The organism is Haliea sp. E1-2-M8 (genome assembly GCF_030649675.1).
Lineage (GTDB): Bacteria > Pseudomonadota > Gammaproteobacteria > Pseudomonadales > Halieaceae > Haliea.
This window is the reverse complement of record NZ_JAUTDR010000014.1, coordinates 57,672-114,824: the sequence shown is the minus strand read 5'-3', so window position 1 is coordinate 114,824 and position 57,153 is coordinate 57,672. Positions and strand designations below refer to the sequence as shown.

The following is a 57,153-nucleotide window of genomic DNA, read 5'->3' as shown; positions in this document are numbered from 1 at the left end:
TGAGATTGCTGTAATAGCAATTCATGGCACGAACGAGTGTGGCGAGTGCGGCCGCAATACTGTCCGGCAGCTCACTGCGCAAACGGGTCGATTGCGCGGTTAGCTCCAGGGCAAGGTCGGACAACGCCGTCCTGTGGCGCGATGCCTCACCCAAGAAGAGCGGCTCCATGAGCGCCGTGCTCTCCTCGCGATCCCGAGCTTCCTCACCGGCTGCCTTCCCTGCTTGTCCGTTCCCTGATGTGGCCACTAGTTTGTCCACTATTTCGTCCGTTTCGATAATTCTATATTCTTTTTAAAATCATAGACATATAAAAATAGAAAGAATTTTTTGTCCGCGAGTTTGGCCGCTTTTCTGACCGTCTCGTGAGGGCCGCCACGGGACTCGGCGGTCTCTTCGACCAGTGCTCAGTCGGGGCAAATCGCGGCGATCGCGGATTGTTGCTGATATGGATACAGAGTTTCGGGAACTGCTGATCGATTGCTGAGGCAGTAGTTGTATAGCGCTAAATACCCTCGATGGTGAGACTGCAACGATTCCTGCGCTGCGACATCAGAAAGCAGCCGGATACTAACAACTCACCTGCGCGCCGGTATTGGTCATCAAAAACGATCAAAATCTCCGCGGATATAGTCACTCAGTCCCGCTTTTTTGGTCTTTACTAGATCAACTGGCAGGTATCTGCCAGGAAAGGCGGGACATGCACCCGCAGGCTACGAATGTCTCCGCGGAATCGCTCGACGATCAACGTCTCATCTTCGATCCTGCGGGTGCGCTTGAGCCCAATGACGAATACTCAGGGATTGCCGTCACACCGGCCCCTATATCACTTTCGCAGACTCAAGCATGCATGTCCCGATATTCACTTTAGCAGGTGGGGAGGATATTGCCGATGAGACGTTTTTCGGTTATAACCAGCGCAAGCAACCAAAACGCTTGAATATAAGGCTCCCGCTCAACCCAGCCACGCCCGCGCATCAGCCTGCTGCCACGGGATGCCCCACCGTCCGCCTCTCCGGGCTTCCGAGCATTTCTAAGCGAATCAAACGCCAATGTGGTCATCATAGCCCTCCTGCAGACGCTGGCAAGATCCTGCCCCTTGGCCAGTCCACAGCATCGCAAAACCATCGCCCAATTGGTACATCAAAACCTACCAAAATCCGGCAAAACCCGCCCCCGTGAAAGCCCCGCAATCAACCCCGCCGCGGCAAAAACTGCCCCAACTTACTCAGGTTTTTCAACGCCAGGGTGCCCAGCCCCCCTACCCCACTGGCACGCAGGGCACGGTAGTCCTCGCTGGACTTTCTGATCACATTACGCAGGGAGCGATTGCTCGCCCCACCAACGCGCATGGTAACCAGCACCTCCGGGATATAGGCCGCCTTGAACTCAGGGGGAGAGAAGAGCCGCAGAATGAAGTCATAATCAGCGGCGATGCGATAGCCGGTATTGAAGCTGCCGATACGCTCATACCACTCCTTGCGGACGTACAGGGCGGGGGGCGGTGGCATCCAGCCTCGACGCAGCCGGGCCGGCGTATACTCACCCGCACACCAGTAGCGCAACAGCTTGTTGGTGTCCGCTTTGCGGCCATAACACAGACCCCATAAACGCCCTGCGCTGTCGGATCTTGTTTTGTCGCTGTGCCTGCATTTGTCAGGGCATTTCATGCACATGTTTGATAAAGGACTGTGCATCCTTGGAACAACCCAATGCTTGACCAATCGCTACGAATTCTACGAGCAATCCGTCAGTTGTATGCACCATGATTTTTTTCTCTATTTTTCCTAGCTTAGCAATCAATTTAGCTTCGCTCTTTCTTTCCTTGGCGCTCAAATGAACTCCGCCTTTTACGTTGGCGATGTACTTTATGACTTCGCGTCGATTGAATGTTTTTCCATCAACGACGCCTGAAAGAGATGAAAGGTACTCGCTGAGCGAGAATTCCCTGTCGCCAGGATAGCCATTCTCCCGCAACGGTGGACCCAATGAGTTCCCGATTGGCGATGAGCCTTTATTCATCATCATGCAGGCCATTTGGATTCCGCGGAAATTGGCTCCCGCAGCGATTGCATAGACAATTTGTGAGAGATTTCCGGGTGAAGCGATCTCGTTGATCGAGACTGCAATAAGTTTAGGCTGCTTTGGCCAGCCAATAGCCCGCCAAGCAGTGCCGTAAACACCTTCAAACAGAAGCCTTCGTAAAACTGCACTTCCATGACGAATTTCACGCTCAGTGATTTCTGGCCCCCACTCCGCTAGATACAGAAGATCGTCAGCAACTACTTCTAAATCATCTCTGGTCATGGAGATGTTCCCTAACTGATCATGGCGGAGGGGGATTCACGCACGTGGTAGATGTTCTTCTTGTAGGTGACTGCCAGCAGCGCGTAGCGCCTGGAAAAAATCTCCGCGAAAGTCGCTTTTCGTTTTTAACCAGCGCAAGCAACCAAAGCGCATGGATTCCAGTTCACTCCAGCCACGCATGCATTATCGGCACAACCATGACAATAGCGAGAAGTTATAGGTGGCGGTAATGACTGACATCAAAACGTTATTCCTGGGAATAAATGTAGTCTCAGCGAGGCAAGCCCATGGACCAAACTAGACCGCAAGGACAAATCAAAACCGACCAACTAGATCACGCCCGCACAATATGCGCCGCCCCCTCCCGATACACCCCCCGCGTATCCACAATCAGCCGGGCATGGTCCCTGATCAGCGCGTAATCAAAGGCATCGTGGTTCGTCGCAAGCACCACCGCGTCAAAGGCCGCCGGGCCCTCGGGTGTCAACTCCACACTCTGCAGGTCAAAGCGATAGCGGCGCATCGGCGGGAAGACGGGCACGTGCGGGTCGCTGTAGGCCACCTCCCCGCCCTTGTGCTGGATCAGCTCCATCCATTCAGCGCGGCGAGAGGGGCTGAAAGATGGGCTGGTGCAAGGGCTGGAGCAAGGTGAGCGCCGTGTCCTCCAGCGCCAGCTGACTCGTCGCTTTGGTGAGCTCCCTGCCTGGGTCTTGCAAAAGCTGGAACACGCCTCCGCGGAAACGCTGGAAACCTGGACGGATGACGTTTTGACGGCCAGTTCACTCGAAGAGTTGTTCGGTCGGTAACGGTGAAAGCGCGGGAGATGGTGCTTTCCCGAGGTTTACACGTGCTCGCTACTGATCCCCAGCCCCTTGGCCGCTTTGGCCAGCCCCTTGTCCAGCGTGACCAGACGCGCACCGTGGTTGGCCGCCAAGGCAAGATGCAAGGCATCCCCTGCCCGCAGGCCGGTTTTGAATTGATCCGCATAACGAGCCGCCGCATTGAAGTCCCCCGCAGTGACTTGCAGGCAGTTAAACGTTTCTTCCTTTAGTGTGGTGAACAGTGCCAGCGCATCGGCAAGGTATGTCGGTATCCAGCTACAACATCAATAGCGAGCGTTATCGCGCTGCTCACGCATAAATTCGCCGGCGCTCTGCACTTGCTCTGGCATGCCATCGGTTAACGCGCGCAGCAGAGGCAGCGACACCGGTTTGCGCGGCGCTGCCGGGCGGACAAGTTGTGCCACAGGCTTACCGTGCTTGGTGATAAACAGGGTTTCACCACGTGCCGCGCGCTCGGTAATTTCACTCAGATGTGCCTTGGCATCGGCCAGGCTGATGGTTTCAGTGCTCACAGAGAGTCCAATTTATGACTAATTAATTGGTTGTATTAGGCCCCATAGCAAATATTGGCAAGCCGCTAGCGGGGAAATGAGATCATCTATTACCGCGGTGTGCAGGGGCCACGACTACAAGGTTATTGAAACTGACCGCTGCCGCCACGGAGGGCGCCGTGTGCTCCAGCGCCTGCTGATGCGTCGCTTTGGTGAACTCCCTGCCTGGGTCTTGCAAAAACTGGAGGACGCCTCCGCGGAAACGCTGGAAACCTGGACGGATGACGTTTTGACGGCCAGTTCACTCGAAGAGTTGTTCGGTCAGTAGCTTCGATTATTCCGAAGCAGCACCATCCTCCGCCAGCTTGCGCAGCCCCGCAACCGCTCCATCAGGTCGCCGTAACACCGTTAAAGATTTCCTGGCAGTAGGCCGTTGCATAGGATTTGCCATCACTGGGAATCTGGGCGCCCTGTAGCGCGTCCCCTTCCTGAACAGAACAAAAATAGTCCAGCGTGCATTGCTCGGCAGTCAGAGGGTCCCCCTGAAAATCCGTGCCACTGACGAACGTGTAGCTGACAGTCACCGGGGCACCGCAGGTATTGATGAAACAGGGCGGCGGATTGGGGCCATCAGCCGTGTAGGTCTGGCTGCCGTTACAGCTGCTCGCCCCAATACTGGGTACGGCAGCAACCCCCGCCGTGATGTCCTGCACCCAGAGACCTGCGCCCAGCGTTAACCCCAGGCCGGCCACTGGCGCCAGCGTGCGCAATATCGCGGGCTTGTCACGCATAACGCGCAGCATCACTACCATCACCAGCAGCGCCAGGGCTATCGTTCCATACAGTCCCAGGGTGGGTACTGCAGTGGCGCCAGATGTCCAGTTCAGGGTGAATGTCGAGCTTCCTGCCGCCCCTCCTGCCCATGAAGCCTGGGAAGCAAGCAAACCCACAAGGCCGGAAAGGCCGGAAAGGCCGGAAAGGCCGGAAAGGCCGGAAATAATTTTACGCATGACGCCCCCTACTATTGATTTTTAGTAGACTTTACCCTTGGCTCACAAATGTCGCAAGTCCACAGCCTGTAGTAATCATCCGCGGCTGCCAGTATGCTTGCGCGCAGTAGCAGCCGATGGACCCTGAGCCCCCCCCAATGACCTATTGCCTCGCCATCGCCGTGGAAGACGGCCTGATCTTTTGCTCCGACTCCCGGACCAATGCAGGCCCCGACCGCGTCAGCACCTACAGCAAGATGCACCGGTTCTCGGTAGCCTACGACCGCTCCCTGATCCTGCTCAGCGCCGGCAACCTGGCCACCAGCCAGGCGGTGATTGCCCAGATCCAGCGCGACCTGGAGGAAGATGCCAAGTTCAACATCCTCAAGGCCCGCTATGTCGCCGACGTGGCGGACTATGTCGGCGAAATCAGCGTCACCGAGCAGGCCCGGTACACCGCTTCCAGCGCGCCGGTAGCGGGGCCCTCCTTCAACGCCTCGGCTACCTTTATTCTCGGCGGGCAAATCAAGGGCCATCACCAGGCCCTCTACCTGATCTACCCGGAGGGCAACCACATCACCGCCTCCGAGTTGTACCCGTACTTGCAGATCGGCGAGACCAAGTATGGCAAACCCATCCTCGACCGGATCGTGCGACCAAGCACGCCCTACGAAACGGCGATGCGCTGCGCCCTGGTATCCATGGACTCCACCATCCGTTCCAACGCCACCGTGGGCCCGCCGCTGGAGTGCCTGTACTATCGCAACGACAGCCTCAAACCCTATGCGCGCTATTTCACCCTGGAGGAGCACCACCCCTACCTGGCCAAGCTGCGCCAGAGCTGGGATGACAATATCCGCGAAGCCTTCGCCAAGCTGCCGCTTCTGAGCGAGGTCCTAGGGGACGACGACTGAGACGATGAAGAAACTCGAGCCAGCAACCGACGCAGCGGGGGCTGCCCTGGCCGCCTCCACCCTCGCGCTGCGCCGGGTAGGCATCGATACCTACCGCGAAAACGTGGCCTACCTGCACCGGGAATGCGAGCTGTACCGGGCGGAGGGTTTCCAGGCGCTGGCCAAGGTCGAGGTGAGCAGCAACGGCCGCCGGATTCTGGCCAGCGTCAACGTGGTGGATGACGCTGCGATCGTCGGCTGCGACGAACTGGGCCTGTCCGAAGATGCGTTTACCCTGCTGGGGCTGGGTGAGGGGCAGCAGGTCCAGGTCTCCCAGGCCGAACCGGCCAGCTCCATCCCCGCCCTGCACCGCAAGATCGCCGGGGAAAGACTGAACGCAGAAGACTTCAGCGCCATCGTCAACGACATCGCCGAACACCGCTATTCCAAGATCGAGCTGACCGCCTTCGTGGTGGCCTGCAACCAGTCTGAACTGGACCGTGAAGAGGTCTTTTTCCTCAGCGACGCCATGAGCCATGTCGGGCGCCGCCTGAACTGGGGCGAACACCCGGTGGTGGACAAGCACTGTATCGGCGGCATCCCCGGCAATCGCACGTCGATGCTGGTGGTGCCTATCGTGGCCGCCCACGGCATGCTCTGCCCGAAGACTTCGTCCCGGGCCATCACTTCCCCCGCCGGTACCGCCGACACCATGGAGGTGCTGGCGACAGTGGAACTGCCGTTTGACCAGCTCGAGGACATCGTCCACACCCATCGCGGCTGCCTGGCCTGGGGCGGGACCAGCGACCTGTCGCCGGCGGATGACGTGCTGATTGCGGTGGAGCGGCCGCTGTCGATCGACTCGCCGGGGCAGATGGTGGCCTCGATCCTGTCGAAAAAAGTCTCCGCCGGATCGACCCACCTGGTCCTGGACATCCCCATTGGACCCACCGCCAAGGTGCGCTCCATGCCGGAAGCACAGCGCCTGCGGCGCCTGTTCGAATTCGTCGCCAAACGCATGGGGCTGACCCTGGATGTGGTGGTCACGGATGGCCGCCAGCCGGTAGGCAATGGCATCGGCCCGGTGCTGGAGGCCCGCGATGTGATGCGGGTGCTGCAAAATCACGCAGAGGCGCCCAATGATCTGCGCCAGAAGGCCCTGCGCCTTGCCGGCCGCATGCTGGAGTTTGATCCGGACGTGCGCGGCGGCGACGGCTTTGCCATCGCCCGGGATATTCTCGACTCGGGCAGAGCCCTGCAGAAAATGCAGGATATTATCGCCGCCCAGGGGGCGAAGTCCTTTGACCCGGAACACCCGCCGCTGGCGCCACTGTGCTTCGAAATCCACGCCGGCGAATCCGGCACGGTTATCGGCATCGACAACCTGCAGCTGGCCCGCATCGCCCGTCAGGCGGGTGCGCCCCGGGCCGCCGGCGCCGGCGTCGACCTGCTGGCCAAACTGGGCAGTACGGTCGCAGCCGGCGACCTTCTGTACCGGGTCTATGCCGCCTACCCCACGGAGCTCGGTTTCGCCCGCCAGCTCTGCGAACGCGCCACTGGCTTTGACATAGGCGACGCCGCCGCCATGCCGCGGCTGTTCGTGGAATTCTGATGTCCGCCCTGCTGCTGTACTTTGCCGACGAGCAGGCCGCGGCAGCTCGGCTGGCCCGGGCCTGCGCCCTGCCCATGGCGGCAATCGCCTGTCACCGCTTCCCGGATGATGAACTCAAGCTGACGCTGCCAGGTACGGGCGCTGGCGATCCACCGGACACCATGGTGATCTACCGCGGCCTGGACCGGCCCAACGAAAAACTTGTCGAACTGCTGCTGGTGGCCCGACATGCGCGACAACTGGGCGTGCGGCGCCTGCTGCTGGTAACGCCCTACCTGGGCTACATGCGTCAGGACATCGCCTTCCAGCCGGGGGAAATTGTCAGCCAGAAGATCATCGGCGGTTTCCTGGCGGAGCTGTTTGACGGCCTGATCACCGTGGACCCCCATCTCCATCGCATCAGCCGCCTGCAGCAGGCAGTGCCGCTGGCCGACGCCATCGCCCTTTCCGCCGCACCCAGCCTGGCGGAACTGGTGGTGCAGCGCCGGCAGCAGCCGCTGCTGGTTGGCCCGGATGCGGAGTCCGCGCAGTGGGTCGAAAGCGCAGCGCGGGCACAAGGCCTGGACTACGCCGTGTGCAGCAAGGTACGTCACGGGGACACCCGGGTGGAGATCGCGCTGCCGGCGATTGACGTCAGCGACCGTGCGATCGTACTGCTGGATGATGTCGCCAGCTCCGGCCGCACCCTGGCCGCGGCCGCCCGCCTGCTGCTGGCGGCGGGCGCGCGCTCCGTGGACGTCGCCGTCACCCACGCCCTGTTTGCCGGCGACGCGCTGCAGGTGATGGCGGCGGCGGGCGTCGGCGAAGTCTGGAGCACTGACTGCATCGCCCATCCCAGCAACGCGGTGCCCATGGCGCCTCTGCTGGCTGCAGCCCTGCTACCGCTGCTGTGAAAAAGGGGTCCCGGAAAAGGGGTCAGGTCCATTTACGAAAAAGGGGTCAGGTCCATTTATGCCTGCATAAATGGACCTGACCCCTTTTTCGCCTTTTTCGGGACCTGACCCCTTTTTTTCACTCCGCGCCGTTTAGCGCATGGTCTGCAACCGCCGAATCGCCCGCTCCACGAAGCAGAGCTTGGACTCCACGAAACTGTTGATCACGAAGGGGTAGGCGTCGCCGCGGCCGACGCTGCGATTGAGCTCGTTCAGGGTGATACTGAGGTCGCGCCAGAGCGCGATGCGGTCATTGATGTCCAGACTGTCGATGTCCAGGGTGGTCACCCCGTAGGCCGCCGCGGTCTCCAGGGCGTCCTCGATGTGCAGGTAGTGTCCCCAGGTTTCGGCCCAGTCCTCCGCCGGGTGGGCGCTGGCATAGGCGCTGATGTAGTAGTTGCGCCACTCCGGTGAAGGTCCCTCGCGGTAGTGCCGGGCCAGGGCGCCGGCGTAATCCATGGTCTCGTCGCCGAACAGGGTCGAGAAATCCGCCCGCAGGTCGTTGTCGCGCCACAGCCGCGACCAATAGTAGTGGCCGGACTCGTGGCGCAGGTGGCCCAGCACCGTGCGGTAGCTTTCGTTCATCTGCTCCCGCGCCGCAACCCGGGCCACCTCGTCTGCCTCCAGGGTATTGATGGTAATCACGCCCCCCAGGAAGCCGGTGCTGGCGAATGTCTCGGCAAAGTCCTCGTGGCTGCGGCCGTCCTCGATAAAGTCCAGCAACAGACCGTTGCGGGGGTCGCGCCAGCCGTCTACCAGTGGCAGGCTGAGGCTGAGCAGGGTATAGAACAAACGCTTCTTGCCCTGCTCCAGGATCCACCAACGCTGGATGTTGCCGGGCAGGGACAGGTTGGGGATGGTACGGTTGAACTGGCAACCGAAGCAGAGGGGGTGTGGGTCGTCAGCCGGACACAACCAATTGCAGACGTCCCATTGGGTAGCGTTTTCGCAGAAGCGGTACTGGACACCGCTGGCACCGAGGAACAGCCCGTCGCCCTGAGGCTGCAGGCTCTGTATGCTCAGGGTTGTGGGGTCGATGCCGAGCCGGGCGCCGCAGTTCACGCACTCCCGGCTTTCGAAAAAGACCTGGCTGCCGCAGGCACACTGGAGGCGTTTCATGGGGTATCCGGGTGGAACCAGGTCGATGTGATGGCCTGGTGCAACTCGCTCAGGAGTGACTGGAATTCATCGATATAGCGGTGCAGTTCGTCCCGCGACATGTTCGTGGCGTCCAGTCGCGACAGCTTGCGCCGGCCGCGGTCCAGCACGCGCAGGGCTGCCTGGTGGTTGCTCAGCGGCTTGAGCTCCTCGCGGACACCGGCGAGACAGAAAGCCACTGAGCGTGGCAGCGACGCTTCCCGGAACACGAATTCCACTACCCCCTCCGCCTCCACCAGCGGCCCGATCATCCGCCGGTAGGCGCCGAAGGCCGACAGGGCCTGCAGCAGGGAGGCCCAGATCAACGGATCAATGGCGCCGTGGGTGCCGTCCCGGGCGAGGATCTCACCCGCACCGACATCCATCAGGCGGGTGGTCATGTCCGATCGCTCCAACAGGTGACCCAGCTTGAGGAAACGGTAGACGTGATCACGCGGCAGAGTGGAAGCCAGCATGCCGTTGATCAGCTGGCAGCGGTTGACGATTTGCTCCAGGAAGGCCTGGCGATTGCGCCGGCCCACGGACTTCTCCGCCATGTCGCTGGTGTACAGGTAGAGTTCGTTGATCTGCTCCCAGATTTCCTCGGGCAGCACATCGCGGGTAGTGCGCACGTTTTCCCGGGCCCAGCGCACCGAAAACGGAATGCTGGAAACATTGTCCTTCTCCGCCAACAGGTAACGCAGCACGTTCTGCTCATTGCCCACACGGTGATTTTCGTAGAAGGCGGCTTCGGCATCGAGAATCCGAATCAGCACATCCCAGCCCAGCTCCGAACCCCGGGGGATGTCCATGATCAGGTGGTTGTAGGCCGCCACCAGGCGCGCGGTATCTTCCGCCCGCTCCAGATAGCGCGCCATCCAGTACAGCCGCTCGGCAACGCTGGACAGCATGGTCATACCTTGCCCTCCACGATCCAGGTATCCTTGCTGCCACCGCCCTGGGAGGAATTCACCACCAGCGAGCCCTTGACCAGCGCCACCCGGGTCAGGCCCCCCGGGGTCACCCAACTATCCTTGCCCTGCAGGATAAAGGGCCGGAGATCCAGGTGCCGCGGCTCGACGGCGTCGTCTATGTAAGTGGGCGCGGTAGACAGGGCCAGAGTCGGCTGGGCTACATAGTTGCGCGGGTTCTCCTCGATCAGGCGGGCAAACTTGCGCCGCACCGCCGCGGTGCTGTGGGGCCCGACCATGATGCCGTAGCCACCGGATTCATTGGCGGGCTTCACCACCAGCTTGTCCAGGTTCTTCAGCACATACTCCCGGTCCTTCTCCCGCATGCACAGGTAGGTCGGGACGCTGGCCAGCAGCGGCTTCTCCTTCAGGTAGTAGCGGATCATGTCCGGCACGTAGGCATAGATGACCTTGTCGTCCGCCACCCCGCTGCCGGGCGCATTGGCGATGGCGACCTTGCCTGCCTTCCAGGCCCGCATGAGGCCGGGCGCCCCGAGCATGGAATCCGGCAGGAACGCCTCCGGATCCATGAACTCCTCATCGATGCGCCGGTAGATCACGTCCACTCGCACCGGCCCGTCGACCGTGCGCATGTAGACACAGTCGTCGTCCGGCACCAGCAAGTCGCTGCCCTGCACCAGCTCCGCCCCCATACCCTGGGCGAGGTAGGCGTGTTCGAAGTAAGCGGAGTTGTAGATACCCGGGGTCAGCACCGCGATACAGGGACGACGGCGCTCCCGCGGCGACAGGGAGGCCAGGGTCTGGTACAGCTTGGACGGGTAGTCGTCCACCGGCAGGATGCTGTAGTTCTCGAACAGCTCCGGCAGCACCCGCTTGGTGATCTCGCGGTTTTCCAGCATGTAGGACACTCCGGAGGGAACCCGCAGGTTGTCCTCCAGGACATAGAACTTGCCGTCGCCATCGCGCACCAGGTCCGAACCACAAACGTGGGCCCAGACCCCGAAGCGCGGCGACATGCCGGCGCAGGGCGCCTTGTAATTGCTGGACTCGAGCACGACTTCCGCCGGCACCACGCCATCGGCGAGTATCGATTGTTTGTTGTAGACGTCGTCGATGAAACGGTTGAGGGCGCGGCTGCGCTGGCGCAGACCGTCGCTGACCGCCTGCCATTGGCGCGCGGAAATGACCCGGGGAATGATATCGAAGGGCCAGGCCCGGTCTATGTTGCCGCCCTCGGTATAGACGGTGAAGGAGATACCCATTTCGCGGATCGCGAGTTCAGCGGCGGCACGGCGCGCGGCCATTTCCTCGGTGGGTAGCTGCTGCAACAGCCTGATGGCGCCGCGGGCCGCGGCCCGGGGCTGTCCCTTGGGAGTAATCAGCTCGTCGAAAAAGTTGCCCGTTTGATACGACTTCCAACTCTCGTTCATCGTTTCCCTGACTACAGTAGAGCATCTCGTTTGAGGTTACACCGGGAAAAGGGGTCGGAAAAGGGGGTCAGGTCCATTTATGCCCGGGAAAAGGGGTCAGGTCCATTTATGCAGGCATAAATGGACCTGACCCCTTTTCCTGACCCCTTCTCCCGCGAGCGGCAGCTGCTTAACCGCCCCGCCCAAACCCGCTACACTGCGGCTACAACCCTAACCATAACGTTGCCGCCATGACCAGAGCCATTCACCATCGCGCTTGCCACCTCTGCGAAGCCATCTGCGGCCTGCTGATCGAAACCGACGGTGAGCAGATCCTGTCGATCAAGGGCGACCCGGACGATCCGCTGAGTCGCGGCCACATCTGCCCCAAAGCGGTCGCCCTGCAGGATATCCACGAGGATCCGGATCGTCTGCGCGGCCCCGTACGCCGGATCCGGGGCGTAAACGGCGCTGCGGACCAGTGGCGGGACATCGGCTGGGACGAGGCTCTGGACACCACGGCGCGGCAGCTGGTGGCAATTGCCCAGCGCGACGGCGTCAACGCCATCGGCATCTACATGGGCAACCCGACCGTGCACAACTACGGCATGATGACCCACCAGAAAAACCTGTTCCGCCACTTCCGTACCGACAACCGTTTTTCCGCCACCTCGGTGGACCAGCTGCCGCACCACCTGGTAGCCATGTGGCTGTTCGGACACAAGTCCCTGTTCCCGATCCCGGACATCGACCGCTGCGACTACTTCCTGATGCTGGGCGCCAACCCGATCGCCTCCAACGGCAGCATCTGGACCGTGCCCGACGTGCGCCGGCGGATCAAGGATCTCAAGCGCCGCGGCGGCAAGCTGGTGGTGGTGGACCCGCGGCGCACGGAAACCGCGCAGCTTGCCAGCGAGCACCTGTTTATCACCCCGGGCAGCGACGCCCTGTTCCTGCTGGCGCTGCTGCAGACCCTGTTTGCCGAGGATCTCGTCGACCCGGGCGCGCTCAGCGGCTTTGTCAGCGGGCTGGATACGGTCGCGGTGGCGATCGCCGACTTTACCCCCGAATTTGCGGCGCCCCATACCGGCATTGATGCAGAAACCACCCGCCGCCTGGCCCGCGAACTGGCCGCTGCCGGCGCCGGCATCTGCTACGGCCGCATGGGGGTATCCACCCAGGCCTACGGCACCCTGTGCCAGTGGGCGCTACAGCTGCTCAATATCGCCACCGGCAACCTCGACCAGCCCGGCGGCTCCCTGTTCACCCTGCCGGCGGTGGATCAGGTCAGCGGCATCAGCCCCGGCGGCTTTGGCCGCCACCACAGCCGGGTGCGCGGGCTGCCCGAGTTCGACCGGGAACTGCCCGCCGCGGCCATGGCGGAGGAAATTACCACCCCCGGGGAGGGCCAGATCCGGGCCCTGTTCGTCGGCGCCGGCAATCCGGTGCTGTCCACCCCCAACGGTCGCCAGCTGGATGCGGCCCTGGAGCAGCTGGAGTTCATGGCCTGCCTGGATCCCTACCTGAATGAGACCACCCGCCAGGCGGATATCATCCTGCCGCCAACATCGCCGCTGGAGCACGATCACTACGACCTGGGCTTTCATATCAACGCCATTCGCAACACCGCCCGCCACAGCGAGGCCGTATTCCCCAAACCCGAGGGCGCCCTGCACGACTGGGAAATTTTCGCCGAGCTCGGCAACCGGGTGGCGGAGCTGCTGGGCCAGGCTCCCCAGCCGACGCTGCCACCGCACGAGATCATCGACCTGGGCCTGCAGATGGGGCCTTACAGCGCGCGCCAGGGCAGCCCCCACGCCCTGAGCCTGGCGGAACTGCGGCAACACCCATCCGGCATTGACCTGGGCCCGCTGCAACCGCAGCTGCCCCAGCGCCTGCAAACCCGTGACCAAACCATCAACTGCGCCACGCCCCAGCCCCTCGCGGACCTGCAGCGACTGCGGGACGAGTTCGCCGAGCCCGGGGACGGACTGCTGCGGCTGATCGGGCGCCGCCACGTGCGCTCCAACAACTCCTGGATGCACAACTATCGGCGGCTGGTCAAAGGCAAGGATCGCTGCACCCTGCTCATGCACCCGCGGGACATGCAGAGCCGGGACATCGCCGATGGGGTCGAGGTCACGCTGAGTTCCAGGGCCGGTGCGGTCAAGGTGACGGTGGAGGCCAGCGAGGACATGATGCCCGGTGTGGTCAGCCTGCCCCACGGTTACGGTCACGACCGTCCCGGGATCCGCATGCAGACCGCAGTGCGCCACGCGGGCGTCAGCTGCAATGACGTCACCGATGAGTTGGCGCTGGACGTCCTCTCGGGCAACGCCGCGGTCAACGGCGTGCCGGTGACTGTCAGCCCCGCCTGACCCCGCAGGGGCTGCCATAGCCCCGTCGCGGTTTTCAGGTAGAATCCAAAGACTGGACACCGCCTTGGAGGGCGCAGGCATGGAAATCTCCACCATCATTTTCTGGCTGATACTGCTGGCGCTGGTTATTTATGTCATCGCCATCTACAACCAGCTGGTCACGCTCAAGAACCGTTATCAAAATGCGTTTGCGCAGATCGAAGTGCAACTCAAGCGGCGCTACGACCTCATTCCCAACCTGGTGGAAACCGCCAAGGGCTACATGAGCCACGAGCGCGAGACCCTGGATGCGGTGACCACGGCGCGCAACGAGGCCGCCGCCATCCTCAAGTCACTGGGCGCCGGCAACATCGGCGGCGCGGACATGGCAAAGCTGGCCGGGGCGGAGAATGCCCTGCAGGGCGCGCTGGGCAAGCTCAGCGTCACCATGGAAGCCTACCCGGACCTGAAAGCCAGCGAGAACATGCAGCAGCTGTCCGAGGAGCTGACCAATACCGAGAACCGGGTCGCCTTCGCGCGCCAGGGCTACAACGACGCCGTGATGGCCTTTAACACCTACCGCCAGAGTATGCCGCCGGTGCTGTTTGCAGCCACTTTCGGCCATCCCAACGACGCCGAATTGCTGGAATTCGACGACTCGGTGCAAATTCAGGCGGCGCCACAGGTCAGCTTCTGAGCAGCGGCCGCGCAGCAACCGCCTGAGGGCCGTTAGTGGACTTCTTTGCCCGGCAGGACCTGGCGCGGCGCAACACGCGCCTGCTGACCGTTCTGTTCCTGCTCGCCGTGGCGGGCCTGATCCTGCTGACCAATGCCATGGTCGCGGCCTTCCTCTGGTGGGGCGACAGCTACAACCTCTATGCCGGCCAGCGCGGGGGCTGGCGGGAGTTTCTGTCCTACTTCAACTGGCAGCGTTTTGGCGGCATCGGCCTCGGGGTCGGCGCCACGGTGGCCATGGTCTCGCTGGTCAAATGGCTACAGCTGGCTTCCGGTGGCAAGGTGGTGGCGGAAGCCATGGGCGGCGTCCGGGTACTGTCGCAAACCCGGGACCGGGCGGAGCGCCGCTGCCTCAATATCGTCGATGAAATGGCCCTGGCCGCGGGCATGCCGGTACCGCCGGTGTATGTCATGAACGGCGAGCGCGGCATCAACGCGTTCGCCGCCGGTATCAGCCCCGCCGACGCGGTGATCGGCGTCACCCGCGGCACCATTGCGCACCTCAAACGGCACGAGCTGCAGGGCGTGATTGCCCACGAGTTCAGCCACATTCTCAATGGCGACATGCGCCTCAATATTCGCCTCGCGGCGCTGCTCAAGGGCATCACCTTTATCGGCGATGTGGGCTATATTCTGATGCGCTCCAGCAGCCATCATCGCACCGGCAACGACCGCGACCGCAGCTCCGGCGGCCCGGCACTGCCCCTGCTGGGGGCGGGGCTGTGGATTACCGGCTGGCTGGGCGGGCTGGCGGCGGGCTTTATCAAGTCCGCCATCAGCCGGCAGAAGGAATACCTGGCAGATGCCTGTGCGGTGCAGTACACCCGCGACAACACCGGCATCGCCGACGCCCTCAAGGTGATCGGCGGTTATCTCCCGGGCTCGCTGGTGCACGCCGCCCGGGCCGACGAGATGTCGCACATCTTCTTCGGCCAGATCCGTCACCAGCTGTGGCAACTGTTCGCCACTCATCCGCCGCTGCCGCAGCGGATCCGGCGCCTGGACCCGCAGTGGGACGGCCAGTACCTCGAGCGGCAGGTGGTGCATTACCCGGAGCACCCCGCCCGGCCGGGTGCCGGCGAAGTTGGAGTCGGGCGCGCGGCGCTGGTGACCGCGGCCCTGGCCGTCACCGGGTTGGCCCGGGAAGCCACGGCCGACGCTGACGCCGATGCCGACTTCGGCCCCGAGCCAGACCAGCTGGAGGAGGCGACGGCTGCCCGCCACAAGCTGCCGCTGGCCTTCATCCGCTACAGCCATGAACCGCTCGGAGCCACCGCGCTGGTCATGGCCCTGCTGTTCAGCCCCGACGCCAGCGTGCGCAAGGTTCAGTACGCCCTGCTGCGGGACAGCGGCGTCAGTGGCCTGGAGGATTTGGCCCACACGTTGCGCGAGGGGGTGGCACAGCTCGACCCGGGGTTGCGGCTACCGCTGATAGAACTGTGCCTGCCGGCCCTGAAGAGCCAGTCGGCGGACCAGTACCAGCAGTTCAAGCGAACCCTGCTGGGCCTGATCCGGGCCGACCGCCGCACCGACCTGCTGGAATGGAGCCTGTACCAGCTGCTGCGCCATTACCTCGACCCGGAGTTTATCCAGGTGAAACCCGCCACGGCGCGCCATCGCAGCCTGGACAAGGTGCGCTACCATCTGCGGGTGGTACTGTCGATGCTGGCCTACCACGGCAGCGGCGAAGCCGCGGCCACCTTCCGTCTGGCAGCGGACGAGCTGGGCTACCCCGCGCTGCAGTTGCTGCCGGTGGCAGACTGCAGCCTGGAAGCCTTTGCCCGGGCCGTGCATCAGCTGGCCGATTGTTACCCCCTGCTCAAGCCCCCGGTGCTGAAAGCCATGAGCAGGGCCGCCAGCGCCGACGGCACACTCAGCCCGGTGGAGCGGGAACTGCTGACGAGTCTCGCCGCGGTCATGGACTGCCCCCTGCCCGGCACCCTGGGCAACCTGTCCACAACCATCCCCTAGCGCCGCTTTTCACCAATTGCGCCCAGCCAGGGGGCGCGCGCGGCAGGGCCGCGAATTCTCTGCTATCTTTTGGCTTCGGCACCGCAAAACCGCCCGCCCGCAGCTCCACGGAAGGAGCCACCGGCAACGGCGGGGTGCCGCAAGCTTTGACCTGCAAAAACCTGAACAGGGAGGTTCTGGTTATGGAACAGACTCAAACCGCACTCAACCCGGCCCGCTGGCGCGATTCCCGCCCCGCCGCCAGCGTCCGCCTCTACGCTGAATCGCGCACCACCGACAGGGTGCTGCATATCCTGCTGCGCGGGGATCTGTCGCGACTGCGGGTGGATACCGTGGCCGCGCAGCTCGGCATGAGCGCCACTACCCTGCGGCGGCGCCTGCGCACCGACCACACCCACTACCAGTTCCTGCTGGACCGCGCCCGGCAGTACCGCTGCGAACAGGTACTGCGCAGCAACTGGCGGCCGGGGAAATGCCTGGCCCATGAGCTGGGCTATCTGGAGGTCAACAGCTTCTACCGGGCCTTCCGCCGCTGGACCGGGATCGGTTTCAGCGCCTGGAAGCTGCGCCACTACTGACAGCGCTGGACAAGCTGGCGGGGCGGGCGGTATAAGAGGGTCCCCTCTCACAACCCGGAAACCCCGCATGGCTCTGGTGGCGTTGATTACCCTGTTGATACTGGTGCAGTACCTGGTTTTTATCATGCTCTGTGGCGCTGAACGCGGCCGCTCGGGCCTGGCCGCGCCGGCCATGACCGGCGACCCGGGCTTCGAGCGGGCCTACCGGGTGCAGATGAACACTCTGGAACAACTGCTGGTGACATTGCCGGCGCTGTGGCTGAGCGCCCTCTACTTCAACCCGGAAATAGCGGCCAGTCTCGGGCTCGCGTTCATGGTCGGCCGCATCCTGTACCGCAACAGCTACGTCAGGGACCCCGCGAAACGGGGCCCCGGCATGATCATCGGCTTTCTTGCCAATATCGGGCTGCTGGCGACCGCGCTCTGGGGCCTGGTGCCGCACCTCTGGTAGACAGGCGCTGCACCGCGCTCAGGCGTCGAAGGGATGGCGCAGGACGATGGTCTCCACCCGGTCCGGCCCGGTGGAGATGATGTCGATGGGTGCTCCCACCACTTCCTCGATCTTGTGGATGTAATCCAGGGCGGCCTTTGGCAGTTCCTCCAGGGTGCGGGCGCCCACGGTGGACTCGCTCCAGCCCGGCACCTCTTCATATACTGGCACCAGCCCGTCGTAGTCGTCTGAATCCACCGGATTCGGTACCGGGCTGCCGCTGCTGTCCGCATAGCCCACACAGATCTGGATCGTCTCCAGCCCGTCCAGTACATCCAGCTTGGTCAGGCACAGGCCGGACACGGAGTTGATGTTCACCGCATTGCGCAGGGCCACGGCGTCAAACCAGCCGCAGCGGCGGGGACGGCCGGTAGTGGCGCCGAACTCGTGACCGCGGGAGGCCAGGTGCGCCCCGGTGGCGTCGAACAGCTCGGTGGGGAAAGGGCCCGAACCCACCCGTGTGGTGTAGGCCTTGGTGATGCCCAGCACGTAATCCAGAAACAGTGGCCCAAAACCGGAGCCGGTGGCGGTGCCGCCCGCCGTGGTATTGGAGCTGGTGACGAAGGGGTAGGTGCCGTGGTCGATATCCAGCAGGGAGCCCTGGGCGCCCTCGAACATGATATTGGCGTCGGTTTTGCGGCACTCGTGCAAAATGGCGGTGACATCGGCGACCATGGGCAGCAGCTCGGCCGCCATTTCCAGCGTTTCCCGCAGGACCGTTTCGTAGTCCAGCGGCGCCACCTTGTAGTAATGCTCCAGCTGGAAGTTGTGGTAATCCATGACTTCCCGCAGCTTGGTGGCAAAACGCTGCGGGTCCTTGAGATCGCCGAGACGAACCCCGCGACGGGCGGCCTTGTCCTCGTAGGCCGGGCCGATACCGCGCCCGGTGGTGCCGATCTTCTCGACCCCGCGGCGCGCTTCCCGGGCCAGGTCCAACGCCACGTGATAGGGCAGGATCAGGGGGCAGGAGGGGGAAATCCGCAGGCGCTCGCGCACCGGCACCCCCTTGGTCTCCAGTTCGCCAATCTCCTTCAGCAGTGCATCCGGTGCCAGCACCACGCCGTTGCCGATCAGGCACTGGACATTGGCCCGCAGGATACCCGAGGGAATCAGGTGCAACACGGTCTTCTGGCCGTCGATGACCAGGGTGTGGCCGGCGTTGTGGCCGCCCTGGAAACGGACCACGGCGTTGGCCTGGTCGGTCAGCAGATCAACGATCTTGCCCTTGCCCTCATCGCCCCACTGGGTACCGAGAACCACTACATTCTTGCTCATGAACATCCAACTCGTGTGATTGATCAGGAAGCGAGGGGCTGTACCAGCCACTCGCCAGCAACTTCCACCAACTGCCGGTCGCAGCGCGGATCAGGGTCGGCCCCCAGGCAGTTGATCACGATCTCGCCGCCGGCGCGCAGAGCCGCGACCCGCGCCAACAGCCCGGGAGCATCGCCAGGGGGTGCGCTGATGGCGCCTCGTTCCGGCGCCTGCGCCGGGAACAGCGACATCAGAGCCTTGAGATCCGAGGCGAAGCCGGTGGCGGGCCGGGCCCGGCCGAAGACCTTGCCGACATCGTTGTAACGGCCGCCATTGGCCAGGGCCTGGCCGTGCCCGGGCACGTAGGCGGCAAATACCAGACCGGTATGATAGTGATAGCCGCGCAGTTCGGCGAGGTCAAAGTAGATCGCCAGCTCCGGGTGCCGCTGCTCAACCGCAGCGGCAACGGCCTCCAGCGCCGCCACCGCGGCCAGGGCTTCCGGCGCAGAACCGGCGAGCTGGTCCCGCGCACGGGCGAGTACCGAGGCGTCACCGTGCAGGTCCAGCAGGCCGGTGATCAGCGCTACCACCGGCTCGGCCAATCCCGCGAGAGCCTGTGCCAGGTCCGGCCGGGATTTGCGCTGCAGGGCGTCAAACACCTCAGCTTCCTGCTCGGCTGTGAGTTCCGCCGCATCCAGCACGGCCTCGTACACGCCCACGTGCCCCAGGTCCAGGGTAATCCGGGCAAGCCCGGCCCGCTCCAGCGTCGCCAGCATCAGCCCGATCACTTCCACATCCGCGGCGAGACTGTCATCGCCGTAGAGTTCGGCGCCGAGCTGGATCGGTGAGCGCGAGGCCAGCAGGGACTGGGGACGGGTGTGCAGGGTGGACCCCGCGTAGCAGAGTCGGGTAATACCGGGCTCGGCGAGACTATGGGCGTCTATACGAGCAACCTGGGGGGTGATATCGGCGCGGATCCCGAGGGTCCGGCCGCTGATCTGGTCGGTCATCTTGAAGGTGAGCAGGTCCAGGTCTTCGCCCAGGCCAATGAGCAGGGATTCGGTGAATTCCATCAGTGGCGGAATCACCAGCTGGTAGCCCCAGCTCTGGTAGAGATCCAGCAGTTCACGCCGCAGACGCTCCACCACCAGCGCCTGCTCGGGCAGCACTTCCTCGACCCCGTCGGGCAATTGCCAGCGATCCACTGTCGTCATAACCAGCCTTAATGCACCCAATACAAAAGCGCCAACCCGAACAGCATGCTGCCCAGGCCAACGTTGCGGATGACCCGGTCCTGCTGCTGGGCCACCCCGAGCATCATTTGCCGCCAGGCCCTTGGGCTCAGAAACGGCACGACACCCTCGATAACCAGTACCAGCGCCAGGGCCACCGGCAGAACCTGCCAGAACTCCACCATCAACCCCCTGTTGCCGCGGTCATAAAAAAACCGCGGGTCACCGGCGTTTGTGGGTAAAACGCCAGATCCCACGGTTATCGAATTCTACCACAGGCACCGCTGAAGGCACCTGCGTTTTTCCGGACTAATTGCCGCCCGTTGAATCCTTCAGGTAGCGAAAGAACTCGCTGTCGGGCTGGATCAGCAGCAGGTCGCCACTGCCCTGGAAGGCGTCCTGATAGGCCCGCAGGCTGCGGGTGAAAGAGTAGAACTCGGGGTCTGTAGTAAAGGCACTGGCGTAGATACCAGTGGCATTGGCGTCACCTTCACCGCGAATCAGTTCCGCATCGCGGTAGGCGTTGGCCTCGAGTACCGTCACCTCACGGTCCGCGGCTGCGCGAATACCTTCGGCCAGTTCCTGGCCCTGGGCGCGGTGTTCGCGGGCTTCCTTCTCGCGCTCCGCGTTCATGCGCCGGTACACAGACTCGGACACATCAGGCGGCAGATCGATCTGCTTGACCCGCACATCCAGTACCTCGACACCGTATTCCTCGAGCGCCACCTCTGACAGCTCCGCAGTCAGCGCTTCCATCAGCTCGTCGCGCTGCCCGGAGACCACTTCCTGGATGGTCCTGATCGCCACCTGGTTGCGCAGTCCGTCGTTGATCCGCTGCCCCAGCAGGGCACTGGCCCGCGCCTCTTCACCGTTGGTGGCGGTGTAGAACTTCGCCGTATCCGCCACCCGGAACTTGGCGTAGGAATCCACAATCAGCGCCTTTTTCTCCTGGGTGAAGAAACGCTCGGCAGTGGCGTCCACGGTCAGCAGGCGCGCCTCGAACTTGCGGATGTTGTTGACGAAGGGAATCTTCACATGCAGCCCGGGCCGGATGTCGGGATTGACCACCTCGCCAAACTTGAGCATCACTGCGCGCTCGGTTTCCTTGACCACATAGACCGTGTTGCTGAGCACAAACAGCGCCAGCACCGCGACCAACATCCAGGTCATACCTTTACCGCCCATCTTAACGACCTCCTCTGCGGTTGTTGGCCGAAGCATCATCCTGCCGCAGCTGTTCTCTTACGGCGTTGGTCAGCTCACGAATGGTGTTGGAGTCCAGCCTGCCACCAACGCGGGGCACCGCCGGGCCGGAGGCCTCCGTCATCTTGTCCAGCGGCAGGTACATCACGTTATTGCCGCCCTCGACGTCGACCATGACCTTGCTGGTGTTGCGGAAGACCCGCTGCAACGCATCCAGGTACAGGCGTTCGCGGGTCACCTCGGGCGCCTTGGCATATTCCGTCAGCAGCGCCATGAAGCGCTCTGCCTCACCCTCGGCTTCCGCCACCACCTGTTCACGATAGGCGCTCGCCTCCTCGATCACCCGCTGGGCGCGACCGCGAGCTTCCGGAACGATGCCATTGGCATAGGCCTGGGCCTCATTCTTCAGCCGCTCTTCGTCCTCGCGGGCCTTGATCACGTCGTCAAACGCTGCCTGCACCTGGGTCGGCGGCTTCGACTCGTCGATGTTGACCTTCACCACGCGGATGCCGGTCTCGTACATGTCGAGGTAGCGCTGCAGACGAGTCTGCACGTCGACCCCGATCTGAGCGCGACCTTCAGTCAGCGCAGCGTCCATGGTGGTGTCGCCCACCACGTGCCGCAGCGCACTCTGGGCCGCGTGCTGCAGTGAGTTTTCCGGATCGCGGACCTTGAGCACGAAGCTGGTGGGGTCAAGGATCACGTACTGCACCGACATGCGAACCTCAACGATATTCTCGTCCCGGGTCAGCATGATTTCGCGGAAGGTGGCCGCGCGGACCTTGGTCGTGTTGACCTTGATCACCTCGTCGATCAGCGGCGGGTTCCACTGCAGGCCCGGTTGCAAAGTGTCGTAGTACTTGCCGAAGCGCAGCACCACGGCCCGCTCCTGCTCGTCGACCTGGTACAGGCCCATCAGTGCCCAGACCACCACCGCGACCAGCGCAGCAACCACGAACAAACTGGCCGGGATACCCCTGCCGCCGCCGGATTTACCGCCACTGCCGCCGCGACCGCCAAAGATGCCGCCCAGTTTTTCCTGCAGCTTCTTCAGCGCTTCGTCGAGGTCCGGTGGCCCCTGCTCGCCGCCACCCCAAGGGTCCTTGGGCTTGTTGCCGCCACCACCCGGTTCATTCCAGGCCATACCTAACTCCTGTTAACAAAGTCGACGCAGTCTATCAAAAAATTCCTGGCGCAGGGGTTTTACTCCCAGGGCGCCGGCTCCGGTGCCACTTTCATCAGCCGATTCCAGTCGGCCCGCGGTAGCCGCACGTTCAGGTGGGCAACACCGTCCTCGCTATAGTGTTCGGCAGCGACAGCGCCAAGGCGATACAGGGCAGCGCGCAGGCTGCCCTGTTCCGGGTCCAGCTGCAGCTCCTCCTCGACCATGTCGTCACCGACCAGCTCGGCGATGGCCTTGACCAGCAATTCGCAGCCCGCTCCGCTGGACGCACTCAGCCACACGCGCTCTGGTTTACCCGCCTCATCGTAATCAATCCGGGGGCTCTGCTCCAACAGGTCCAGTTTGTTGTAGACCTGCAACAGAGGGATTTCGGCTGCGCCTATTTCCTCCAGCACCGCCTCGACCTGATGGATATTGTCCTCGCGAGCCTCGGCGGCAACGTCGATCACGTGCAGCAGGAGGTCGGCACTGACAGTCTCTTCCAGGGTGGCCTTGAACGCCTCCACCAGCTTGTGCGGCAGGTGGGCAATAAACCCGACGGTGTCCGCCAGGATGACCGGGCCGGCCTCGTCCAGGTCCAGCCGCCGCAGGGTCGGGTCCAGGGTCGCGAACAGCTGGTCCGCGGCGAACACGGCAGCCCCGGTGAGCCGATTGAACAGGGTCGATTTGCCGGCGTTGGTGTAGCCCACCAGGGCAATCGTGGGCACCTCGGCCCGACGCCGGGAGCGCCGCCCCTGGTCGCGCTGGCGCTGCACCTTCCGCAGCCGGGCCTGGATCGACTTGATCCGCGCCCGCAGCAGGCGGCGGTCGGTCTCGAGCTGGGTTTCCCCCGGGCCCCGCAGGCCGATACCGCCCTTCTGCCGCTCCAGGTGGGTCCAGCCCCGCACCAGCCGGGTGCTCATATGCTGCAACTGCGCCAGCTCTACCTGCAACTTGCCTTCGTGGGTGCGCGCGCGCTGGGCGAAGATGTCCAGGATCAGGCCGGTGCGATCCAGCACCCGACATTTCAGCTCCCGCTCCAGGTTGCGCTCCTGGCTGGGGCTGAGCGCATGGTTGAACATGACGATCTCGGCCTCATGCAGCGCCACCTCGGCGGCGATTTCCTCCAGCTTGCCGGAACCGACAAAGGTGCGGGAATCGGGCACCGAGCGGCTGCCCATGACAAAAGCCACAGGGTCTCCGCCCGCGGACAAGACCAGCTCTTCAAACTCGCGGGGATCCTCCCGCTCGTCTTCGCTGGCTATGGTGAGGTGGACAAGGACTGCGCGTTCGCCGGACGCCGGGCGCTCAAAAAACAAGAGTACCTCGAACGCCGCGGGCGCTGGCTGCGGCGCCGGGGCGCCGCAGCCCGGGGCTAACTTTCGCCTTCATCATCTTCCGGCGGATTCTGCATGGGCATACGCACCACGCGGGAGGGAACGACAGTCGAAATGGCGTGCTTGTATACCATTTGGCTCACGGTGTTCTTGAGCAGCACAACAAATTGGTCAAAAGACTCGATCTGGCCCTGCAACTTGATACCGTTTACCAGGTAAATGGAAACGGGGACGCGTTCCTTACGTAAAATATTCAGGTAAGGGTCTTGTAGCGTGTGCCCTTTTGACATATGTATCTCCTTGGTCGGCTCAATGGGAGCCCAAAATGATTAATTGTTGACGGTCTCTACTCACCCCCGCTCCCGCAAAAATGGAACACGAAGAGGACCGCGGATGCTAAATACTAGCCCCTGTCACAGTATAGAACAGGATTGACGCTTTACATGGGGGTGCCAGCCAGATACTTCAAGGCTGTATGCAGTGGTTTCGTCTCCGTTACCGGCTCCCCATCTTCTGACTCCCCGGCCGCACAAACGTTCCCTGCGGTATCCGTCAGCAGCCAGTACAAGCCCGGCCACTTGCGCAGCCAGGTCAACTGGCGTTTCGCCAGCTGCCGGGTAGCTGCCATGCCCTGCTGTGCCGCCTCTTCCAGGCTGCACTCGCCGTCGAGATGGCGCCACAACTGGCGGTAGCCCACCGCGCGCACCGCGGGCAAGCCGGGGTGCAGGTCGCTGCGCCGGTGCAGTGCCGCCACCTCCTGCAAAAACCCCTGCGCCAGCATCGCCCCGAACCGGAGCTCGATCCGACGGTGCAGTTCCGCCCGCTGTTGCGGGCACAAAACCAGCTGCACCACGCGATAGTCAGCCGCCGGACTGAGCGCCGACCGCTGATGCCACTCACTCAGCTGCACCCCGCTCTGGAGGAAAACTTCCAAAGCCCTGCCTATACGTTGTGAATGGTGCGGATGGATTGCCGCGGCAGCCACCGGGTCAACCTGCGCCAGCCGGGCATGGAGCGTCGGCCAGCCATCGCGCCCGGCCTCTGCCGCCAGCTGCGCACGAATGGCTGGGTCGCTGGCGGGCATGGCGGCGAGCCCCTCGAGAAACGCCCGGAAGTAGAGCATGGTGCCGCCGACCAGGATCGGGGTGCGGCCGCGGCCGACAATCTGCGCCACCACCCTGCTGGCATCCGCGGCAAAATCCGCCGCGGAGTAGCTCTCGGCCGGGTCGCGAATATCCATCAGGTGGTGGGGATAGTCGGGCTTGGCGCTGCCGATATCCAGCCCGCGATACACCAGGGCGGAGTCGACGCTGACCAGTTCGCCATCCAGCGCTTCCGCCAAACCTGTGGCCAGCTCGGTCTTGCCCGCCGCCGTGGGCCCCATGATGCACAGCAGCAAAGGCTTATCGGGCTCTGCGGCCACTAGCGCCCTCGCAGGAACAGCTTGTCCAGTTCCTCCAGCGCCAGCCGGGTCCAGGTCGGGCGGCCGTGGTTGCACTGCCCGGCGCGCTCGGTCTCCTCCATGTCCCGCAGCAGGGCGTTCATCTCGGGGATGGTGAGCCTGCGATTGGCGCGCACCGAGCCGTGACAGGCCATGGTGGAAAGGATTTCATCCATGTGTGCCTCGATGCGGTCTGAGCTGCCGTACTCGACCAGATCCGACAACACATCCCGCACCAGGGCTTCCACGTCGGAGTCGCGCAGGCTGACCGGGATCTGCCGTACCAGCAGGGACTCCTCGCCCGCCACATCCAGCGCCAGCCCCAGGCGCTGGAAGACTTCGGCATGCTCCTGCGCCAGCAGCGTCTCGCGCTGGCTGACCGCGATCGCCTGCGGCACCAGCAGCGGCTGGGCGGGAATGGAATCCAGCGCCCGCGACGTCTTCAGCCGCTCGTAGGTTATGCGTTCGTGGGCCGCGTGCATGTCGACCAGCACCAGACCCTCGGCGTTTTCCGCCAGAATATAAATGCCCTTGAGCTGGGCCAGGGCGTAGCCCAGCGGCGGCACTTCCTCCGGCGTATCCTGCGCCGGCAGGCGCTGGGGGTGCAGGCCGGCATAGCTGCGCACCTGCTCCATCGCCCGCCCGGGCAGCGGTGCTGGTGGAGGGCTGTAGGCCGGCGCATTGGCGCCCCAGCCGAGCCCGGGCTGGCGCGCAATCTCGCCGGTGCGGGCATCCACTGCGAGGCCCTCCGGGGTCGCCAGGGGCGCCGGTGCCGAGACCGGCCGCACCTCCGCCAGGGCCCGGTGCAGGCCGCTGAAGATGCACTGGTGCACGGCCCGGCTGTCGCGGAAGCGCACCTCGTGCTTGCCCGGGTGCACGTTGACATCCACCTGCGCCGGGTCCAGTTCCAGATACAGGACGAAAGCGGGATGGCGGCCGTGGTAGAGCACGTCGCGATAGGCCTGCTTGACCGCGTGCGCCACCAGCTTGTCGCGGATAACCCGGCCATTGACGAAGAAGTACTGCAGGTCCGCCTGGCTGCGGGAAAAGGTCGGCAGCGCCAGCCAGCCCCGCAGGCGCATGTCACTGCGCTCCGTTTCGATATACAGGGCCTGCTCCATGAAGGCGGGCCCGCACACCGCCGCCACCCGTCGCTGCTGTTCGGAGGTGCTGGCAGCCCCGGCCAGGTTGTGCACCAGCTTGCCATTGTGGCGCAGGCTGAAGGCCACCTCGAAGCGGGACAGGGCCAGCCGCTTGACCACCTCCTCCAGATGGTTGAACTCGGTCTTTTCGGTGCGCAGGAACTTGCGCCGGGCCGGGGTATTGAAGAACAGGTCGCGCACTTCCACCGTGGTGCCGCGGGGATGGGGGGCCGGGCGCAGCTGCACCTCCATCTCGCGCCCCTCGCAAAGGGCACTGCGACCCTCACTGCTGTCGTCCCGATGATTGCTGGTCAGGGTCAGGCGCGATACCGAGCCAATGGAGGCCAGCGCCTCGCCACGGAAGCCCAGGCTGCCGACGCATTCGAGGTCCTCGAGCGAGGCGATCTTGCTGGTGGCGTGGCGGGCCAGGGCCAGCGGCAGGTCCTCCGGCTCCATGCCGGCGCCGTTGTCGCGGATGCGGATCAGCCGGGTGCCGCCGGACTCGACGTCGATCTCCACCCGGGTGGCGCCGGCATCGAGGCTGTTCTCCAGCACTTCCTTGGCGACGGACGCGGGGCGCTCCACCACCTCTCCGGCGGCAATCTGGTTGGCAAGCCTCGGGCTGAGGCGAAGTATTCTGGACATGGGCCGGGGGCGCTGCAGCGCTCAGGTGGTAGGGATTTTCAGCGTCTGGCCCACCAGGATGCGGGAGTCACGGAGACCGTTGTGATTCCGCAGCTGGCTTACGGGCACGTCAAAGCGCTGGGCAATGCCCGACAGTGTATCACCCCGGGCGATGACATACTCCTGAGCACCCTGCTGCTTGCGCCAGGCCAGCAGCGTACCGGGTGGCGGCTGGGCAATGAACCAGTCGCGGATGCCGGCGTGGATGGCCTGCGCCAGCTTGCGCTGATAGTCCCGGGTGCCCAGCTTGCGGGATTCGCCGGGGTTCGAAATGAAGCCCGTTTCCACCAGGATGGAGGGGATATCCGGCGACTTCAGCACTGCAAACCCCGCCTGCTCCACGTTGCGCTTGTGCAGGCGCGCCACCGTGTCCATCCGCCGCAGGACCTTGTCGCCCACCCGGAGGCTGTGATCCAGGGTGTTGGTCATCGAGAGATCGGTCAGTACCCCCGCCAGGACCTCGTCCTTGTCCGAGATCCTGACCCCACCCACCAGGTCCGCCTCGTTCTCGCGCTGCGCAAGGTAGCTGGCGGCAGTGCTGGAAGCGCCACGGGTGGACAGCGCGTAGACCGAGGCGCCGTTCGCCTCGCGGCGCATGAAAGCGTCGGCGTGGACGGAGACAAACAGATCCGCCTGGCGCTGGCGGGCGACGTCGCGACGCCCCTTGAGGCTGATGTAGTAGTCGCCGGTGCGGACCATGGTCGGGCTGAAGCCCTCATCCCGCTCCAGCAGCGAGTGCAGTTCGCGGGCAATCGCCAGCACCACATCTTTCTCGCGCAGGCGGTTGGGCCCGATCGCACCCGGGTCTTCACCACCGTGGCCGGCATCAACAGCGATGATGATGTCGCGCCGGCCAGACCCGCTGGCGGCACTTTTCCGCACCTCCGCCACCTCCGGCTTTTTGCCCGGGGTGCGATCATAGAGGTCCAGCACCAGCCGGTCGCCGGCCTGGGCGTTGGCCTTGAGCGCGAAACTGCGGGGGTCCACACCTTCGGTAACATCGAACACCACCCGCAGATCGTGCCCCTCGCGAACCCCGGAGCGCACCACGGAGATCGGGGTATTGGTCAGGTCCAGCGAGGTCAGGCTGGCCTTGAGCGTTGCCGAGGAGAGGTCCAGTACGATGCGGTCGGGGTTTTCCAGGCTCAGCAGGCGGTGCTCGGCGGGGCCGGTGAGGTCAAACACGACACGGGTGTGATCCGGAGCGCGCCACAGGCGCACGTCGTGGACCTCCACCGCCAGCGCGGGGCACATTATCAACCACCCCAGGACCAGCCTGATCCAGAAAGCCCTGCTCATCTCACTCCAGCCGATTATCGGTCACGTTATTCGGGCACCGGGCTGCCAGCGCGCCAGAACCGTACTTCCCAGTACCGACCCGGCGCGCGCCATGACACTGCGGCTGCTGCCGGCAGCCACTATAGTAATCGCTAAGTCCGCAGGGGGTAAAGCGCCGGCACCGCGCTCGGGCCATTCGACCAGGCACAGGCTATCGGGCGCAAAGTAATCGCGGATGCCGATAAATTCGAGTTCCGCAGGGTCGCCCAGGCGATAAAGATCGAAGTGATAAACATCCAGCTGCCCCACCCGGTACGGCTCCACCAGGGTGTAGGTCGGGCTCTTCACCGCCCCGGCGTGCCCCAGCGCCTGCATGAAACCGCGGCAGAAGGTCGTCTTGCCCATGCCGAGATCGCCCTGCAGGTAGACCACCAGGCCCGGCTCGCTGGCTGCGGCGAGCGCGGCGCCCAGCGCAACCATGGCATTCTCATCCGCGACCAGCCAGCGGGCCTCGCCGCCACTCATCCGAGCAGGCGCCGCAGCGGCGCCATCAGGTCGCTGGCAAGCAGGCCGCGCTGGCCCTGTTCCGCGGCGGCGTCGGCCGCGGCCCCGTGCAGGCACACACCCAGCGCCGCCGCCGCGACTCCCTCCAGCCCCTGGGCCAGCAACCCGCCGACAATGCCGCTGAGGACATCGCCCATGCCGCCCGACGCCATGCCCGGGTTGCCGTAATCGGACAGCAGGCGCGCATCGGCAGCCACCACCAGGCTACCGTTGCCCTTGAGCACTGCCGTGCCGCCCAACTGCTCCTGCAGCTGGACCGCGGCAGCGAAGCGGTCCGCCTGCACCGCGGCCGTGGTCACGCCCAGCAGCCGTGCGGCCTCGCCCGGGTGCGGGGTGTACAGCCAATGGTCCCGGCGCTTGCGTGGCAGCAGCTGACCTTGCGCCAGCAGGTTGAGCCCGTCTGCATCCAGCACACAGGGCAGGTCGCTCGCCGCCACGGCCTGCAGCAGTTGCTGCGACCAGCTGCTGCGCCCCAGGCCCGGGCCCACCACCAGTACATCCGCGGCGGCCAGCAGGGGTTGCAGATCCTGGCCCGAGCGCACGCCGGTCACCATGGCCTCCGGGGTGCGGGCGATGAGCGCCGACAGGTGTTCCGGCTGCGTTGCCACGCGCACCAGGCCGGCACCGCTGCGCAGCGCCGCTTCCGCCGCCAGCACTACAGCGCCGGGCATACCGGTATCCCCACCAATCACCAGCACAGTGCCAAAACTGCCCTTGTGGGCAGCAGCAGGGCGCCGCGGCCACTGCGCCAGCAGCTGGTCGAGCTCCAGCCGACGCCAACCCGGCGCCACGGCCCGGTAGGCCTCGAGGGGCACGGCCAGATCGGAAAACTCCAGCGCGCCGCAACAGTCGGGGCCATCCAGGGTGAACAGGCCGCGCTTGTAGCCAATGAAGGTCACAGTGAGCTCGGCGCGTACCGCCCGCCCCAGGATCCGCCCGGTGTCGCTGCACAGGCCGGAGGGAATGTCGACAGCGACAACCGGCCGGCCGCCAGCATTGCAGGCATCGATGGCGGCGGCAAACGGTGCCCTGACCTCGCCCCCCAGGCCGGTGCCCAGCATGGCATCGACCAGAACCCCGGACTGTTGCAGGGCGGCGGACGAAAACGGCAGCACCGCCACGCCATTGGCCAGCGCCTGCTCCCGCGCGCGCAGGGCGTCACCGCCGATTTTGGCCGGATCACCAACTTGCAACACCTGCGCGGGGATCCCGCGGCGATGGGCCTGGTCGGCGATGAGATAACCATCACCACCGTTATTGCCGGTGCCACACAAGATCTGCAACAGTTCCGGCTCGGGCCAGCGCAGCAGCAACTGTTCCAGGGTGGCCGCAGCGGCGCGCGACATCAGCAGGGCGCCGCTGATGCCGCCGTGGTCAATGGCCCAATGGTCCAGCGCCCGGCTCTCCGCCGCACTGTAGAGGGCCTCATGCTCCACCCAGGTAAATCCCGGCTTGCCTGTCGTCGCCAAATCCAACCCCACGCTGCTACACTGCAGACCACTGAAAGTTATCGCAAACCCGCGAATTATAGGCAGGTTTTACTGCCCCGGCCCAGCCCCATGGCAACGACACTGACCCAGGAACAGCAGTCGCACCTGCGCCAGCAGCTTGAGCGCTGGGCGGCCGAGCTCGGCTTTGCCCAGCTCGGCGTCAGCGACATTCAGCTGGACCAGCACGAAGCCTACCTGCGGAAATGGCTGCAGGCAGGCTACCACGGCAGCATGGACTACATGGAGCGCCACGGCGAGAAGCGCGCGCGCCCGGCCGAGCTGATTCCGGATACCTGTCGCGTCATCACCCTGCGCATGAATTACCTGGCTGCGGGTACCAGGCCAGAAGCGGTACTGGAGGCGACCGAGAAAGCCTATATCTCGCGCTATGCCCTGGGGCGCGATTATCACAAGCTGATCCGCAAGCGCCTGGCGCAACTGGCCACTCGGCTGCAGCAAGAGGCCGGCGGTGGGCAGTATCGCGCCTTTGTTGACAGTGCCCCGGTGCTGGAGCGGGCGCTGGCCGAGCGCGCGGGCATGGGCTGGATCGCCAAGAACACCATGCTGATCAATGAGCGCGCCGGCTCCTGGTTTTTCCTCGGTGAAATCTACACCGACCTGCCCCTGGCGGCCGACCCGCCGCAGCCGGCAAAACACTGCGGCAGTTGCACCGCCTGCCTGACCGTATGTCCCACCGATGCCTTCGTCGGCCCGTTCCAGCTGGACGCGCGGCGCTGTATTTCCTATCTGACGATTGAGCACAAGGGCAGCATCGACGAAGCCCTGCGGCCGCTCATGGGCAACCGTATTTTTGGCTGCGATGACTGCCAGCTGGTCTGCCCCTGGAACAAATTTGCCCAGCACAGTGATGAGGCCGATTTCCGGCCTCGCCACGGTCTCCAGGACAGCGACCTGGTGGACCTGTTCCTGTGGGATGAAGCCACTTTTCTGGCCCGGACCGAGGGCTCGGCGATCCGCCGCATCGGCTACGAACGCTGGCTGCGCAATATCGCCGTCGCCCTCGGCAATGCGCCCCCGGCCACGGCGGTCGTTGCGGCGCTGAACCAGCGTCTCGACCACCCCTCCGCCCTGGTCCGCGAGCACGTCAGCTGGGCCCTGCAGCGGCAGCGCGACAGAAACGCCAACCAGTGCTAGCATCCTGGTTCGGGGAAGGAGCCGGGCAGGCGAAGAAGAGGGGAGCACCAAAACGATGGATATCCTCGGCAAGCGCGGCTACCTGCCACTGCAGGTGAAGTGGACCGCCATCGTGGCGGCGGTGGTTGCACTGGCCATGGCGGCGAGCTCGGTGCTGGTATTTCGCGCCCAGAGCGAGGTCCTGACCCGTCAGGCCGTGGACTCGGGCATGTCGCTGGCCAGGTTCATTGCGGTACAGGCAGCGATCCCCGTGCTTGGGGAGGACTGGGCGACCCTGCAGGCCCTGGTGGATGACGCTGCCGCCCGCGGTGCTTTTCGCTACCTGATCATTGCCGACCACGAGGGCACCGTCCGCAGCGCCAGCGACGACAGCCTCATCGGCCGCCCCTGGATACCGGCCGGGATCCCGCGGGAATTGCTCAGCTACAGCGATGGCAGCCGGGCACAGGAACTCGAGCAGGCATTCAATTTCCGCCTGCCGGTGCTGTTCAACCAGACCGTAGTGGGCCGCGTCGATCTGGGGGTCGACCGGGCGCCCCTGGAAGCCGCCCTGGATACCACCAGGCGCATGCTGGTGGCACTCGCCCTTGCCATTGTGCTGGCGGTCTCCCTGGTTGTATTCGTCTGCACCGAGCGCGTCGCGCGCAATCTCAAGCGCGCCACTTCCGCCCTGAAGCAGCCGGAGGCTGCGGCCTTTAGCGAGGACTCGTTGCACGACACCCCCCGCGCCGACAAAGGGGTCGATGTCATGGCGGCACTGCGCGGCACCCTGAGTGAGGAGTGGCTCCAGACCGGCAGCGGCTTGCTGCAAAGCGACCTGGAGGCGGCCATCAGCGCACTGGAGAAATCCCTGCGCTACAACCCGGGGAACCGCAATGCCAGCCTGCGCCTGCAACAGGCGCGCACGGCGCAACGTAAGCTGCAGCGTAGCCAGGGCTCCTGAGCGGCACGGTCGTTATCGGCCGCTGTCTGCATTGTCGCGGCTGCCGGGAGTTTCGATTGTGGTCGTGTCGTCCAACCCTACCCCGCGAGGGAGGTTGTCATAGCTGCGATGTACCCGGAACACAATGTCGTGAAAGCGGATCTCATCCTCGTTCTGCAGCGCGCAACGTCCCGTCATGGCCCGCCCGTTCACCACCGTGCCGTTCGCGGAACCCAGGTCCTCGAGCATGAGCTGGCCAGCTTCCAGATCCAGCCGTGCGTGCTGCCGCGACACGTGGGGGCTGACCACGGCGATGTCGCTTTCCAGGGAGCGCCCCAGCACCAGCGAGCGGTCCACACCAAAACTCAGTCCCGCCAGGGGCCCCGTCTCCGCGGACAGGGTCCATTCAAAATCCGACCCCGCCTCCGTCCTGCGAAAATAGCCCGGCCTGCCGGCGGCGCGGCGGTCATTGAGTGGCGGGACATTGGACAGCAGCCGACGTTCGACAAACGGGGTGGAACGAACGATTCCTCTGGGCGTGATCTGGAAAAACCAGGCGAGGGCAAATGCTATCGGGAAGCCGGCTATGGTCACGACAAAAATAATCCGGGAGATCTCGTCGCCATCGAGATCCAGCAGCGGGAAAAGCACATCAATAATCTGCAGGCTGCCCCAGGCCGCGAAGATGTACAGAAAACAGGTCTGGAATACCTTGCGTCGCCGCAGTTCGCGGTACAATGTCAACAATGTGGACTCCTTGGCTCGGCCCATGCTGGGGGTCAGTTCAGCTGCTGCAGTCGGTTCTGCAATTTAACCGCCTGCGCCCGATACAAGCCTGCATTTTCATGCTCCGGATCCAATACCAGCACCTGGTCCCAGAGGCTGATGGCCTGCTCCAGATTATGGGCCCGAAAAGCATTCAACGCCTCGCGATGCAGGTCGGCGGGATTGCCGTCGGGCGCCCGCGCTAGCGCCGGCGCTGGCTGCGGCAGGGCCTCGGCAGGCGCTTCTGCCTCAGCAGCCGCTTCCGCAGCGCCCGCCTCAGCCGTGGCGGCAACTTCTCGGGCCGTGGCTTCCGGGTCGTCATCCGCCGCAAACGCTGCGATGGCAATGGCAGTCAGGGGGATCCTGAGAGTCTGGCCAGCCCGCAGCTGTCGCGGTTCAACGATGTCGTTGTACTTGGCGAGCGCATAAAACTGGTAGACGTCCCCCAGATACCGTTGCGCCAGTGTAGACAGGGACTCTCCCGACATGAGGGCGATTTCCCGATACTCGGACGGATAGTATTCGCGCGAATCTGCTTCAATTTGTCGCAGCAGATCGCTGGCCACTGCACTGCGGGGGTTTTCCTCCAGATAGGCAATCAGGTGCGCCCGGGCCTCACCGGCATTGCCCGTTTCCAGCAGGCTCAGCGCGGCGCGGAACAGCTCCTGCGCCGAAAGGCCCGGCCGGGCGGTGAACACGGGTTCCTCAACGGTGGCCACCGGTGGCGCCGCCTCCTGCACCGCGGTCGCAGCACAGGCCGACGCCAGCACGCTGAGTACCGCCCCTCCAATCACTGCCTGTCTCACGCGAAGCCCCCTGTCCCCGAAGGTTCGGCCAAGGCCGGGCCAACCTGTTTATTATCGTTGCTTACTATAGATTACCGCCATCGAGCTGTGAACGCGCGGGGGTCGTTTTTCTCGGCCACCTCAGGTCGCGGCCAGCAACAAGTGCTCGCGATAGTAGCGCAACTCCGCTATGGACTCGCGAATATCCTCCAGGGCCTGGTGGCTACCCGCCTTGACCACGCCCTGCTCCAGCTCGGGACGCCAGAGCTGCATCAGTATCTTCAGCGAGCTGACGTCGAGATTGCGGTAGTGGAAGTAGCGCTCGAGACGCGGCAGGTGCCGGACCATGAAGCGGCGGTCCTGGCAGATGCTGTTGCCGCAGATCGGCGATGTGCCGGGAGCCACCCATTGCCGCAGGAACGCCAGGGTCTGATCTTCCGCCGCCGTTTCATCAACGGTACTGGCGCGAACCCGCTCGACCAGGCCTGAGCGCGTGTGATGCGTGGTGTTCCATTCATCCATCGCTGCCAGCACGGAATCCGGTTGCTGGATGGCAATCACCGGGCCCTCCGCCAGGGTGTTGAGCTCACTGTCGGTAACAATGGAGGCGATTTCAATCACCACGTCCCGGTCTGGATCGAGCCCCGTCATCTCAAGATCCACCCAGATCAGCCTGTCTGGTCGTTGCATGGTGCTCGCTCTCTCCACATCATCTTCGGCGCAGTGTAACAAATTGCCTGTACAGCGCCATGCCGGCACCCAATAATGCCCCGCATGAGCAAACGCAAACTGAGCCGCCAGCAGAACTGGCGCATCAGCAAGATCCAGGATGAGCGCAGCGCCCGGGCGCTGCGCCGCGGGGAGCGTGGCGAAGAGGTCCTGGGGGCCGGTGAGCTGGGGGCCGAACAGACTGGCCTGGTCATTGCCCATTTCGGCACCCAGGTAGACGTGGAGGGTGAAGCTGGTGGCACCCAGCGCTGTCACCTGCGGGCCAATCTGGACGGCCTGGTCACCGGCGACCGCGTTGTCTGGTGCGCGGGAGATACAACCGGGGTCGTTGTAGCCAGGGAGCCCCGCCACAGTGAACTGCGGCGCCCGGACCCCTATGGCAAGCTAAAACCGATCGCCGCCAACATCGACCAGATCCTGGTGGTGATTGCGCCCTTCCCGGAGCCTCATGCGAACCTCATCGACCGCTACCTGGTAGCCGCCGAGGCGGTGGCTATCGAGCCCGTGCTGCTGCTCAACAAGTCGGACCTGCTGGACCGGGATCCGGCCCTGCGCGCGCGCATGCAGGCGCTGCTCGCCCTCTACCCGACCCTGGGCTACCGGCTGCTGGAAGTAAGCAGCCAAAGCGGCAGCCTGGCCGTGCTCAACGAGGCACTGCGGGACCGGGTCAGCGTCTTTGTCGGCCAGTCGGGTGTCGGCAAGTCTTCTCTGGTCAATGCCCTGCTGCCCGCTGCCGGGCTGCGGGTGGGAGCGCTGTCAGAGCTGCGCCAGAAAGGGGTGCACACCACGACCACGGCCCAGTTGTTCCACCTGCCCGCCGGCGGCAGCCTGATCGACTCTCCGGGGATTCGCGAATTCGGCCTCTGGCACATGGGCCGGGAGCAGGTGGAGGAGGGGTTTCGGGAATTCAGGCCGCTGCTGGGGCACTGCCGCTTTCGCGACTGCAGCCACGAACACGAACCCGGCTGTGCCATCCTGGCCGCAGTCGAGGGCGGCGCCATCAGCCCGACCCGGCTGGCCAGCTACCGCCACATCGTCTCGACGCTAGGTCAGCCGGGCTGAGTCGGGGCAGCTTGCTGCCCGGGCGCGGCGGCGAGACTGCCCAGCGCTTCACCCAGGCGCGTCCGGGTGCCGGCGCTATAGTCCGGCGACCAGCCCATGGCGCCCTCCGGAAACAGCAGGATGACTGTTGAGCCCAGCTTGAAGCGGCCCATCTCCTCGCCCTTGGCCAGCCGCACGGGCGCCGGCAACTCGCGATAGTCGCGCTGCAGCATGGCCCGCGGCGGTGGTGCCACCTGCCCCTCCCACACCGTTTCTATACCCGCCACCACCATGGCACCGACCAGCACCATGGCCATGGGTCCGGCCGCGGTATCGAAGTAACAGACCAGGCGCTCGTTGCGGGCGAACAGGCGCTCGACGCCGGCTGCGGTGGTGCCGTTGACCGAAAACAGCTTGCCCGGTATGTAGCAGGTAGCCGCCAATTCCCCAGCGAGGGGCATGTGGACCCGGTGGTAATCCCGCGGTGCCAGGTAAATGGTGGCAAAGTGGCCGTTGCGGAACTGTGCCGCACGGGCCTCGTCGCCCCCCAGCAGGGACCAGGTGGAGTAGTGGCGGCCCTTGGCCTGCAGCAGACTGAACTCTTCGATGCGGCCGATCTGGCTGACGCAGCCATCTGCCGGGCATACGATGGCGGCCTCTGCCAGCGGCCGCGCGCCCGGGCGCAGGGACCGGGTGAAGAAAGCATTGAAGCTGGGGTAGGCTTCGGGGCAGGGCTCCGCAGCCTCTTTCATGTCCACAGCAAACACCCGGATGAAGCTGTTGATCATCAGGTCCTTGAGCCAGCGCGGATTGCGCAGCTCCGCCAGGGCTGCCGTGAGCCGGGACAGCAGATGCTGTGGCAGGAGATGCTGCAGCATGATGAACAGGGTTTTCATGGGCTGGGAGGCTCCTTCTGCAGCACCTGTTGGGCCCGGGCAGCGACGTCCCGGCCCAGGTACATGTAAACAGCGGGTAGTACATACAGGGTGAACAGGGTGCCGATCGTCATCCCCGAAGCGATCACCAGGCCCATGGAGAACCGCGCCCCCGCACCCGGACCCGACGACAGCAGCAACGGCACCATGGCCAGCACCAGCGCCGCCGTGGTCATCAGCACCGGCCGCAGGCGCACCGAGGCCGCCTCCTCAATTGCTTCGCGCTTGGCCATACCCTCGTCCTGCAGGCGGTTGGCAAACTCCACAATGAGGATGCCGTGCTTGGAAATCACCCCGATCAGGGTAACGAGTCCTACCTGGCTGTAGATGTTGAGGGTGGCACCATTGACCTGGAACAGGGCCAGAACATTCAGGCACAGCAATGCCCCGGAGATCGACATGGGCACGGTTACCAGCATGATGAACGGGTCCCGGAAAGACTCGAACTGGGCCGCCAACACCAGGTAGATCAGCAGCAGGGCGAAGAAGAAACTGGTAATCAGGGTACTGCCCTCGGTCTTGAACTGGCGGCTCAGCCCGGCGTAGTCGACCCCGTACTCGCGGCCCAGCTCCTCGGCGACGATGGTTTCCAGGGTGGCCAGCGCCTCGCCCAGCGGAACCCCGGGGCGCGGCAGCCCGCTCAGCGTCACCGCGTTGAGCTGCTGGAAACCCGGCAATACCCGCGGGGTCACCTCGTCCTCCAGCGTGACCAGGGTCGCCAGCGGGATCAGCTTCCCGCTCCGGGTGCGCGTATGGTAGCTGTTCAGGTCTTCCGGGTTCAGGCGCTGGGTCCTGCGCACCTGGGGAATAACCTTGTAGGACCGGTCGTGCATGGCAAAGCGATTGACGAAGCCACCGGAAAGCAGCGCGGACAGGTCGTCACTCAGGGTCTGCATGCTGACTCCCAGCAGGGCGGCCTTGTCGCGATTGATGTGAATGCGCTGCTGCGGCTTGTCCAGCTGCAGGTTCTGGTCAATAAAGATGAATTTGCCGCTGGCGCGGGCCCGCTCCAGCACCGCCTCGGCGCTGTCATAGAGCACCAGGTAATCGAGCGTGCTGTTGATCACGAACTCCACCGGGAAAATGCCGGGGGACGGCAGCGGTGGCGGGTTCACCGCGTTGACCTGGAGCCCCGCAATCGCCGCGGTGCGGGGCTGGATGGTCTCGTTCAGAACCTCGGTGGAGCTGCGCTCGCGCTCGCCCCAGGGTTTGAAAATGAAGCCGCCAAAGGCGCCATTGTTGCCACCACTGCCCCCCGGGTTTTCACCATTGAACAGGAAGTTGACCGCGATTTCCGGCGTGTCGCGGGTAATCTGGCCAATCTCCGCGCTGTATTGCTCGATGTACTCCAGGGTGACGTAGGGGTCTGACTCGGCGAGGTAGAAAATCAGGCCCAGATCTTCCGCGGGGGCCAGTTCCGCCGGCGACCTGACGAACAGAAAGTAGCAGGATGCAAGGATCACGGCCCCAAACACCAGCACGCCGGCCCGGTCATCCAGCACCCGGTCGAGATCCCGCTGGTAGACCCGGCGCAGGGCCTCGAACCGCTGGTCCAGCCAGTGCTCAAGACGGTTGTCGGCGCTGTCCGCGGTGCTCTGCAACATTCTGGCGCACATCATCGGCGACAGGGTCAGGGCCACCACGCCGGAGATCAGTACCGCCCCCGCCAGGGTGAAGGCAAATTCAGTAAACAGGGTTCCGGTAAGGCCACCGATAAACCCGATAGGCAGATAGACCGCCACCAGGGTGGTGGTCATGGCGACAATGGGCCAGGCCAGTTCCCGGGCGCCCTTGAGTGCCGCCTCCGTGGGCGTCATGCCGTGTTCGATGTGGCGGTGGATGTTCTCCACCACGATAATGGCGTCGTCCACCACGATACCAATGGCCAGGACGAAGGCGAGCAGCGTGAGCAGATTGATGCTGAACCCCAGCAGCAGCATCAGGAACAGGGCGCCGACCAGGGACAGGGGCACCGCAACCGCCGGAATCAGCACCGAACGCATCGAACCCAGGAACAGGAAGATCACCACGATAACGATCGCCATCGCCTCGACGATGGTGGCCTGGACCTGGCTGATGGCGGCTTCGATATAAACCGTGGCATCGTAGTTGATGCTGCCCTCGATCCCCTGCGGCAGGCTGGGGACGATGTCCCGCTCGTAGACTTCGCGCACCCCGGCGATCACCTCCAGGGCGTTGGCGTCACTGGCAACGGAAATGGGCACGAACACCGCACGCTGGTCGATCACCATGGCCGAACTGGCATAGGCCTCGGAGCCCAGTTCCACCGTGGCCACGTCCTCCAGCCGGACAATGGCGCCGTCCTGTTCCCTCAGCACAAGCTGGCGGAAGCCCGCTTCCGAGGTGATGTCAGTGTCCGCCTTGAGCGTGACCTCGACCATGCTGCCGCGGGTCGCCCCCACCGCGGAGAGCACATTGTTCTCCTGCAGCGCCGCCCGCACGTCACTGGCGGTGAGATCCAGCGCCGTCAGCCGATCGCTGTCCAGCCAGATGCGCATGGCAAAGATATCGGTGGTGTCCGCGCTGGCGCGCTGCACCCCGGGCAGAGTCGCGAGCTTGGGCTCGACCTCCCGGATCACATAGTCCGCGACCCGGTTGATCGGCAACTCGGGGCTGGAGAACGAGATATACATGGTGCCCACCTGCTCTCCGACCGCGAGGGTGAGCACCGGATCCTCCGACTCCCGGGGCAGTTCGTTGCGCAGCTTGTTGACCTTGGTGACAACCTGGGTCAGCACCTCGTCCGGATTGGCGCCGGTGCGCACATAGGCCGAGATCACGCTGAGCCCGCGCGTGCTGTTGGAGGTCAGGTAGTCAATATTTTCCGCGGTGGCAATCTCCCGCTCCAGGGGCGTGGTAATAAAGCCCTTGATCAGCTCCGCATCGGCGCCGGTGTAGGTCGTCGACACCGTAATCACCGCGTTCTCCAGCATCGGAAATTCGCGCACGTTGAGTTCCCCGGCCGCGCGCAAACCCAGCACCACCAGGAACAGGCTGACCACGGTGGCCAGCACCGGCTTGCGGATAAACAGATCGGTGAAAGCCACGGTCAGCGATTTTCCGGTTGCGGCTGCAGGCTGCTCGCCGGGGGCGATGTGTTGTCCACCTGAACGGGCACCCCGCCATCCAGCTTGAGCAGGCCGCTGGTAGCCACGATCTCACCGGCCTTGAGGCCGGACGCCACCGCGATCATGTCACCGCGGGTGGGGCCGAGTTCAACGAAACGCTGGCGCACCGTGGTCGCATCGTCCTGCTCAGCCAGCACATAGACCGAATTGCCGTAGGGACGGTAGGAAATGGCGGTCGCCGGCACCACGATCTGGCCGCGGGGCTCCCCCAGGGCCAGGCTGACCCGGGCGAACATACCGGGCCGCAACAGCTCATCGGGGTTGTCGACAATCGCCTGCAGGGCAATGTTGCGGGTATCCGGGTCGACGGCAGGCGCGATGGCGTTGAGCCTGCCGCGGAAAGTTTCCGGGCCCATTGCCTGGGCCTGGGCCTGCAGCGCCATTCCGGGCTCCAGCCGGGGGGTGTAACTGTCGGGCAAGGTGAAATTGAGATAGAGCCGATCCAGCGCCTGCAGCTCGACGATCGGGTCCCCCGCCAGCACGTAGGCGCCGACGTTGAAGCGGCGAATACCCAGCCGGCCGGCAAACGGGGCGCGCAGTGTTTTCTGCTCAATCCGCGCTTTCTGTGCCGTCACCCGGGCCCGGGCCTGGTCCAGCTCGCTGGCGCGGCGGTCCAGTTCCGACTCCGAGATATTGCGCTCACGCAACAGGGACTCGGCACGCTCAAGCTCCGATGCGGCCAGCGCCTGGGCCGCCTCCAGCACCGCCAGTTCAGCACGGTCCGGTGCCGCGCTGAGCTCAAGGATCGCATCCCCAGCCGCCACCGTGGCGCCGTTGTCGAAGTTGACCCGGGCAATGATACCGGGCACTTCCAGCGCCAGCTGCGCCCCGTCGATGGGCGCCAGCGTGCCGACCGCATCCACCGTGGGCTGCCATTGCACGCGTTCCGCCGCCGCCGCGGTGATAGTCACCACCTGCTGCGGCATGTTGTCCATGGCCCGATTCATCATTTGCTGGCCGTACCACTGCATGCCGAACAGGCCGCCAAACACCAGCAGGGTGGCCAAAAGCATGAGCCACATGCGCTTGCCAAAGAGGAACTTTTTCATGGATATCCAGCTAAAAACAGGGACAGGACGCCCGGAACGGATCCGGGCGCCCCAATGATACTAATTCATCGGCCTGAGCGAAACTGTCGGTGGGGCCGCCCAGGTGGGGCCGCCCAGGTGGGACCGCCCAGGCGGGGCCGCCCAGGCCGCGCCGGCCGCTCAGGTAGGCCGACCTACAGATTTTCCTCGGCGAAGGCCGCCAGCCGGGAGCGCACGATGCCGTTGACGTGCATGATGCCCGCGTGGGGATAGGCCTTGGTCTTCTCCACCAGGTAGGTGAGCCCTGAAGTCAGGGGCGAGATGTACTTGTTGTCGATCTGCGCCAGGTTGCCCAGCACCACGATCTTCGAGTCCGCCCCTACCCGGCTGATCACCGATTTCAACTGGAACTGGGTCAGGCCCTGGGCTTCATCAATGATGATGTAGGCGTTGTTGAAGGAGCGCCCGCGCATGAAGTTGAGCGACTTGAACTGGATGTTGGCGCGCTCTTTCACGTAGGCAATGCTGCCGTGGCAGGACTCGTCGGTACCGTGCAGGATCTCCAGGTTATCGTCGAAGGCCGCCAGCCAGGGCGCCATCTTCTCCTCCTCGGTACCGGGCAGGAAACCGATGTCCTCGGCGATGGGCGGGGTGGAACGCGCCACGATCAGCTTGCTGAACCGCTTCTGCTCGAGGATCGCATGCAGGCCGTAGGCCAGGGCCAGCAGGGTCTTGCCGGAACCGGCGGGCCCGGTCATCACGGTCATGTCGACGCTGTCATTCTCCAGCAGGGACATGGCCATGGCCTGCTCCAGATTGCGCGGCGTAAGCCCCCAGAAGCGGCGATGCATCAACTTGTCGCGGCTGTCGCAGCGCAGGTAGACATAGTCGCTGTCGATGCGCTTGACGAAGGCCATGAAGTCCTGATCGTCGTGAACAAACATGTTGGGGTAGGCACCGGGCAGGGAGCGGCGCGGAATCCGGTGCAGGGTGCAATCGCCTTCCCGCAGGGTGTCGACCTCGGAAATCCCCGACCAGAAGTCGCCCTCAACATGTTCGTAACCGCGCGCCAGCAGGTCGATGTCGTCCAGCACCCGGTCGCGGCGGTAATCCTCCACGTGCACCAGGCCCGAGCCCTTGGCCTTGATGCGCATGTTGATATCCTTGGTGATCAGGCAGACGAAGGCGCCGGGGTTCTCCGCCTGCAACCGCAGGGCCACGTTGATGATGCGGTTGTCGTTGGCCTGGTCCTGGGTCGCGTCCAGATAGGGAATGTCGCTGGCATCGCTGAGCAGCTGGTCTGGATAAATGGCGAGGGTGCCCAGCGCCCCCTCCAGGTTGCTGCCCGGGATCGATACTCCCTCCTGGATTTCCCGGGGCGAGGCGGCGTCCACCACCTTGTCGATGATCTGGATGGCTATCCTGGCCTCGCGGCTGACGGTCTTGTCTGGCCGGTCCTTGATATGGTCCAGCTCCTCGAGCACGGTCATGGGGATCACGATATGGTGTTCGTTGAAGGCGGTTACAGCATTGGGGTCGTGCAACAGGACATTGGTGTCCAGAACATAGGTTTTCTTGACGACGGCTTTGAGGGTGGTTTTTTCTACACGCAGGGGCGAGCCTGAGTCCATAGCGGATTCCTCGTGGGGGCGGGTAACGGTGATGGGGCTGGCAAGCGGGTCTGGCAGGATACCGGCGGCGGGGGCCGGGCAGGGGTTGGACGAAGCGTACAGCGTGTGTTCAAAAGCGCTTCCTGGTTGCGGGGAAACCACAGCGTTGATCTGATTACAAACCCTGTCCGGCAGAATGTCAACGGAGAATACTGCCCGAGTTCGCGGCGGCGGGCCGCCTCCCGCAGCGAATTCTGACAGGGCCGCTCTTTTCAGCTACGATAGCCCGCTCATTCACTGCCAGCAAAAGACGTTACCCCGCGATGCTCAACCCGGACTCACTCGCCCAGCTGAAGGGCCTTAAATCCCAGATGGAGGCCGAGAAAGAGCGGGCCGAAGCGGTGATCAAGGGCACCCAGTCCCGCTATGGTTTCGCGGTGCTTGACGACGGCCGGGAGGTCTTCATTCCGCCGGACGAGATGCTCAAGGCGTTCCCGGACGACAGGGTATGGATCTGCATCCGCCCCTCCGGCGAGAACAAGACCATCGCCGACATCGAAAAGCTGATCGACAGCCCGCTGGGTGATTTCAGCGGCCGCTGCGTGCGCAAGGGCAACGCCCTGTTTGTACAGCCGGACCTGCCCCAGCTCAAGCGCTGGCTGTTCATCCCCCCCCACGCCCGCAACGGCGTGCGCGAAGGTGACTACGTGCGCTGCGCCATCCTGCGCCACCCCATTCGCGACGGCAAACCCCAGGCCAAGATCCTCCAGGTGCTGGGCAATGACGATACCCCAGGCATCGAGAACCTGTACTGCATCGCGAAATACCGGCTGGCTCCGGCCTGGAGCACGCCGGCGATGAAGGACATGGAAAAGCAGCTGGCCGAATGCCGGCCGCTGGCAATCGAGCGCCGCCGCGACCTGACCGATCTCGAGTTCGTCTCCATCGATGCCGCCAAGACCCAGGACATCGACGATGCCCTGTATGCCGATATCAGCAGCGATGGCTGGACCCTCTACATAGCCATCGCCGACCCCACCGCCTGGATCCCGGCGGGGTCCAGCCTGCAGCAGGACATCGCCGCCCGCAGCACCTCGGTCTACTTCCACGGCGACGTATTGCCGATGCTGCCGGAGCAGATGGCGCAGGACACCTGCGCCCTGTCCGAGGGCAACGACCGCGCCGCCCTGGTCTGCAAGGTCGCGGTAAGCGACAGTGGCGACGTCGGCAATTTCGAGTTTATCGAAGCCACGGTGCGCTCCCGGGCGAAACTGTCCTACTTCGCTGTCGACCGCTACCTGAACGGAAATGGCGACGACCTGATGAGCCACGCCACGCCGTTGGAAGCCCTGTACCAGGTTTATCGGGCCCTGCGCGCGCGCCGCGATGCCGACGAGCTGGTCATGGAAGATCGACGGGAGTTCCGCTGGATCCTGAACGACCGCAAACAGATCGAATCCATCGAGCCTCACGACAAGCTGCTGTCGCAAAAGCTGGTGGAAGAATGCATGATCGCCGCCAACCGTTGCGCGGCCCGTTTTCTGGCCGAGCGCGATGCCAGCGGCCCCTTTGTCATCCATCCGGGGTTTCGCGCCGACCGCATCGACGAGTGCCGCAAGTTCCTGGCCCTGCATGCGCCCGAAGCCGCAGAGCTGGACCCGGTCAGCCGCGAGGGCTATCGGGACATCATGCGCCACCTGGCGGGCAGCGCCAACAGCCTGCCCCTGCGGGCCATGATCAACCGTCTGCTGACCCGGGCCGAGCTGTCAACGAAAGCGGGGCTGCACATGGGCATGGCGCTGGAGTGCTACACCAATTGCACTTCGCCCCTGCGCAAGTACGTGGACTTTCTGGTCCACCTGCAGATCAAGGCCGCCCTGCATGGCGGTGAGCCCAACCTGGTGACCCGGGAACAGCTGGCCGCTCTCAAGGAGCGCCTTGCCAATGTCCGGGCCGCCACCCAGGAAGCGGAGCGCTGGCTGGCGAGCAAGTACCTGGCGCGCCAGGCACTGGCGCAGCCGGCGGGCTTCAGCGGGCGAATCATCCACGTCAACAGCTCCGGTTTCAGCGTGCGCCTGGTGAACTGTGGTCTCGAGGGCTTTGTCGACCTGCGCAAGGACCCGGAAAAGTTCAGCTACGACAAATGGACCGCCAGCCTGACCAGCACCACCCGCCGCTTCCAGCTGGAGCAGGTGGTGGAGCTGGACTACACCGGCGCGGACGCGGACAACAACTACCAGGCGCTGTTTCGCCTGCGCCCCGGCAGTGGCCTGAAGCCGCCCCGCGCCACCGCCGAGGAGTGACTGCCAGCCGGGGGATGCTGGCTCAGAAGCTGGCGTTGCCCGGGGTGCGGGGGAAGGGAATGGCGTCGCGCACATTTTCCATGCCGGTCACGTAGTTGAGCAGGCGCTCAAAACCGAGGCCAAAACCGGCGTGGGGCACCGTGCCATAGCGGCGCAGATCCCGGTACCACCACAGTTCCTCGCGCAAATGGGCATCCATGCGCGCATCCAGGACGTCCAGCCGCTCCTCCCGCTGGCTGCCGCCAATGATTTCGCCGATCCCCGGGGCCAACACATCCATCGCCGCCACCGTGCGCTCGTCGTCGTTCAGCCGCATGTAAAAGGCCTTGATCTCCCTCGGGTAATTCATCACCACCACCGGGCGCCCGACGTGGGTTTCCGCCAGGTAGCGCTCGTGCTCGGAGGCCAGGTCCACACCCCAGGCCACCGGGAACTCGAAGGATTTGCCGCAGTTCTCCAGGATGCGGACCGCCTCGCTGTAGTCCAGGCGCTCAAAGGGGCTGTCGATCACCGTGCGCAGCCGCTCGATCACCGTACTGTCCACCCGCTGCTGGAAGAACGCCATGTCGTCCTCGCGCTCCTCCAGCACCCGCGTGAACAGGTGCTTGAGCAGGTCTTCCGCGAGGTCGGCATTGGCATTGAGATCGGCAAAGGCGATCTCGGGCTCCACCATCCAGAATTCCGCGAGGTGGCGGCTGGTGTTGGAATTCTCCGCCCGAAAGGTGGGACCAAAGGTGTAGACCTTGCTCATGGCCAGGCAGTAGGCCTCCACCTCCAGCTGCCCGGAGACAGTGAGGAAGGCGTCGCCGGCAAAGAAGTCCTCGCCGTGGTCCACGCTGCCGTCGGGCTTGCGCGGCAGGTTGGCCAGGTCCAGGGTACTCACCCGGAACAGTTCCCCCGCTCCTTCACAGTCACTGCCGGTGATGATCGGCGTGTTGACCCAGTGGAAACCGCGGTCGTAAAAATAGTTGTGAACGGCGTTGGCCAGGGTGTTGCGCACCCGGGTGATAGCGCCGAAGGTATTGGTCCGCGGCCGCAGGTGGGCCTGGGTCCGCAGGTACTCGAAGGTGTGCCGTTTCTTGGCGATGGGGTAAGCCTCCGCATCCTCCACCCAGCCCACGACCTCGACCTCGCTGGCCTGGATTTCCAGCGCCTGGCCCTGGCCCTGGGAGGCCACCAGCTCGCCGCGCACGCACACCGCGCACCCGGTCGACAGCTTCAGTATTTCGCTCTCATAGTTGCCGAGAGCTGCGGGCACCACCGCCTGGATGGGGTCGAAGGAGGAGCCGTCGTGGACGGCGAGGAAAGAGATACCCGCCTTGGAATCGCGCTTGCTGCGCAGCCAGCCGCGAACGGTGACGGTACTGCCCAGCGGCAGGTCGCCCCTGAGGGCGGCGGCCACCGGAATAGGTTCAGACATGGGATGTATCTCCACGGACAAGGGTGAAAGCGGCGCAGGATACCCAAAGCGCGAGGTGCCCGCCAGTGCCGGGCCCCGGTGGTGAGGCCTGCCGCAGAATGTGCCGTAGCCGATTGCCAGCACCAGAAGCGGCTTCTATGATGCGCTCTACCCAGCCGTACAGTAACCGGGAACCAACACAGCAATGAGCAGACCATCAGACATTGTGGTCGCCGGAGGCGGCCCTGCGGGTTGCTGCGCAGCGCTGGGACTGCAACAAATGGGTTACCGGGTGCTGCTGCTGGCGACACCTCGGCCCTGGCCAAGCTGCGAGGGCTTTTCCGCCCGGGCGCTGCAGGGCTTGCAGCAGGCGGGACTGAACTCCGCGGCGGCCTGCCTCGGTGCCGCCAGCCCCCGACGCGCGACCTGGAACGGCACCACCAACGATGCCAACAGCGAACATCTGGTGCTGCGAGAGGCGCTGGACCAGGCGCTACTGGCCGATGTCCGCAGCGCCGGCATTGAGGTAATAACCGGGCAACTCGGACCGACCCACGCACTGGAGAATGGCGGCAGCCAGCTGCAGGTCAGGTTGGCCAGCGGTGGTAGCGTCGCACGGGGATGCAGGTTTCTGATCGATGCTCGTGGCCGCGCGGCGGGCGGTGGCGGCAACCGGCTTCGGGGTCCCGAATCGGTGTCGCTGGTACAGGTGCGGCAAGGACCACCGGAGCCCGCGAGCAGTTACCTCTACAGCTTGCCATCGGGCTGGGCCTGGCTTGCCCAGACCGGCGCAGGCCTGCTTTTTTTGCAGCTGACAGTAAGTGCGGAGGCCGGCTCACTCCCTGCCCGCAGCGAGCTGGACAGCTGGTTCAATGCCCTGATACAACCACACCACGATATTACGGACCGGATCGTCGGCACCTCGCCCACGGGACCGGTATTTGCACGAGGCAGCACTTCAGTGCTGCGGAATGAACTGGTCTCCGGTGCGTTGCTGCGTGTCGGCGATGCCGCCATGGCGGTGGACCCGCTGTCCGGCAACGGCGTATTTCAGGCACTGTCTTCAGCACTGGCCGCCCCGGCCGTAGTGAACAGCCTGCTGCAACACCCCGACGACCGGTCAGTTGCGGAAGCGTTCTACCGGCAACGGGTAGAACACCTGTTCCTGCGATTTGCCCGGACAGGACGTGACTTTTACCGGCTGGAGCAACGCTGGCCACAGGAATCCTTCTGGCGCCAGCGGCGCAATTGGCCCGACGACGAACCTTCCCACAGCGACATCTCACCCCGCTTCCTCGGCCTGCAAACAGGTGCCGTGCTGGATGGGGATCGGATTCGCGCTGCGCCAGTGGCCGTCACCAGCGACCAGCCCCTGGGTGTGTGGCATGTGGCGGGCATCACCCTGGCGCCATTGCTGGAGGGCCTGCCGGACACCATGGATGCCCGGCACCAACTGCTACTGGACAGGATAAAACACACCATTTCCCAGCCGCAAAAAGCCCAACTGGTGCAGGCCTGGTTACAGCGCTATGGGCTTTTGTAGGCCCCACGCTGCGCGTCGCCCAATCAGTGCTGACGATGTTCCGGCCCCTGAAACCGGGCGACTGCAGCCAGGTGGGTATGGATCTGCTCCAGGCTGGCATCGGGTTCCATGAGCAGGTATTGCGCCACGGCGGCAGTCACATGGACACAGCCGATGCTGGCGCCCGCAGGCCCGGAACTGTCGGCGCGTACGCAGGCCCCGAAATCCGCCTGTGAACTGTCCAGGCGGGAAAGCTCTCCCGGGGCACAGCGCGCGTCCCCCGTTGCCCGTATGACCCCTGGGTAGCTGGCGGGAAATACCGGCGCACCGCGAGCGGGGCTGGCGGCAACGAGGACGATGCCCTGCCCCAGGGCCCGGGCACACGCTCCGGCCAGCTCGGGGCAATCCCGCAGGAGACCGAAACTGAGATTGATCAGGCGCACGTCTTCAGAAATCAACCAGTTCAGGGCCGCCACTACCTGGCTGCTGCTACAGGTCAGCTGGTCGTCAAACACCTGTGCGTTGAACAACGCGACTTCAGGTGCTCGCTGCAAAAGTACACGGGCAACGGCAGAGCCATGGCCCAGCCGATCGAGCTGTGGCTCCGCTGCACACACTACGCCGGGGTGAGCACCCGCGACCCTGAAGGCACAGCTCGCTACCGCCGCGGGCAACGCTGCATGGTCCAGGCCACTGTCTACCAGGCCAACGCGCAGGCGACTCACACGCTGCCCAGATGCCATAGTATTTCAAGCTTGCGGTCTACAATCGATATGCGGCCATCGCAGCTTCCCAGTGCGGAATCACGATGGCTTATTAGCAATCGGGTTTGCCCCGCAAATACCTGATTCACCATCGCTAGCACTTCCTGCTCCACCTCTTGGTCCACCGCCGAGGTTGCTTCGTCCAGGATAACCAGCAGTGGTTGTTGCAACAGGGCCCGGGCGATGGCAATGCGCTGCCGCTCCCCACCCGACAAGCGAGTACCACGATCCCCGACCGGGGTATCCAGGCCCAGGGGCAATCGCTTCGCAAGCCCGCCGAGCCGTGCCCGCTGCGCAGCTTCCTCCACCTCGGCATCGCTGGCATCTGGCCGCGCGTAGCGAATATTGTCACAAATGGAACCCCGAAAAAGAACAATATCTTGGGCTACCAGGGCGATGCGGCTGCGCCAGAGACTCAGATCAAACTCCCTCAGGTTGATGCCGTCCACCTGGATGCTCCCCGCTTGGGGATCATAGTGGCGCAGCAACAGGTCAACGAGCGTAGTCTTGCCAGATCCCGATGGACTCTGAAGACCGACGCTGCTACCCGCCGGAATTTCCAGGGAGGCACCCTGCAACACATCGTCATCGTGCAGGGGATAGTGGAAACTCACAGCATCGAGCAGAATTCCCTGCCACAGCCGCTCCGGCGGAACCGCGGTTCCCCCGGCATCAACATCGGGAGACGCGTCAAGCAGGTACCGCACGCGTTCGAGACTGACCTGCACCCGGGCCAGCGACATATACAGGCCCAGCAGTCCCTGCACCGGGCCCGCCGCCATGCCCAGGTAACTAGCGAACGCAATCAGCGAACCCAGCTCCAGCTGCCCCTGAATGACCCAGTAACCGCCTATCAGGAACACCGTCGCGCGCCCCGCAGAAGTCAGGGTGTTGGGTACGGCTGCCGTGGCGAATTCGACCAGCTGCAGGTGCAACAGCCGGTCCAGGTACCGGGAGTTGAGCCTGCCCAGGCGGACGGCCTCCCGACCCTCGCTCGCCATGCCCTGAATGAATTTCATGGCGGGCAGGGTTTCTACCAGAAATGCAGATATGTCACTGGAGCGCTCGCGGAGCTGGCGTGTCTGTTCCTGGACCCGCGGACGCATGAACCTGAGGTAGAGCCATTGCAGCGGGGAGACAACCAAGAGCACCATGGTCAACTGCCAGCTCAATAGCAGCATGAATCCGATAGTACCCACCAGGCCCAGCAGCGCGCTGACCGCTGCGAACAGGCTGTCGACAGAAAAACGCTGCAGTTCCGCCACATCCCCATCGAGACGTGCAAGAATATCCCCACTGCGGTTGCGGCTAAAAAAGGCTGGTGACAACGTCTGCAGGTGGCGGTAAACCAATTCCCGTATCGCGAACAGTACCCGCCCGGACAGGCGGGTATAGCAATACCGGTTCAGACCCGACAGAATCGTTGCCAGCAGGCCGGCGCCAAAGATCAGGCCGACAATGATCAGCAGGATATCTACCCGCCCCGCAAGCAGGGCGTCGTCTATCAGCAATTTTGTCAGGTAGGGCTGAATCAGGACCAACAGGGAGGTGGATACCGACAGCAACAGCAGCCCTGCCAGGGCGACCCTGTGGGGCAGGAGAAACCCCGCCAGCCAGCGCAGATCCTCGGAACGGCTGGCGGACTCAGGCTGCTGGGGGGCCTCGAGGGGCACGAAACGCTACAACACCCGCCGGAACACCTGCGAGTTTGCCAACGACATGTCCCCGCCGGGAAGCTGAATATTACCCAACCTTTCAAGTGTGTCAGGGTCGTAGATGGCGATATCGTTGAATGTACCGGCCAAGTACAGTTCGCTGCCGTCGGTCGCAAAGTTGATGCAGTAGTAGCTGTGCTCGAGATCAACCGAGGCGACCTCCTGGGCCGCCGCCACATCAAACTTCTTCAACTGGGTCAGGACACCGAAGAACTGCTCCGGATGGTCGGGCCTCGCCATGCCGGAAAACAACACTACTTCCAGGGGGCCGAACACCCGGTCCTCGGCAGCGCCTGTCGCCAGGTCGATGCGCTCATAGCCCCAGATCCAGTCCGCGGTTTCCATATCCTGCGACTCATCCTGGAATCGCGCCGCAGAGTACATTCTCACCATCTCATTGTTGACCGAGCCGAGAGGCCAGACTGACAGCACATCACGCTGACTCTCCAGCGCTATATCCGCGCTTTGACTGGGCAGGGCGACGCGAACTTCCCCGCTGGACGGGTCCATGGCAAAGATATCGCGCCCACCGAGGTAGACTGTTCCATCCTCGCCAGTGGCCATGATGGTAATCTGGCGTGGTGCCGGAAGTGTTCTCAGCGGTAGGCTGTCGAGACCCCCGTTAGTGTCGTATACTGCCAAACGGGCGCCCTGGACTTCGTAGCGATCCGCCAGTAGCCGTGTAGGACTCTGGTGGGTGTAGAGTTCCCGCCCATCCTTGCTGACCGCGATACCGGCGAAAGTCTTGACCCGTTCTTCGCCTTGGGATTGGCGTGCGGAAAACACGATTTCGCAGGTATCTATCGCAACGCCGTAGATATTTTCAAACCGGTTGGTAAGGGCATAGGCCGTATTACCGTCAGGCGCCACGGCCACCGTTCCCGGCCCGAAATCCCCCGGCAACTCGCAGGTTCTGATTACGCGCCGTTGGCCAAGATCAACCACATGCAGGTTGTTGGGCTTGTTCATCACCACCATCACATCACTGGCTGCGCCCTCCCCCTGGAAGGTAGTGGACGTTTCCTCTGCATCACAGCCCGCCGCCAGCAGTGCCATGGACATCACCAGCAGGGCGTGGGTGCTGCGGCCGAGGCCGGCACTATTTCTCAATCCTTTCAACATGTCTGCCTGCCTCATGAATCGCTCTCGGGGAAGACCGCGTCAAGCTTGCGCCAGTCCTGGCCTGCGGAAGGTGACTGACCATCCCAGTCCGGATAGTTCACCATGACATCGGGAACCTGCGCGGGCCACCAGCATGGGTCTGCACAGCCGTAGAGATCTGCCTCCATGGGTTGGCAAAGACCCGCGACACCACCAAACGTGTCGACCTCCCAGCCTGGATCCGTAGTCGCGGTGCAACCCACTACGCTCTGCATGGCAACGACCTCATCCATCCCATCGGTGTCAGCTGCCTCGTCCAGCAACCGTGCCTTGTGATTCAACGGCTTAAGGTGTTTCATCAGCTTGCCCTCCGGGGGGTGATGTAATCGGTAAAAAAGCGGGGGTTGGCTGCGGCTATACGGGCGTAAGCGCCCACCCCGAAGTCAACCCAGTCACGCATCAGCTCACAGTAATGATAGACCGGGTGCGCCGGGTCGTTGTAACGCTGGTAGCTCTCGTGATAGCAGCCACCAGAGCAAAGATTGCGAATATGACAGGTATTACAGCCGGTATTACTGCGATCAAGGCGATGGGAAAGGAATTCACCCAGGGCCGCCACATCGAGGCCTCGACCGTCGCTGACGGAACCAAAGGTCGGTAGCTCCGAACCGGTGAATCGGTGGCAGAGGTTAACGCCACCGTCCTTGTCAACCGCCACCATGGAATACCCTGCGCCACACGGAAGTGCTTTCTTGGTGCCTTCGTGGATATCGGTGAGCAGCTGGTGCAGATTGGAAAATCCAATATTGCGGTGCTGCAGCGCCTCTTCAACATAACGCTCCCCCAGGCGTTTCATGCCAGCAAACACTGCCACCAGCTCTTCTTCGGCAAGATTGAAACTGTCCATGTCACCCGCCGTTACGGGTGCAAACCCCACTTCCGCAAAGCCCAGTTCGTTGAACAAGTGATCCCAGATAAGCTCGATATCGGTGATGCCTCGGGTGAGAGTGACGCGCGCCCCCACGGGTCGGGAACGATAGCTGGAGAGGAGCAGGTCCACCTTGCGAGCTACCGTCTCGTAGGTGCCCTGACCGCCGACGGTAATCCGGTTGCGATCATGGATCGCCTTGGGCCCATCAATGCTTACCGCGATGCCGAAGCAGTGGCTATCGAGATATTCAATGGTCTTGGCGTTCAACATGGTGGCGTTGGTCGTGAGAGAAAAGTCAACGCGCTTACCCAGGGCTCGGAAACGCTGCTCGGCAAAATCAACCACTTCGCGAATCAGAGGCAAGTTGGAGAGGGGTTCGCCACCAAAGAAAACAACATTGTAGCGGGGCTGCTCCGGCGACTGCGCCAATAGCATCTCCAGGGAATCGATGGCGGTTTGCAGCTGCATTTTTTCACCTGCCGTTGGTGTCGCCAGATCCTCCTTGTAGCAGTAGGTGCAGCTCAGGTTACAGCCTGTATTGACGTTGAGAACGACGGTGGTCAGGGGCAACTTGTCGGGGATAGACAGGCGTCCCGCGGTGGTGGCAGCCGTGCCACTAACGATCCCAAGGCTGTCGAGATCCGCGAGGGCCTCAGTCACCGAGACCCCTCCCAGCCGCGCGCCAAGCTCCTCCGCGGAAAGCGGTCCCCACTGCCGCAGACCTGTGATGACCCGCTCAAGGGTCTCGTCGGCCTCAAACAGGCTACTGCTGGGAATATGGAACAGCAGCTGGCGACCTTCCACCTCGACCTGATGGAAGTTGTTTTCATTCAGATTCAATGCCATGCCCATGGTGTTTGCTCCCAGGAAGACTAGCGTATGGGTGGATTATTCCAGCGCTGTACAGTAACTATCAATTGGCCCTCAGCATTGAGGAGAGCGCCTTCGTGCTCAACAGTCGCGAGCACCTTGAGGTTGCCCGCATTGTTGGTTTGATACTTGCGCTCGGGATTCGGGCCAGCCGCTCCCGGCGTGAATACTCCGGAGGCCGCGTCCATTGCACCTGCAAAACGGACATCCTCATCAGCCGCTGCCTGCGCATTGAAGGGAGCTACGGACCACTTTGCCGATAGCGGCCCTACCCTTAAATCATCCTCGGTTCCGGGTTCACCATCGGGGCCGTTACTGAAACCGATAGCGTCGAACATGGCTTCCACCACAGGCTGTGAACCACCATTGCCGCCCACCCTGGCTACCGCGTATGCGGGTTCTACGGTGACCCGGTCCAGGGAACGATATATCGTCAGCATGCCTTCTGCGCCGGCCTCGCCGACACTGACGGTACGCCCTCCCTCTGCGGCATCCGCCGCCGCGCGGACCTGCAGCACCATGCCGTCGGCACTGCGCTCGGTGACCCCGAGGACTTCCAGCCCCGCTCCCAGGCCAATATCCGCCTCAAGGTCCAGCCCAGCACCCACCAGCAACAGCCGCTGCTCGGCCCCCGCGCGAATATAGGATGGCTGCATGGCCATTATTCGGGCTTCACCGCCGGCCCTGGCGGCCTGCATGCGCAAGCCCCATTCAACGTTGTCGCGACGAAACATGCGACCATGGAGTTGGGCGCTGCCGGGCTCCGCCATCAGCACTTGCTGATAGGCTTCGCCATCCAGAGTCAAGCTGGCGCGCCACTCATGGCCACTGTAAACCAGCGCCTTACCGGCACCAGACAGCGGCTCCCCATTTTCGAATTCGCCGTTGAATTCTACATCGTAGTCACGGTCGCTGCCGTCAGTCACCACCATATCTCCGGCAAACAGGCCTTTGCCCGGCATGTGTCCAGCTACTCTCCAGCGTCCTGCAAACGGCTGCTTTGGCTGCGCCTGCCATTGCGTCCAGGCATCGTTGTCCAGCGGCAATTCGCTCGCGAGCCAGGGCACCATTTCATTGAGGGCAATACCCAGCCAGTCCCGGTCCCGTCCCATGAGTGAGTACTCAGCCGAGGGGAACTGGCCCAGGTGAAAGTGCACCAGATGACGCCACTCCTCCTCGCTGCGGCGTTGCAGACCGACCCTTGCACCCGAGTGGCAGCGCGCGCACATGCTGGCAAACAGTTCCGTATCATGCTCTTCGATGGTGTTAAGTTCACGCTCCAGCACATAGCGCCAGGGCGCGCTTTCAGCCGGAGTCAGCCCCTGGGTGTCGGCCAGGTGCCGAACCAGCGTGCGCATCGCGGCACCCGGTTCACCACCTGCGGGGTCAACGATGCTGGCGCCGTGTATCTCTTCCATACGCACCAGCGTCATGTGCCAGCCCTCGGGAGTTTTGCGTTGTTCGCTAATGCGACTCCATGTGCCGTTGTCATCCTGCTTGTGACAGCCAGAGCAACTCGCCGTCATGATGGCCTCCGCCGACCCCGCGGCCTGCGCGCTCAGGTGACACGCAAGCAGCACGGTTGCCGCCAGTGAAGAGATCAGTCCAGTCTTGATGGTCACGTTTTATCTCCAGGGTTACCTGTTTCAATACCCAATTCGCGGGACATATGCTCCCGCATCAGAAATTTCTGGATCTTGCCTGTCACCGTCATCGGGAATTCTTCCACCAGCCGCACATGCCGGGGAATCTTGAAATGGGTGATCTGTCCAACACAGTATTCCAGGATATGCTCTACTTCCAAGGAAGAGCCCTCGCGCAGTTTGATCCAGGCACAGACCTGCTCCCCGTAGCGGTGATCGGTAATCCCGAATACCTGCGCTTCCTGGATCTCGGGGTGGGTGTAGAGAAATTCCTCCACCTCGCGCGGGTAAATGTTCTCGCCCCCGCGGATGATCATGTCCTTGATCCGGCCCGTGATCTGGGTATAGCCCTCTGCATCCATGACCCCAATGTCACCGGAATGCAGCCAGCCATCGCGATCAATGGTTTCCGCGGTTCGCTCCGGGTCATCCCAGTAACCCCGCATGACTGAATATCCCCGGCAGCAGATTTCGCCTTTCTCGCCCACCGGAACGATCTTGCCTTCGGCATCGACGATCTTGATCTCGCAATGGGGAGCGGGGCGGCCGACGGTGCTGACGCGCTTGTCAATGGAGTCGTCGGACGAAGTCATGTGGTTGACGGGGCTGGTTTCGGTCTGGCCGTAGGCTATGAGAACTTCTTCCATATGCATTCTGCCCACCACCCGCTTCATCACCTCCACCGGACAGGTAGCACCCGCCATGATCCCCGTGCGTAGACTGCTGAGGTCGTAGTCATTGAAATCGGGGAGATCGAGCTCGGCAATGAACATGGTGGGGACGCCATGCAGGGCAGTACAGCGTTCCCCGGCGACGGTCGCCAGCGTCGCCGCCGGGTCAAAGGCTTCGCTCGGAAACACCGCGGTCGCGCCGTGAGTAATACAGGCCAGATTCCCCATCACCATACCGAAACAGTGGTAGAGCGGTACGGGAATGCACAGCCGGTCGTGCTCGGTCAGGCGCATCCCATCGCCCACGAGCTTGCCATTGTTGAGGATATTGAGGTGAGTAAGGGTGGCCCCCTTGGGGTTGCCAGTGGTACCGCTGGTGAACTGTATATTGATCGCATCCGCCGGCGACAGCGAATCTGCCCGCTGTTGCAGTAGGTCTCGATCGGCAGCGGTACCGCTGGCACAGACCTCTGCAAAATCAAGCATGCCCGGGACGCTTCCCGTCCCCATCTGGATCACCCGCTGCAAGTGAGGCAAGCGCTGTGAGCGCAGCGCGCCTGGGGTACAGCTCTGCAGCTCGGGTGCGAGGCTCTGCAGCATGCCCAGGTAGTCGCTGGTCTTGAACTGCTGCGCCGTAATCAGCGTCCGGCACTGCACCTTGTTCAGGGCATATTCCAGCTCGTACAGGCGATAGGCGGGATTGATGCAGACCATGATGGCGCCGATTTTTGCTGTGGCGAACTGGGTCAGGCACCACTCGCTCGAATTCGGACCCCATATCCCGACCCGCTCCCCCGCTTCCACTCCAAGCGCCAAGAGGCCGCAGGCAAGGTCGTCTACCCGCCGCTGGTACTCGAGATAGCTCCAGCGAACCCCTTGGTGCCGGACCACGAGGGCCTCGTGATCCGGGAATCGCGCGACGGTCGCGTCGAATGCCGCACCGATGGTCTGGTAGAGCAGAGGCTGGTCCGTGGGGCCGTCCAGTGCGCTGAGGGTAAGTTGCCTGTCCATTATTTTGCGCGTCCTATCCTGTTTGCCGGGCCGCCGCCGACAGTGTACCCCCGGGAGATTGCCACCGTGCGGCCGCTCAAACTTTGCCCCATTCCCGCTCCCGCAACTCCACGCGACGAATCTTGCCGCTGACGGTTTTCGGCAGTTCCTCGACGAACTCAATGCGACGGGGATATTTGTAGGGTGCGGTAACCGCCTTGACGTGGTTCTGCAGCGCGAGGCTCAGCTCCTCACCAGGCTCATGCCCCGGCGCCAGCACCACAAATGCCTTGACGACCTCCCCACGCTGTTCATCAGGACTCGCCACCACGGCGGACTCGGCGACGGCCGGGTGTTCGATCAGGGCACTCTCTACCTCGAACGGGCCAATCCGGTAGCCCGCCGAGAGGATGACGTCATCGGCGCGGCTGACGAACCAGAAGTAGGCATCGTCATCCACCCGGGCGCGGTCTCCGGTGATATACCAGTCTCCGCGGAAACTGCGATCGGTTTTATCCTCTTCCCCCTTATAGCCAAGAAAGAGTCCCAACGGAGGTTCCGGCCGCACCCGAACCGCGAGGTCTCCCTCCACCCCTGGGGCGACGATTTCGCCGTGCTCGTCTACAACCTGCAGATCAATACCCGGCGCCGGCTTTCCCATGGAG

The 57,153-nt window shown here is 63.7% G+C and carries 53 protein-coding genes (2 of these 53 running past the window's edge); 15 read left to right on the top strand and 38 right to left on the bottom strand.

Translation table 11 applies throughout. The annotated features are described in order from the left end of the window. From Q6D67_RS13410 to Q6D67_RS13395, 4 genes are all read right to left on the bottom strand, one after another. Positions 1–169, bottom strand: the start of a protein-coding gene (locus tag Q6D67_RS13410; RefSeq protein ID WP_304706164.1) for a Fic family protein. It extends 1,001 nt beyond the left edge of the window; the window shows 169 of its 1,170 coding nt (coding positions 1–169); its start codon is at positions 167–169; the stop codon falls past the left edge of the window. Between the two features lie 1,022 nt (positions 170–1,191). Continuing rightward, on the bottom strand, positions 1,192–1,509 hold the full coding sequence (locus Q6D67_RS13405; protein WP_304706163.1) for a hypothetical protein: 318 nt from the start codon (positions 1,507–1,509) through the stop codon (positions 1,192–1,194). Between the two features lie 145 nt (positions 1,510–1,654). Then, positions 1,655–2,305 (bottom strand): hypothetical protein, encoded by a 651-nt coding sequence (locus Q6D67_RS13400; RefSeq protein ID WP_304706162.1) that lies wholly within the window; start codon positions 2,303–2,305, stop codon positions 1,655–1,657. A 334-nt stretch (positions 2,306–2,639) separates the two neighbouring features. After that, positions 2,640–2,897, bottom strand: coding sequence for a UDP binding domain-containing protein (locus Q6D67_RS13395; protein ID WP_304706161.1), 258 nt, complete (start codon positions 2,895–2,897; stop codon positions 2,640–2,642). Positions 2,898–2,934: 37 nt separating this feature from the next. On the opposite strand from Q6D67_RS13395, the gene Q6D67_RS21810 reads away from it, so the two are divergent. Continuing rightward, complete coding sequence (locus tag Q6D67_RS21810; RefSeq protein ID WP_370551962.1) at positions 2,935–3,111, top strand: DUF4351 domain-containing protein; 177 nt, start codon at positions 2,935–2,937, stop codon at positions 3,109–3,111. Between the two features lie 35 nt (positions 3,112–3,146). Here the strand turns inward: Q6D67_RS21810 and Q6D67_RS13390 are convergent, their stop codons facing one another. After that, positions 3,147–3,368 (bottom strand): type II toxin-antitoxin system VapC family toxin, encoded by a 222-nt coding sequence (locus tag Q6D67_RS13390; RefSeq protein ID WP_304706172.1) that lies wholly within the window; start codon positions 3,366–3,368, stop codon positions 3,147–3,149. A gap of 42 nt (positions 3,369–3,410) precedes the next feature. Further along, positions 3,411–3,659: a type II toxin-antitoxin system Phd/YefM family antitoxin gene (locus Q6D67_RS13385; protein WP_304706160.1), complete on the bottom strand. Its 249-nt coding sequence runs from the start codon at positions 3,657–3,659 to the stop codon at positions 3,411–3,413. A 76-nt stretch (positions 3,660–3,735) separates the two neighbouring features. Here Q6D67_RS13385 and Q6D67_RS13380 point away from each other — a divergent pair, with 76 nt between their 5' ends. Further along, positions 3,736–3,966, top strand: a complete 231-nt coding sequence (locus Q6D67_RS13380) for a DUF4351 domain-containing protein (protein ID WP_304706159.1) — start codon at positions 3,736–3,738, stop codon at positions 3,964–3,966. Between the two features lie 61 nt (positions 3,967–4,027). On the opposite strand, the gene Q6D67_RS13375 is transcribed toward Q6D67_RS13380, so the two are convergent. Next, on the bottom strand, positions 4,028–4,648 hold the full coding sequence (locus tag Q6D67_RS13375) for a hypothetical protein (protein ID WP_304706158.1): 621 nt from the start codon (positions 4,646–4,648) through the stop codon (positions 4,028–4,030). A 137-nt stretch (positions 4,649–4,785) separates the two neighbouring features. Here Q6D67_RS13375 and Q6D67_RS13370 point away from each other — a divergent pair, with 137 nt between their 5' ends. From Q6D67_RS13370 to Q6D67_RS13360, 3 genes are read left to right on the top strand one after another with little or no spacing between them, the layout of a single operon-like run. Beyond that, entirely contained in the window at positions 4,786–5,541 is a 756-nt protein-coding gene (locus Q6D67_RS13370) for a peptidase (RefSeq protein ID WP_304706157.1), read from the top strand. A gap of 4 nt (positions 5,542–5,545) precedes the next feature. After that, entirely contained in the window at positions 5,546–7,132 is a 1,587-nt protein-coding gene (locus Q6D67_RS13365) for a thymidine phosphorylase family protein (protein ID WP_304706156.1), read from the top strand. Continuing rightward, positions 7,132–8,025: a ribose-phosphate diphosphokinase gene (locus tag Q6D67_RS13360; protein ID WP_304706155.1), complete on the top strand. Its 894-nt coding sequence runs from the start codon at positions 7,132–7,134 to the stop codon at positions 8,023–8,025. The genes Q6D67_RS13365 and Q6D67_RS13360 overlap by 1 nt, the downstream gene beginning before the upstream one ends. 132 nt (positions 8,026–8,157) lie before the next feature. Here Q6D67_RS13360 and Q6D67_RS13355 read toward each other — a convergent pair whose 3' ends face one another. From Q6D67_RS13355 to Q6D67_RS13345, 3 genes are read right to left on the bottom strand one after another with little or no spacing between them, the layout of a single operon-like run. Further along, positions 8,158–9,183 carry a putative zinc-binding metallopeptidase gene (locus Q6D67_RS13355; protein ID WP_304706154.1) on the bottom strand — a complete coding sequence of 342 codons (1,026 nt, stop codon included), beginning with the start codon at positions 9,181–9,183 and terminating at the stop codon, positions 8,158–8,160. Further along, entirely contained in the window at positions 9,180–10,118 is a 939-nt protein-coding gene (locus Q6D67_RS13350; protein WP_304706153.1) for an alpha-E domain-containing protein, read from the bottom strand. Before Q6D67_RS13350 ends, Q6D67_RS13355 begins: the two co-directional genes overlap by 4 nt. Next, the gene (locus Q6D67_RS13345) at positions 10,115–11,563 is read right to left on the bottom strand and encodes a circularly permuted type 2 ATP-grasp protein (protein WP_304706152.1); all 1,449 of its coding nucleotides are present in this window, start codon (positions 11,561–11,563) and stop codon (positions 10,115–10,117) included. The genes Q6D67_RS13350 and Q6D67_RS13345 overlap by 4 nt, the downstream gene beginning before the upstream one ends. 230 nt (positions 11,564–11,793) lie before the next feature. Here Q6D67_RS13345 and Q6D67_RS13340 point away from each other — a divergent pair, with 230 nt between their 5' ends. The 5 genes from Q6D67_RS13340 (at position 11,794) to Q6D67_RS13320 (ending at position 17,634) form a co-directional block, all read left to right on the top strand. After that, on the top strand, positions 11,794–13,920 hold the full coding sequence (locus Q6D67_RS13340; RefSeq protein ID WP_304706151.1) for a molybdopterin oxidoreductase family protein: 2,127 nt from the start codon (positions 11,794–11,796) through the stop codon (positions 13,918–13,920). A 79-nt stretch (positions 13,921–13,999) separates the two neighbouring features. Further along, the gene (locus Q6D67_RS13335) at positions 14,000–14,596 is read left to right on the top strand and encodes a LemA family protein (protein WP_304706150.1); all 597 of its coding nucleotides are present in this window, start codon (positions 14,000–14,002) and stop codon (positions 14,594–14,596) included. Between the two features lie 35 nt (positions 14,597–14,631). Next, entirely contained in the window at positions 14,632–16,605 is a 1,974-nt protein-coding gene (locus Q6D67_RS13330) for a M48 family metallopeptidase (RefSeq protein WP_304706149.1), read from the top strand. Positions 16,606–16,787: 182 nt separating this feature from the next. After that, positions 16,788–17,183 carry a helix-turn-helix domain-containing protein gene (locus tag Q6D67_RS13325; RefSeq protein ID WP_304706148.1) on the top strand — a complete coding sequence of 132 codons (396 nt, stop codon included), beginning with the start codon at positions 16,788–16,790 and terminating at the stop codon, positions 17,181–17,183. Positions 17,184–17,250: 67 nt separating this feature from the next. Next, entirely contained in the window at positions 17,251–17,634 is a 384-nt protein-coding gene (locus Q6D67_RS13320) for an MAPEG family protein (protein ID WP_304706147.1), read from the top strand. Between the two features lie 18 nt (positions 17,635–17,652). Here Q6D67_RS13320 and Q6D67_RS13315 read toward each other — a convergent pair whose 3' ends face one another. The 12 genes from Q6D67_RS13315 to Q6D67_RS13260 all read right to left on the bottom strand — a co-directional run bounded on the left by Q6D67_RS13315 (position 17,653) and on the right by Q6D67_RS13260 (position 30,451). After that, positions 17,653–18,948 carry an adenylosuccinate synthase gene (locus Q6D67_RS13315; protein ID WP_304706146.1) on the bottom strand — a complete coding sequence of 432 codons (1,296 nt, stop codon included), beginning with the start codon at positions 18,946–18,948 and terminating at the stop codon, positions 17,653–17,655. Between the two features lie 23 nt (positions 18,949–18,971). After that, positions 18,972–20,141, bottom strand: coding sequence for an ATP phosphoribosyltransferase regulatory subunit (locus Q6D67_RS13310; RefSeq protein ID WP_304706145.1), 1,170 nt, complete (start codon positions 20,139–20,141; stop codon positions 18,972–18,974). A gap of 8 nt (positions 20,142–20,149) precedes the next feature. Further along, complete coding sequence (locus Q6D67_RS13305) at positions 20,150–20,344, bottom strand: DUF2065 domain-containing protein (protein ID WP_304706144.1); 195 nt, start codon at positions 20,342–20,344, stop codon at positions 20,150–20,152. A 124-nt stretch (positions 20,345–20,468) separates the two neighbouring features. Continuing rightward, a complete protein-coding gene (gene hflC / locus Q6D67_RS13300) occupies positions 20,469–21,344 on the bottom strand; it encodes a protease modulator HflC (RefSeq protein WP_304706143.1) in 876 nt (291 codons plus the stop codon). Position 21,345: 1 nt separating this feature from the next. Next, complete coding sequence (hflK, locus tag Q6D67_RS13295) at positions 21,346–22,506, bottom strand: FtsH protease activity modulator HflK (protein WP_304706142.1); 1,161 nt, start codon at positions 22,504–22,506, stop codon at positions 21,346–21,348. A gap of 59 nt (positions 22,507–22,565) precedes the next feature. After that, entirely contained in the window at positions 22,566–23,843 is a 1,278-nt protein-coding gene (gene hflX / locus Q6D67_RS13290; protein ID WP_304706141.1) for a ribosome rescue GTPase HflX, read from the bottom strand. A gap of 56 nt (positions 23,844–23,899) precedes the next feature. Then, positions 23,900–24,151 carry an RNA chaperone Hfq gene (hfq, locus tag Q6D67_RS13285; RefSeq protein ID WP_304706140.1) on the bottom strand — a complete coding sequence of 84 codons (252 nt, stop codon included), beginning with the start codon at positions 24,149–24,151 and terminating at the stop codon, positions 23,900–23,902. Between the two features lie 149 nt (positions 24,152–24,300). Further along, complete coding sequence (miaA, locus tag Q6D67_RS13280; RefSeq protein WP_304706171.1) at positions 24,301–25,245, bottom strand: tRNA (adenosine(37)-N6)-dimethylallyltransferase MiaA; 945 nt, start codon at positions 25,243–25,245, stop codon at positions 24,301–24,303. 38 nt (positions 25,246–25,283) lie between these two features. Beyond that, on the bottom strand, positions 25,284–27,089 hold the full coding sequence (gene mutL, locus Q6D67_RS13275) for a DNA mismatch repair endonuclease MutL (RefSeq protein ID WP_304706139.1): 1,806 nt from the start codon (positions 27,087–27,089) through the stop codon (positions 25,284–25,286). A 21-nt stretch (positions 27,090–27,110) separates the two neighbouring features. Next, a complete protein-coding gene (locus tag Q6D67_RS13270; protein ID WP_304706138.1) occupies positions 27,111–28,427 on the bottom strand; it encodes an N-acetylmuramoyl-L-alanine amidase in 1,317 nt (438 codons plus the stop codon). A 21-nt stretch (positions 28,428–28,448) separates the two neighbouring features. Continuing rightward, on the bottom strand, positions 28,449–28,931 hold the full coding sequence (tsaE, locus tag Q6D67_RS13265; protein ID WP_304706137.1) for a tRNA (adenosine(37)-N6)-threonylcarbamoyltransferase complex ATPase subunit type 1 TsaE: 483 nt from the start codon (positions 28,929–28,931) through the stop codon (positions 28,449–28,451). Then, positions 28,928–30,451 (bottom strand): NAD(P)H-hydrate dehydratase, encoded by a 1,524-nt coding sequence (locus Q6D67_RS13260; protein ID WP_304706136.1) that lies wholly within the window; start codon positions 30,449–30,451, stop codon positions 28,928–28,930. Before Q6D67_RS13260 ends, tsaE begins: the two co-directional genes overlap by 4 nt. 78 nt (positions 30,452–30,529) lie before the next feature. Here Q6D67_RS13260 and queG point away from each other — a divergent pair, with 78 nt between their 5' ends. After that, positions 30,530–31,615 carry a tRNA epoxyqueuosine(34) reductase QueG gene (queG, locus tag Q6D67_RS13255; protein WP_304706135.1) on the top strand — a complete coding sequence of 362 codons (1,086 nt, stop codon included), beginning with the start codon at positions 30,530–30,532 and terminating at the stop codon, positions 31,613–31,615. Positions 31,616–31,670: 55 nt separating this feature from the next. Beyond that, entirely contained in the window at positions 31,671–32,558 is an 888-nt protein-coding gene (locus Q6D67_RS13250) for a hypothetical protein (protein ID WP_304706134.1), read from the top strand. A 12-nt stretch (positions 32,559–32,570) separates the two neighbouring features. Here the strand turns inward: Q6D67_RS13250 and Q6D67_RS13245 are convergent, their stop codons facing one another. From Q6D67_RS13245 to orn, 3 genes are all read right to left on the bottom strand, one after another. Beyond that, complete coding sequence (locus tag Q6D67_RS13245) at positions 32,571–33,284, bottom strand: FHA domain-containing protein (RefSeq protein ID WP_304706133.1); 714 nt, start codon at positions 33,282–33,284, stop codon at positions 32,571–32,573. Between the two features lie 32 nt (positions 33,285–33,316). Next, positions 33,317–34,108 (bottom strand): LysM peptidoglycan-binding domain-containing protein, encoded by a 792-nt coding sequence (locus Q6D67_RS13240; protein WP_304706132.1) that lies wholly within the window; start codon positions 34,106–34,108, stop codon positions 33,317–33,319. 120 nt (positions 34,109–34,228) lie between these two features. After that, positions 34,229–34,777: an oligoribonuclease gene (gene orn, locus Q6D67_RS13235; protein ID WP_304706131.1), complete on the bottom strand. Its 549-nt coding sequence runs from the start codon at positions 34,775–34,777 to the stop codon at positions 34,229–34,231. An 84-nt stretch (positions 34,778–34,861) separates the two neighbouring features. On the opposite strand from orn, the gene rsgA reads away from it, so the two are divergent. Next, positions 34,862–35,878: a small ribosomal subunit biogenesis GTPase RsgA gene (rsgA, locus tag Q6D67_RS13230; RefSeq protein ID WP_304706130.1), complete on the top strand. Its 1,017-nt coding sequence runs from the start codon at positions 34,862–34,864 to the stop codon at positions 35,876–35,878. Here the strand turns inward: rsgA and asd are convergent. From asd to Q6D67_RS13210, 4 genes are all read right to left on the bottom strand, one after another. After that, positions 35,866–36,753, bottom strand: a complete 888-nt coding sequence (asd, locus tag Q6D67_RS13225; protein ID WP_304706129.1) for an archaetidylserine decarboxylase — start codon at positions 36,751–36,753, stop codon at positions 35,866–35,868. The genes rsgA and asd overlap by 13 nt on opposite strands. Further along, on the bottom strand, positions 36,750–39,860 hold the full coding sequence (locus Q6D67_RS13220; protein ID WP_304706128.1) for an efflux RND transporter permease subunit: 3,111 nt from the start codon (positions 39,858–39,860) through the stop codon (positions 36,750–36,752). The genes asd and Q6D67_RS13220 overlap by 4 nt, the downstream gene beginning before the upstream one ends. A gap of 2 nt (positions 39,861–39,862) precedes the next feature. Then, a complete protein-coding gene (locus Q6D67_RS13215) occupies positions 39,863–40,990 on the bottom strand; it encodes an efflux RND transporter periplasmic adaptor subunit (RefSeq protein WP_304706127.1) in 1,128 nt (375 codons plus the stop codon). A gap of 173 nt (positions 40,991–41,163) precedes the next feature. After that, the gene (locus tag Q6D67_RS13210) at positions 41,164–42,600 is read right to left on the bottom strand and encodes a PhoH family protein (protein WP_304706126.1); all 1,437 of its coding nucleotides are present in this window, start codon (positions 42,598–42,600) and stop codon (positions 41,164–41,166) included. 302 nt (positions 42,601–42,902) lie between these two features. On the opposite strand from Q6D67_RS13210, the gene Q6D67_RS13205 reads away from it, so the two are divergent. Then, positions 42,903–44,882 (top strand): VacB/RNase II family 3'-5' exoribonuclease, encoded by a 1,980-nt coding sequence (locus Q6D67_RS13205; RefSeq protein WP_304706125.1) that lies wholly within the window; start codon positions 42,903–42,905, stop codon positions 44,880–44,882. Between the two features lie 22 nt (positions 44,883–44,904). Here Q6D67_RS13205 and asnS read toward each other — a convergent pair whose 3' ends face one another. Next, positions 44,905–46,302: an asparagine--tRNA ligase gene (gene asnS, locus Q6D67_RS13200; RefSeq protein ID WP_304706124.1), complete on the bottom strand. Its 1,398-nt coding sequence runs from the start codon at positions 46,300–46,302 to the stop codon at positions 44,905–44,907. Between the two features lie 184 nt (positions 46,303–46,486). Between asnS and Q6D67_RS13195 the strand changes: the two genes are divergently transcribed. Further along, entirely contained in the window at positions 46,487–47,824 is a 1,338-nt protein-coding gene (locus tag Q6D67_RS13195) for a hypothetical protein (protein ID WP_304706123.1), read from the top strand. A gap of 23 nt (positions 47,825–47,847) precedes the next feature. Here Q6D67_RS13195 and Q6D67_RS13190 read toward each other — a convergent pair whose 3' ends face one another. The 8 genes from Q6D67_RS13190 to Q6D67_RS13155 all read right to left on the bottom strand — a co-directional run. Further along, a complete protein-coding gene (locus tag Q6D67_RS13190) occupies positions 47,848–48,528 on the bottom strand; it encodes a S8 family serine peptidase (RefSeq protein ID WP_304706122.1) in 681 nt (226 codons plus the stop codon). Continuing rightward, positions 48,525–50,240 (bottom strand): ABC transporter ATP-binding protein, encoded by a 1,716-nt coding sequence (locus tag Q6D67_RS13185; protein ID WP_304706121.1) that lies wholly within the window; start codon positions 50,238–50,240, stop codon positions 48,525–48,527. The genes Q6D67_RS13190 and Q6D67_RS13185 overlap by 4 nt, the downstream gene beginning before the upstream one ends. A gap of 6 nt (positions 50,241–50,246) precedes the next feature. Further along, positions 50,247–51,404 (bottom strand): quinohemoprotein amine dehydrogenase subunit beta, encoded by a 1,158-nt coding sequence (gene peaD / locus Q6D67_RS13180; RefSeq protein WP_304706120.1) that lies wholly within the window; start codon positions 51,402–51,404, stop codon positions 50,247–50,249. 11 nt (positions 51,405–51,415) lie between these two features. After that, positions 51,416–51,742 (bottom strand): quinohemoprotein amine dehydrogenase subunit gamma, encoded by a 327-nt coding sequence (qhpC, locus tag Q6D67_RS13175; protein ID WP_304706119.1) that lies wholly within the window; start codon positions 51,740–51,742, stop codon positions 51,416–51,418. Beyond that, on the bottom strand, positions 51,742–53,166 hold the full coding sequence (gene peaB / locus Q6D67_RS13170) for a quinohemoprotein amine dehydrogenase maturation protein (RefSeq protein ID WP_304706118.1): 1,425 nt from the start codon (positions 53,164–53,166) through the stop codon (positions 51,742–51,744). Before peaB ends, qhpC begins: the two co-directional genes overlap by 1 nt. A gap of 20 nt (positions 53,167–53,186) precedes the next feature. Further along, positions 53,187–54,806: a quinohemoprotein amine dehydrogenase subunit alpha gene (peaA, locus tag Q6D67_RS13165; protein ID WP_304706117.1), complete on the bottom strand. Its 1,620-nt coding sequence runs from the start codon at positions 54,804–54,806 to the stop codon at positions 53,187–53,189. Then, positions 54,803–56,509 (bottom strand): AMP-binding protein, encoded by a 1,707-nt coding sequence (locus tag Q6D67_RS13160; RefSeq protein ID WP_304706116.1) that lies wholly within the window; start codon positions 56,507–56,509, stop codon positions 54,803–54,805. The genes peaA and Q6D67_RS13160 overlap by 4 nt, the downstream gene beginning before the upstream one ends. A 76-nt stretch (positions 56,510–56,585) precedes the next feature. Beyond that, on the bottom strand, positions 56,586–57,153 hold the final stretch of the coding sequence (locus Q6D67_RS13155) for an AMP-binding protein (RefSeq protein ID WP_304706114.1). 1,052 nt of this gene lie beyond the right edge of the window; 568 of the gene's 1,620 nt are visible here — the last part of the coding sequence; the start codon falls outside the window, past its right edge; it ends in the stop codon at positions 56,586–56,588.

Coding starts and splice junctions, on each gene's coding strand:
- Q6D67_RS13405 (WP_304706163.1), bottom strand. CDS start 1,509: ATGCCACCGCCCCCCGCCCTGTACGTCCGCAAGGAGTGGTATGAGCGT.
- Q6D67_RS13400 (WP_304706162.1), bottom strand. CDS start 2,305: ATGACCAGAGATGATTTAGAAGTAGTTGCTGACGATCTTCTGTATCTA.
- Q6D67_RS13395 (WP_304706161.1), bottom strand. CDS start 2,897: ATGGAGCTGATCCAGCACAAGGGCGGGGAGGTGGCCTACAGCGACCCG.
- Q6D67_RS13380 (WP_304706159.1), top strand. CDS start 3,736: ATGAGATCATCTATTACCGCGGTGTGCAGGGGCCACGACTACAAGGTT.
- Q6D67_RS13375 (WP_304706158.1), bottom strand. CDS start 4,648: ATGCGTAAAATTATTTCCGGCCTTTCCGGCCTTTCCGGCCTTTCCGGC.
- Q6D67_RS13370 (WP_304706157.1), top strand. CDS start 4,786: ATGACCTATTGCCTCGCCATCGCCGTGGAAGACGGCCTGATCTTTTGC.
- Q6D67_RS13365 (WP_304706156.1), top strand. CDS start 5,546: ATGAAGAAACTCGAGCCAGCAACCGACGCAGCGGGGGCTGCCCTGGCC.
- Q6D67_RS13360 (WP_304706155.1), top strand. CDS start 7,132: ATGTCCGCCCTGCTGCTGTACTTTGCCGACGAGCAGGCCGCGGCAGCT.
- Q6D67_RS13355 (WP_304706154.1), bottom strand. CDS start 9,183: ATGAAACGCCTCCAGTGTGCCTGCGGCAGCCAGGTCTTTTTCGAAAGC.
- Q6D67_RS13350 (WP_304706153.1), bottom strand. CDS start 10,118: ATGACCATGCTGTCCAGCGTTGCCGAGCGGCTGTACTGGATGGCGCGC.
- Q6D67_RS13345 (WP_304706152.1), bottom strand. CDS start 11,563: ATGAACGAGAGTTGGAAGTCGTATCAAACGGGCAACTTTTTCGACGAG.
- Q6D67_RS13340 (WP_304706151.1), top strand. CDS start 11,794: ATGACCAGAGCCATTCACCATCGCGCTTGCCACCTCTGCGAAGCCATC.
- Q6D67_RS13335 (WP_304706150.1), top strand. CDS start 14,000: ATGGAAATCTCCACCATCATTTTCTGGCTGATACTGCTGGCGCTGGTT.
- Q6D67_RS13325 (WP_304706148.1), top strand. CDS start 16,788: ATGGAACAGACTCAAACCGCACTCAACCCGGCCCGCTGGCGCGATTCC.
- Q6D67_RS13320 (WP_304706147.1), top strand. CDS start 17,251: ATGGCTCTGGTGGCGTTGATTACCCTGTTGATACTGGTGCAGTACCTG.
- Q6D67_RS13315 (WP_304706146.1), bottom strand. CDS start 18,948: ATGAGCAAGAATGTAGTGGTTCTCGGTACCCAGTGGGGCGATGAGGGC.
- Q6D67_RS13310 (WP_304706145.1), bottom strand. CDS start 20,141: ATGACGACAGTGGATCGCTGGCAATTGCCCGACGGGGTCGAGGAAGTG.
- Q6D67_RS13305 (WP_304706144.1), bottom strand. CDS start 20,344: ATGGTGGAGTTCTGGCAGGTTCTGCCGGTGGCCCTGGCGCTGGTACTG.
- hflC (WP_304706143.1), bottom strand. CDS start 21,344: ATGGGCGGTAAAGGTATGACCTGGATGTTGGTCGCGGTGCTGGCGCTG.
- hflK (WP_304706142.1), bottom strand. CDS start 22,506: ATGGCCTGGAATGAACCGGGTGGTGGCGGCAACAAGCCCAAGGACCCT.
- hfq (WP_304706140.1), bottom strand. CDS start 24,151: ATGTCAAAAGGGCACACGCTACAAGACCCTTACCTGAATATTTTACGT.
- miaA (WP_304706171.1), bottom strand. CDS start 25,245: ATGGGGCCCACGGCGGCGGGCAAGACCGAGCTGGCCACAGGTTTGGCG.
- mutL (WP_304706139.1), bottom strand. CDS start 27,089: ATGTCCAGAATACTTCGCCTCAGCCCGAGGCTTGCCAACCAGATTGCC.
- Q6D67_RS13270 (WP_304706138.1), bottom strand. CDS start 28,427: ATGAGCAGGGCTTTCTGGATCAGGCTGGTCCTGGGGTGGTTGATAATG.
- tsaE (WP_304706137.1), bottom strand. CDS start 28,931: ATGAGTGGCGGCGAGGCCCGCTGGCTGGTCGCGGATGAGAATGCCATG.
- queG (WP_304706135.1), top strand. CDS start 30,530: ATGGCAACGACACTGACCCAGGAACAGCAGTCGCACCTGCGCCAGCAG.
- Q6D67_RS13250 (WP_304706134.1), top strand. CDS start 31,671: ATGGATATCCTCGGCAAGCGCGGCTACCTGCCACTGCAGGTGAAGTGG.
- orn (WP_304706131.1), bottom strand. CDS start 34,777: ATGCAACGACCAGACAGGCTGATCTGGGTGGATCTTGAGATGACGGGG.
- rsgA (WP_304706130.1), top strand. CDS start 34,862: ATGAGCAAACGCAAACTGAGCCGCCAGCAGAACTGGCGCATCAGCAAG.
- asd (WP_304706129.1), bottom strand. CDS start 36,753: ATGAAAACCCTGTTCATCATGCTGCAGCATCTCCTGCCACAGCATCTG.
- Q6D67_RS13215 (WP_304706127.1), bottom strand. CDS start 40,990: ATGAAAAAGTTCCTCTTTGGCAAGCGCATGTGGCTCATGCTTTTGGCC.
- Q6D67_RS13210 (WP_304706126.1), bottom strand. CDS start 42,600: ATGGACTCAGGCTCGCCCCTGCGTGTAGAAAAAACCACCCTCAAAGCC.
- Q6D67_RS13205 (WP_304706125.1), top strand. CDS start 42,903: ATGCTCAACCCGGACTCACTCGCCCAGCTGAAGGGCCTTAAATCCCAG.
- asnS (WP_304706124.1), bottom strand. CDS start 46,302: ATGTCTGAACCTATTCCGGTGGCCGCCGCCCTCAGGGGCGACCTGCCG.
- Q6D67_RS13195 (WP_304706123.1), top strand. CDS start 46,487: ATGAGCAGACCATCAGACATTGTGGTCGCCGGAGGCGGCCCTGCGGGT.
- peaD (WP_304706120.1), bottom strand. CDS start 51,404: ATGTTGAAAGGATTGAGAAATAGTGCCGGCCTCGGCCGCAGCACCCAC.
- qhpC (WP_304706119.1), bottom strand. CDS start 51,742: ATGAAACACCTTAAGCCGTTGAATCACAAGGCACGGTTGCTGGACGAG.
- peaB (WP_304706118.1), bottom strand. CDS start 53,166: ATGGGCATGGCATTGAATCTGAATGAAAACAACTTCCATCAGGTCGAG.
- Q6D67_RS13160 (WP_304706116.1), bottom strand. CDS start 56,509: ATGGACAGGCAACTTACCCTCAGCGCACTGGACGGCCCCACGGACCAG.